The sequence below is a fragment of the Paenibacillus sp. TC-CSREp1 genome, assembly GCF_050171015.1.
Lineage (GTDB): Bacteria > Bacillota > Bacilli > Paenibacillales > Paenibacillaceae > Paenibacillus > Paenibacillus silvae.
In genome coordinates this window covers 1-50,152 of record NZ_JBNOKM010000031.1, presented here as the reverse complement: position 1 = coordinate 50,152, position 50,152 = coordinate 1, and the positions used below count along the sequence as shown (strand labels likewise).

Here is a 50,152-nt window from a genome sequence, read left to right as displayed (position 1 = left end):
GTTCGTCCTGAGCCAGGATCAAACTCTCCAATAAAGTATTGAAAAGAGCGATTAGCTCATTTTGAATCTGACGAGATCAAAAATCTCATTGTTGATCTTGCAAGCAAGATCAGTACTCACTCGTTGTTCAGTTTTCAAAGATCAAACTTCGTTTTTCGTCACCATTTTGTCTCAGCGGCGACTTTTATAATATATCATACTTCGTTTGTTTTGGTCAAGCTTTTTTTGAAATTATTTTTTGAAGTTCATTTTGAACTTCATTCATTTCAGTCATAGCATGAAGCCAAGCAAGCAAAGCAACGAGATATAATGTACCATATACTTTCCCTAATAGTCAACTATGCAAACAAAGAAATTTTTAATCCTAATAAAAGCCCTACACCTGGCAGACCCAAAACCGTAACGGTACCTATCGTAGCAGGGTTTAAAGGTATATACATCCCTGTTATCCATCCTGAATAATTCACAACATATATGCCCGCAGCAGCCATCACTAGATGAACTCCAATTGACGTAAAAACCGATAAGCCCAACCTCTTCCTGAACAAGATAACAACAAGCGCCAGCAGAGACGCAATTAGTACACTCCCCAGAATTACAGTCTTCATAAAGCCCACCTCCAGTTATAGTCGTCTGCCCCCAACTGCACAGTGTCACATGCTGACTTTCCGTTCGATGACCCCCTCTTGCACTCCGCTCAATCGTTTCGCCTGCTTCAAATGAATCTGGTACTTTCGTTCTGCCGCCTCAAGTACATAGATTGCATAATCAATCTCATCTTTCCCAAGAGCATATTCGAACTGCTTCATCGCCCGCTCCCACTCCTGTCTCGCTTTCTCCACATCCGCATATACTTGAGACTGCTCCTCCTCAAGCTGCCGGCTTTCCCCCTTCCCCTTTCCCCCTAGTCTCCGTACTTTTTGCCACATTAGCATCAGCGCTCCCTCCCCTATATCATCCACATAGCACACTTTCATACATATCAAGGAAGGGACAAACTTAGAACTTGGACATCCGAATTAATAACAAAAAAAAGAGAGAGCACTTGGCCCTCTCTTGAAGATGTTACAATACTTTCTTTGAAAAAATAATACGGAGTTCTCTCATCATGCTGAAATCACGCAATGAACATCAGCGCATTTCCCTGCGCCCTTCCAATGCCTTCGAGAGTGTAACCTCATCCGCATACTCCAGATCTCCGCCCACAGGCAGTCCATGGGCAATACGGGTTACACTGATTTCAAACGGACGCACCAGACGGGAAATGTACATCGCCGTTGCTTCACCCTCGATATTCGGATTGGTTGCCAAAATCAACTCTTTGACACGCTCATCACTCAATCGGGTTAACAGCTCTTTCAAACGTATATCATCCGGGCCAATCCCCTCCATCGGAGAGATTGCGCCCTGCAGCACGTGATAATACCCATCGAATTCCTTGGTGCGCTCCATAGCCACCAGATCCTTCGAGTCTTGAACCACACAGATTACCGATACATCTCTCGACTTATCCTGACAGATCCGGCAAGGGTCTGTATCCGTAATATTACAGCACACAGAGCAGTAATGAAGATTACGCTTCACACTGACGAGTGCCTTGGCAAAATCAATAACGTCATCTTCCTTCATGTTAAGCACATGAAAAGCTAAACGCGCTGCTGTCTTCGGCCCTACACCCGGCAGACGGGTAAAGGCATCAATCAGCTTGGCTATCGGTTCAGGATAGTGCAATCGGTTGTGTCTCCTTTGGACAGGATCAGTTCAAATTAAAACAGTCCCGGAATTTTCATGCCGCCTGTGAATTTACCCATATCCTGATTTGCAATTTCATCAGCCTTTGTCAAAGCATCATTCACCGCAGTCATGACAAGGTCTTGAAGCATTTCAACATCATCCGGATCAACAGCTTCCGGCTTGATTGTAATAGAAAGCAATTTTTTATGGCCATTCACTTCAGCTGTTACCACACCGCCGCCAGAAGTTCCTTGAACTGTTTTGTCGGCGAGTTCCTCTTGAGCCTTCAGCATTTGCTCCTGCATTTTCTTTACTTGCTTCATCATTTGGTTCATGTTATTCATATCCGTCATCTCCTTTAATATAGTTATCTCAAATTATACACACTGCATTCAGACGTACTACTCTTTAATAACTACAAGATCCTCACCAAACAGCTGGATCGCTTCATCAATCCAAGGCTGCTTATCGCCTGAACCCCCGTCTTCATGCTCAGGTTCAAGCTTAAAGTCCTCCTTTGGCGTATCAGTAGCTCCTTCCATCGCTCCCGTCCAATCCCTGAGCATCATCGTCACAAGTCGTGCCGGACGCCCAAGTTGCTCAGAAAGCACACGCTCAATAACATCACGATTGGCCTGCTTCTCCGTTGTTTCACGGTGGATGTTGTTTTTAAAAGCAACCAGCACATTGTCTTCAAGCAGTGATACCGGCTCTCCATCCATAAACCAGGCATGCACCGTGACCTTTTCCTCTTTGACACGTTGCAGAATTTGACTCCACTTTTTGCTGATCTCCACGAACTCGGGAGACCCCTTGCGCGCAACATATTGATCCAGATGTGCCGGCAACTTCGCCGGAGCATTAGATCTGGACATTGGCGCACGCGACGCCGGTCTGGCGGGAGCACTTGAAGCAGCCTCCCCACCAGACAGACCGCTTTTGAGTGCCCGATCCAGCTTTTTCTCAAGCTCGGCCAACTGCTGCTTGAGTCGGTTAATCTCTCCGCCATCCACCGATGTCGATGGAGAGGATGCTCCCGCCGCTGCAGCCGCCCCGCCCGAAGCCGGGATACTACACAGTTTAAGCAGCGCGACCTCAAATAATGTCTGCGGCTGAACTGCATATTTCATCTCGCTTTGATACCGATTCAACGTATCAATCATCTGGAACAGCTGTTCCTTGGTGAATGATTCCGCCATATCTCGAAATGATTCAGGATTCAGCACCCGATCCGTTAGCTTGTCCGCATCCGGCACCATCTTGATCATCAGCAAATCCCGGAAATAATACAGCAGGTTCTCCATACATTTGTCTGCACTCTTGCCTTCATGCATAAAGCCTTCGATCATCTGCAGGATATGGCCGACATCCCCTTTAAGCAAGGAAGCGGCCAGCTTGGCGAATTGCTCCGAAGCAATGCCACCGGTCATATCCATAACCTGCTGATATGTCACTCGTCCATCGGTGAATGAAGAGATTTGATCCAGCACGCTTAGCGCGTCCCTCATTCCCCCATCCGATAACCGAGCAATGTACTGCAGCGCATCATGATCCGCTTCCATGCCTTCCTGTTCACAGATCAAAGCCAATCTGGCTGTCTGCTCCTCCAGAGATACACGGCGAAAATCAAATCGCTGACACCGTGATATAATGGTCGCTGGCAGACGATGCGGTTCAGTGGTTGCCAAAATAAACATCACATGCGGCGGCGGCTCTTCCAATGTTTTGAGCAAAGCATTGAACGCCTCTGTCGTCAACATATGCACTTCGTCAATAATATAAACCTTCTGCCGGACTTCGGTCGGGGCATATTTCACCTTTTCCCGAAGATCACGGATTTCCTCAACACCCCGATTGGATGCGGCGTCAATCTCCTGCACATCCATTACAGCGCCGCTCGTAATTCGGCGGCAAGCCTCACATTCGTTACAAGGCTCCGTTGCAGGTCCACGCTCACAGTTTACAGCTTTGGCCAATATTTTGGCGGCACTTGTCTTGCCCGTTCCTCTGGGCCCGCTAAACAAATAGGCATGGGAAGTTCGCTGTTCACGAATCGCATTCTGCAAAGTCTGAATAATGTGCTGCTGTCCCACCATATCCTGGAACGACTGAGGACGCCACGCCCGGTATAACGCGATATGCTCCATGATGCGTTACCTTCCTTCCACTTCGCATTCGAGTCCGTTGTCGTCACCCCATTATACTATATTCCAGAGTGATTCCAAACTCTATCTGACTGATTTCATACGCATTTTAACATTAACATATCAAAAAAGACCCCTGCATTCATACGCTGCAAAGGTCTCTACATTTAAAAGATTAAGCCGTGCACCTGCTATCGATATTTGCGATCCAAGCGGCTCCCCTGAACAACAGCTCGGGCTAGGCAACCCTCCGGCACAAGAGTGGTCTCACTTATGGCTGCTTCCTTCCGGACCTGACCAGGTTCATGAGTACTCATTGCGGAGGACCCAACCGTCAACACCGCGTTCAGGGACCAAACCTCACATCGACAAAACCTCTAACAGGAATTCAACCTCGCTATAGCGGATTGCGAGTTACAGGGCACCGCTACCTCCCCATCTAGCACGGTAAGAAATAGTATAACGTAAGCTTGTCATAATTGCAACCGGCAGCAAATGGAACCTGTTTTACTCCAAAATATATGCAAAATAAAAACCCCCGCCATAGGCAGAGGTCGTTGGATGCAATAATTAGACAATCCGTTAGGATTGGTTCTATTAGATGCCGTATTTCTTTTTGAAACGATCCACACGGCCGCCAGCATCGATAAACTTCTGTTTACCTGTGAAGAACGGGTGGCACGCGGAGCAAATCTCTACACGAAGTCCGTCTTTAACGGAACCGGTCTCAAACGTATTACCGCATGCGCAGGATACTTGACCAATCGTGAATTTAGGATGAATTGCTTCTTTCATTACCTTTCACCTCTTTCCGCCCTGAGCCTCAAGCGGACCCAGAGTAAATGGCACAACACAGCAGATTATAACATGGCATAAAGCTGGTTGCAATCTAATTCATTCAAGAGGTGATCAGCTTCTTCGGACGAGCCATGCCTACTGGCGGAACATGGGTGTACGAGCCAATAACGACATCTGGCAGTTCTTCTGCAAAGATCTCCAGCATCTGCTTCATCCCCAGAATGTCACCCTGTGCCGGTGGGATCAGCTCCAGATAACTCTCCGGGTCAATATTCAGATTACGCATCTGAATCAGGCGCAGGTTGGTGCGGCGCGCAAATTCAATCATCGCTTCAATCTCTTCCTCACGGTCCGTTACACCCGGGAAGATCAAATAGTTGATGGATGTATACACGCCTTGCTCCGCTGCATATTTCATGGACTTCTCTACATTAGCCAGCGTGTAACCACGAGGTTTGTAGTACGCATTATAATGATCGTCCAGTGCACTGATTGTACTTACACGCATCAGATCAAGACCTGCATCTACAATGCCACGGATATGATCATTCAGTCCGGCATTGGTATTAATGTTGATATACCCCATATCGGTAATCGAGCGTACTTCCCGAATGGCCTCAATAATGAGCTTGGCCTGCGTGGAAGGTTCGCCTTCACATCCCTGTCCAAAGCTGATAATCGACTCAGGGGTTTTCAGATGCTCCAGCATAACCTCTACAATCTCATCTACACGCGGGCGGAAGTTCATACGTGTCTGCGGGGATACAAAGCCGCTGTCATCCGGCTGCTCTGAAATACAGCCGAAGCAGCCAGCGTTACAGGAGTAAGATACCGGTACGCCACCTTCCCAGCGATTCAAGAACGTATTGGAAGAAGTCAGACATTCATAACCTAGTGCACAGTTCGACAAGTGGGTATACAGACGATTCTCCGGGTATTGTTCGGTCAAACGCTTCACACCAGAACGAACATCATCACGATCACAGTTCATCGGATTCCATTTGTCCGGAGTATCGGACTGCGAAGCTGTAACGTAGAAGCCTCCATCTTTCCATACGACAGCCGAATATCCAAACAGCGGCAGCTTGTACTCTTTATCCGTCTTTACATAACCAGGCAGACATAAACGGGTAAAGCCTTGCGGAAGCAAAGCTCCAACCGCCTGTGTACCACTCGGCATCGGCATCATCTCACCCGTGTCGGGGTCCATACCAATGGGACGGGTACTCGGAAGACCAACCAACGTTGCACCATCCGGCAGAGGAATCAACTCATCCTCCATAATCTCGACGATCATATCTCCACTACGAGCAAGCCCGTACAGGGAAGGATGATCAAATACATTACCTTTTTCATCTGCGTATACTAAATACATGATGTTCTCCTCACATCTATTAGGTTAAACCTGACGACAAGTGTTCTATTTAATGTTAATTCGATGTTCCTGAAGTAGCAGTTTGTCTTGGAGAGCGGCGAGTTGTTGTTGTTCCCGAGTTGCTGGAAGGACTGTTGCCAGCCGCATCAAAAGCTGCAAGGAACTCGGCATTTGTTTTGCTGTTGCGCAGCTTTTTCAGGAATCCTTCAACGAAGTCGTGGGAATCATTCATATTTTTGCGAATCGCCCAGATGGTATCCAGCTCTTCCTTACTCAGCAGCACCTCTTCACGACGTGTACCGGAACGGCGAATATCTATCGCAGGGAAGATACGGCGTTCAGCCAGCTTACGATCCAGATGAAGCTCCATATTTCCCGTACCTTTAAATTCTTCATAGATAATGTCATCCATACGTGAGCCCGTATCAATCAGCGCTGTAGCCAAAATAGTCAAGCTGCCGCCTTCCTCCACATTACGGGCGGAGCCGAAGAAACGCTTCGGACGATGGAATGCCGCTGGATCAATACCACCACTCAGTGTACGACCCGATGGCGGAATAACCAGGTTATACGCACGGGCCAAACGCGTAATGCTATCAAGCAGAATAACAACATCCTTCTTTGCCTCAACCAAACGCAGCGCACGTTCCAATACCAGTTCCGCGACCTTGATATGATTCTCAGGCAGCTCATCGAATGTAGAAGCCACAACTTCCCCTTTTACCGAACGAGACATATCCGTTACTTCCTCGGGGCGTTCATCAATCAACAGGACAAATAGTTCAATTTCTGGATTGTTAGTTGAGATGCTATTGGCAATTTCTTTGAGGAGAAGCGTTTTACCCGCTTTGGGAGGTGCTACGATCAATCCACGCTGTCCCAGCCCTACCGGGGCAAGCACATCCATAATACGTGTGGACAAGTGGCTCGGGGATGTTTCAAGAACCAGTTTCTTCTGCGGATACAGTGGGGTTAATGCCGGGAAGTGAAGTCTCTCCGCAGCTGCTGATGGATTCTCACCATTCACAGCATTGACTTGCAATAAACCGAAATATCTTTCGTTTTCTTTAGGCGTTCTGCATTTGCCTGACACCAGGTCACCCGTTCTAAGATCGAACTTGCGAATCTGTGAAGCCGAGATATAGATGTCTTCTGTACTTGGCAGGTAATTGATTGGCCTTAGGAAACCATACCCTTCAGGTAAAATCTCAAGTACGCCTTGCATAAACATCAGACCGCTTTGTTCCGCTTGTGCACGGAGAATGGCAAAGATTAATTCTTTCTTTTTGAGGGTACCGTAATAAGGAATCTGGTATTTTTTCGCCAGCTTATAGAGGTCCGTTAGTTTCATTTCTTCCAAATCGGAAATTTGTAGATCCATATAATAACCACCTATTCAATTAATGAGTCCGTGAAATGGATAGTTTCGTCAGCTATTTCAGTTAGAGAGCGATTCTGACCCCAATCTCTTCTGTCCATTGTACGGAATGTAACCGTTATAATGCAAATACTTGTCTTTATGTGTAAGTTTCCGGGTGGAATGGCCATAACATGGCATGATCCTGTAATGAGTGAACTCCTAACATGGGGCGATCGATCCGGGAAGACCGGCTATGGAGCGCAGGTTCAAACAAATCCGGGGATTGGAGAAAGGGAATGATTTCAAAAACTATATTAAGGAAATGATGTTCATAAAGCCATATGATGTTTATTTCAAAAAAAGACCCTCGGAACAAGATATCCATCAAATTCTATCCTATCCGAAAGAGACTTTAAAATCTATTAGAATAGTTTACCCCATTCGATTACAGATTATGCAGCACCGCTGAAAATACGCTTCTGGCGTATGATAAACGATGCTGCCCCACTCAAAACGTTATTCGGTTTCCCGCCATACGTCCGCACCAAGCAGACGCAAATTGGTTACCAGATGATCGTAACCGCGATCAATAAATTCAACACCTGTAACCTCCGTAACACCTTCATTCACCGTAAGTCCCGCAATGACCAGTGCCGCGCCGGCACGAAGATCAGACGCTTTGACTTTGGCCGCATTCAGGGAACTGCCTTCAATAATTGCTGAACGGCCTTCCACACGAATTTTGGCACCCATCCGCACAAGCTCTGGCACATGTTTGAACCGATTGCTGTATACGAAATCACTCAGTACGCTTACACCCGTTGCCTGTGTCAGTACACTGGTCATCGGTGATTGCAGATCGGTTGGAAACCCCGGATATACAAGTGCCTTTACATCCACATGGTTATATTTAGGCTGTCCGATCACACGAATGCTTTCGTCCAGCTCCTCAATACCTACACCCATCTCCAGTAGCTTGGCTGTTAAAGCCTCCAGATGTTTGGGAATAACATTATCAATCAGGACATCTCCACGCGTTGCTGCAGCAGCAATCATATACGTGCCTGCCTGAATTCTGTCGGGGATAATGGAATGGCGGCATCCCTTGAGCTCCGACACCCCTTCAATGCGAATGGTTTCTGTTCCTGCACCCTTGATGCTCGCACCCATAGAGTTCAGGAGTGTTGCTACATCTATAATCTCAGGCTCTTTAGCCGCGTTTTCAATAATTGTAGAGCCTTTGGCACGTGTGGCCGCCAGCATAATATTAATCGTTGCACCGACACTGCTTACATCCAGATATATTTTAGCCCCCCGCAGCTCTTTGGCATGCAGGTGGATAGAGCCATGTTCATTGGTTACCGTTGCGCCAAGCGCTTCAAAGCCTTTGATATGCTGATCAATCGGACGAGGCTCAAAATTACAGCCCCCAGGCAAACCTATTGTTGCTTCCTTAAAACGCCCAAGCAGTGCGCCCATCATATAATACGAAGCACGCAGCTTCTTCACCGGGCCATTTGGCATCGGAATGGATTTGATATCGGAAGGATCAATTTTCATCTGACTGCCTTCCCAAGTTACACGTGCTCCGAGTTCCTCCAAAATTTCCGCATATACTGCCACGTCACTAAGTAACGGCAAGTTATCCAACACGACCTCAGACTCGGCAAGCAATGCTGCAGGAATAAGCGCAATGGCGCTGTTTTTGGCGCCGCTTATGGTTACAGTTCCCTGTAACGGACGTCCGCCGCTAATCATTAGTTTTTCCATAAAGCTTAATGTCCCCCTACGTGTTTTGCAGCCGATGAACGGCAATACGTGCTGATGGCTAACGATGTAGAAATAAGGTGTGAAAATGGAAAGACACCGGCTAGGCGGTGTTCTTCCATTTCACAGTATGGAACTGGTAAAGATAAATTACGCTTTGTTGTTGGAACCAAACTCACGGATTTTACCTTTAACGGTTTCTTTGATCGCTTCACGGCCTGGTACGATGAACGTACGTGGATCGTAAGCATCCGGTTTTGCTGCAAGCACTTCACGAACTGCTTTGGTGAACGAGATTTGGTTCTCTGTGTTCACGTTAATTTTGGAAGTACCCAGGGAGATTGCTTTATCGATATCGTGCTTAGGAATACCAGTACCACCGTGCAGTACGAGTGGAACTTGAACCGCGTCACGAACTTCTTCCATTTCTTTGAAGCCCAGGTTAGGCTCACCGTGGTAAGGACCATGAACGGAACCAAGAGCTGGTGCCAATGTGTCGATACCTGTTTCTTTAACGATACGGATACACTCGTTCAGGTCAGCATACATGATACCGCCGATAACGTCGTCTTCCTGTCCGCCTACAGTTCCTACTTCAGCTTCTACAGAAACACCTTTAGCGTGTGCGTACTCAACCACTTTTTTAGTCATTTCGATGTTCTCATCAATCGGGTGGTGGGAACCATCGATCATAACGGATGTAAAGCCAGCATCGATTGCTTCTTTACATTTATCGAAGCTTGAACCGTGGTCCAGGTGAATGGCAACTGGTACAGTAATTTTCATGTCATGCAAGAGTCCTTCTACCATTTTAACAACAGTAGTAAAGCCGCCCATGTGACGCGCTGCACCTTCGGATACGCCCAGGATTACCGGGGATTTCTCTTCTTCAGCGGCAGCAAGAATCGCTTGAGTCCACTCAAGGTTGTTAATGTTGTATTGACCAACTGCGTATTTTCCTTCAAGTGCTTTGTTCAACATGTCTGTCATAGATACTAATGGCATGGTTTCAATCCTCCTAGGGGTTTGGGTTGTGTCTATGGTTTTTAGCCGAAATCACATACGGGCTTATTATACCACATCCCATGTCAAATACTAAACAAGCATTTGCAAAAATGCTGTGCTTTGCAGCACAGTTTTCAGAGACACAGCAGGATTACGCTCCCATTTCCAATATTCCCCGTAAAAACAGGTGAAATACCCCAGTTTTCTATGATTCGACACAAGACGGAACACAGATTCATAAATGACGCAAAAAAATCCTGTATCTACAGGATTTAGCTGCACTTGTTGGCAGCACCATTGCGAAGCTGCATATTGACGGCTACACGCATCTCATCAATATCAAACGGTTTCGTAAAATGCATGAGCGCACCCAGATCGGTAGCTTCCTTGATCATATCCAGTTCTCCATACGCCGTCATCATAATGACTTTGATCTCCGGGTCAATCTCCTTGATATGTTTCAGAATTTCAAGCCCGTCCATCCCCGGAATTTTCATGTCCAGCAGAACCAGATCCGGCTTGTCCCTGTTAACGATCTCAAGTGCAATTTTGCCATTCGCCGCCTGAAACGTGTTGTATCCTTCGCTGCTGAACACTTCCATGAGTAGAATTCGAATACCATTTTGATCATCGACAATCAGAACTTTTTTATCTTCCACGCTGTAACCTCCTAGAATTAGGAAAGCATATACACATAACATCTGGATAACTATCCCATAGTCGTCATGATAAGTATTCTACCTCTTCCATTGAAATCCTTCTATTATCGCAAACCATTTCCATAAAAATCCTGCTGTTACATCAAACCTCTTCCTCTAAGATCCTCCCACTCAAACCCCTCTTCTAAAATCCTCCCATCATCTGAAAATAACAACTATGTAATGTACGCCACATTTATGCCATAAAACAAAAGGATGCTTCCGCCGCCGCTGCTGGCGGCTGGAAGCATCCTTCTTCGCTTGATTTTTCCAATAAAACAAAACAATTATTTCTCCGCATTCTCCAGAGAAGCTTTCACGAACTCACGGAACAACGGTTGCGGACGGTTCGGACGGGAAGTAAATTCCGGGTGGAATTGTACAGCCAGGAACCATGGGTGTCCTGGAAGCTCCACGATCTCAACCAGACGGCCATCCGGTGATGTACCGGAAATAACGAGACCTGCTTTTTCAATCGCTTCACGATATTCATTGTTGAACTCGTACCGGTGACGATGTCTCTCATACACCAGTTCATCATCATAACAAGCCATCGCGAGCGAACCTTCCTGAAGCTTGCAAGGGTAAAGACCCAGACGCATCGTTCCGCCCAGATTTTCGATATCTTTCTGCTCAGGCAGCAGATCGATTACCGGGAATTCTGTAGCCGGATTGATCTCGGAGCTGTTAGCACCGTTCAAGCCCACGATGGAGCGTGCATATTCAATAACGGAAACCTGCATCCCCAGACAGATACCGAAGAAAGGAATGTTTTTCTCACGAGCATAACGAATTGCCGATACTTTACCTTCAATACCACGGTCACCGAAGCCGCCTGGTACGAGAATACCGCCAACGCCATGCAGCATGTCGCCTACGTTCTCATCCGTAATATCCTCAGAAGGAACCCAGCGGATTTTCACATCTGCATTGGATGCAAACCCCGCATGTGAAAGCGACTCGACAACGCTCAGATACGCATCATGCAGCGCTACATATTTACCAACAATTGCAATCTCAACCGTACGCTCCAGCTTGCTGATCCGGTTCACCAGACCTTCCCACTCGCTCATATCCGGCGCAGGAGTGGTCAGCTTCAGGTGGTTAACCACGATCTCATCCAGACCTTCTTCACGAAGGTTAAGCGGCACTTCATACAGCGTGCTTGCATCACGGCATTCCACTACAGCATTCTCGTCGATGTCACAGAAGAGTGCAATTTTGGCTTTCATATCTTTGGACAATTCGTATTCCGTACGGCACACGATCACATTAGGCTGAATACCGATGCTGCGCAGTTCCTTAACGCTGTGCTGTGTCGGTTTTGTTTTTACTTCGCCAGCAGCCTTGATATATGGAATCAATGTAACGTGGATGTACATTACGTTGTCACGGCCTACATCGCTCTTGATCTGACGAATAGCTTCAAGGAATGGCAAGCTCTCGATATCGCCTACGGTACCGCCGATCTCTGTAATAACGACATCCGAACCCGCTTCACGTCCAGCGCGGAATACACGCTCTTTGATCTCGTTGGTGATGTGCGGAATAACTTGAACCGTACCGCCCAGGTACTCTCCACGGCGCTCTTTGCTGATTACGGAAGAGTACACTTTACCTGTCGTGACGTTGCTGTTCTTGGAGAGGTTGATGTCGATAAAACGCTCGTAGTGACCCAGATCCAGGTCCGTCTCTGCGCCATCATCCGTTACAAACACCTCACCATGCTGATAAGGACTCATCGTTCCCGGGTCAATGTTGATGTATGGATCGAATTTCTGAATGGTTACTTTGAGCCCTCTGTTCTTCAGCAATCTGCCCAGCGAGGCTGCTGTAATCCCTTTGCCCAGGGAGGACACAACTCCGCCCGTCACGAAAATATACTTTGTCACTGTTATTACCCTCCTAATATAAGTACAGAAATTCAGGCGATATATGGTGTTATCGTAACCCGTTTCTCAGGTAATCATCGTGAAAAAGAGCAATGGCAGAAATTAACTGCATCTGCGGACTACCCTTTCCAGCGAAGACGGTTTAACTACACACATTCCTTGGCATAAATAACGCAAACTTTCCGGGAGCCTTCATCCTTGCTTGTCCTCAAGCCGGGTCTCTTCGGCAGGTTCCATTTCCTTGTTTGAACATACAAAAAAAACAGGCCCAAAAGATTTGGCCGGGAGCAGTCGGAAAAGTAATCGTTTGGCATCATTCTGCCTCTAAAAATACAAAAAGAAAGTACTCCCGCAGGACGGGGCACTTTCTCTAAAAAACATAAATATATTCTCGCTCATTCATAAGCCCATGCAATAGTTTACCCGTTACCCCGTCCGCTGTCAAGGCTGACTGTTCGGGAAAAAACGGGTAACCATTGGTCATCAAAAAGGACTAGCGAATATCGGAATCGTCGTCAAATTCATCCTCGTCTTCAGACTCTTCATCGTCTTCGTCCAGGTCTTCATCTTCCAGATCATCATCTTCAACCAGTACTTCTTCTTCGCTGTCGTCTTCATCAAAGATGTCATCATCATCGTCATCGTCGTCATCTTCGTCCTGATCATCATCTGTGCTGTCGAAGTCTTCGTCACTGTTGTAGCTGTCGTCCTCTTCACCGAAGTCTTCGTCTTCCAGATCATCATCTTCATCGTTGATGATACGCGGACGCTTCGCACCCGTCATGGAATCTTCTGTTCCAGCAACCGGATACCAGCGTTTCAATCCCCAAAGACTTGTACCGACGCAAGCAAAACGGCCATCGATATTAATTTCGGTATACAGCTGGGCGATATACTCGTTGATCTCTTCATCCGTCATTCCGCGCTGCTTTGCTACCTCATTCATCAAATCCCGGTAGTAATACGGCGTATTAGCCGCTTTCAGCACCATAAAGGCCAGATCCACCAAAGGAATCTCTCTTACCTTTTCTTTATCAATTTTCAAATTGAGCGAGGTACTCACTGAAGACACTTCCTCTCACACATAATTCACTTTATATCCCCTGCAAACTGGAACGTTACGTATAACATATCCATTAACAAACCTAAGTAAAACCTATTTAGCGTTAAAAAGCAAGTTTTTCTGTAAGCCTGTCCCATATTTGCAGAGCTAAGCTTCCTCCCTCATTTGCACGCTGCTCATTTTAAAGGACGGAATGCATGGATTGCCCATATGTTTCTCAACCATGATTGGAGCATAGAACCGTTATTTCAACGTGATTCATATGTAAAAGACGGAGTCCCCTCCGCCTTCTGACTGTATACCCTCGTAGGATTGCTCCTCACCAGGTTCCCCGCAAGAGCCCTCTAGCTCTCCATCCATCATATGTCCCTGCGCCCGTTTTGACACGAAGAGAATGTCTTTTTGTAAAAAAAGGGCAAGTTCCCCATGCGGCGGGATGAACGCATTCATAGAATACCTCAGCATGTTCATCCCGAAGGGGGCCGCCCATAATGGACTATACCGGTTTATTACATCAATTGATTGACGGAATGAGATGCCCCGCGTCTGAACAAGGGGCACGTTATCTGATCCGGTTTGCCAAACCGCAGCAGTACGAGGCCTGTCTTGCTGAATTATCCCGAATGCGAAATGAATTCACCGATCTGGGAGGCGTTCAGGCCTCCAGACTTGCCAGAACCCTCATCGCCCCCGTACCGAACCCGGATATGTTATATCGCTACGGGGACGACATTACAATAGAGGAAGACACTCCAATCTCGCTTCATTCTTCGGCACTTCACAATAAACCGAGCACCGCTCAAGGTATACCTTGGGGAGTGAAGCACATCCGTGCTCCCAAAGTATGGTCTGTATCAACAGGACACCGGATCAAAATCGGCGTCATTGATACAGGGGCAGACTACCATCACCCCGATCTGCGATATTCCCTGGCTCGCGGAATTAATCTATTGAACCGAAGCATGCTTCCCCACGATGACAACGGACATGGCACACATATTGCGGGAACCATCGCTGCAGCGAACAGCACCGCAGGTATGATCGGCGTTGCTCCGCGCTCCGTGATCTATCCGGTTAAAGCATTTGACCATAACGGCTCGGCGTACGTCTCTGACATCGTGCTTGGCATTGACTGGTGTGTGCGCAATAAGGTCGATATCATTAATATGAGCTTTGGCATGAAAACACGCAGTAAATCCTTGCTGGATGTCGTTAACCGCGCATATCATGCCGGCATTGTCATCGTGGCCTCATCAGGAAACGACGGCAAGCGTCGCAGCATTGATTATCCTGCCCGTTATCCGCAAACGATCTCTGTCGGAGCCACTGACAAAAATCGGCGTATTGCGTCATTCAGCAATCGCGGGGCTTATGTGGATGTCTACGCACCAGGCGACAAAATTGTTTCCTGCTGGGTACAAGGCAAGCATCACGAGATGAGCGGAACATCTATGGCAACCTCCCACGTCAGCGGGGCCATTGCCCTGCTGTTAGCTAAACATCCCGGCCTGTCTCCGGCCGAGATCAAGGCTCTTGTGAAGCGCGCAACCGTTCCGCTGCGCGCCCGCAAAAGCAGCACCGCGAAAAGCAAAATTCGCGGTGGCGAGATTGACGCCCTCAAGCTGATGCAGGAGGGCGGGGGGTAACGCGGCGGCAGGGCCTGCTAAGCCGCCGGCAGCTGTGCTGCGCAGCAATGGATGCCGGCTGAAGCCGGGCATGCCTTGCGCAGCAAGCACAAGCAAGAGCAGGCGCGAGTGTGCCTGCTCTTGAAGCAATGCCCTGCGGCTATGCCAGCGCAGGGCACAAAAAAGTCTCCATTCCCGCGCAAGCAGCTCTGCTTGCGCGCGGGCATGGAGACTTTGTGCCTTCGGCCAGGCGGCTGCATGCTGCGCGCCGCTTGGCCGAAGGCATTACATTTTGTCTGGTGCGGATACGCCCACCAGACGCAGCGCTGTCGCGATGACGGTGCGAACCGCACCGATCAGCGCCAGACGCGCCTGGGTCTGCTGCGCGTCTTCGGTAATGACGCGCTCAGCCCGGTAGTAACTATGGAACAGGGATGCCAGTTCGTAGACATAACGAATGATGCGGTGCGGCGCATAACCGGTCGCCGCTGCTGCAATCTCTTCAGGCAGCTCACCCATTTTGCGAAGAAGATCATATTCGTGCTCGGTTGTCAGCTTGGACAGATCAATCTGAGCCAGCGGCAATAGCTCGATACCTTGCTCTTCGGCTTGACGATATACACTGCATACACGTGCATGCGCATATTGTACGTAGAACACCGGATTTTCATTGGACGTCGAAATCGCCAGATCCATGTCAAAGTCCAGGTGGGAATCCATGCTGCGCATCGTAAAGAAATAACGGATGGCATCAATGCCGACTTCATCCATCAGGTCTTCCATCGTTACCGCTTTGCCCGTACGCTTGGACATTTTCACTTTCTCGCCATTCTGGAAAAGGCTGACCATCTGAGCAATCAAGACAACCAGCTTATCCGGGTCATTGCCCAGTGCTTGCATCGCTGCTTTCATGCGTGGAATATATCCATGGTGGTCGGCACCCCAGATGTTGATCATCGTATCGTAACCACGGGAATATTTATCACGGTGATACGCAATATCCGGTGTCAGATAAGTATACGTACCGTCGTTTTTGATCAGTACCCGCTCCTTGTCGTCACCATACTGCATCGTTTTCAGCCAGGTTGCGCCATCTTTTTCATAAATTTCGTTGCGGTCACGCAGCTCGTCCAGCACGCGAAGCACTTCACCGTTATCATACAGCGACGTTTCACTGAACCAGATGTCAAACTTCACGCGGAAGCGATTGAGGTCACGTTTGATCTTGTCGAGTTCTTTCTCCAGACCATAATCACGGAAATAAGCCGCGCGATCCCCTGGGTGCATGGACAGCAGGCTGTCTCCCTTTTCAGCAACAAGCTCCTTTGCAAAACCTTTGATGTCCTCGCCATGGTAGCCATCTTCCGGCATCTCGGCATCCTGACCAAGCTCCTGCAAATAACGCGCTTCAATGGAACGTGCCAGATTGAACACCTGATTGCCCGCGTCATTGATATAGTATTCACGAGTTACTTCATATCCTGCATAATCGAGAATGTTGCACAGGGCATCTCCTACAGCTGCTCCCCGGGCATGACCCAGATGCAGACTGCCTGTTGGATTGGCACTGACAAATTCCATCTCAACCTTTTTCCCCGCTCCGACATCAATTCTTCCGTAATTCTCGCCTTGCTCATGCACCAGTTGAAGCACGGGATAGAGATAACTCTTGTCCAATTTGAAGTTGATGAATCCCGGTCCCGCAATCTCGGCCTTCTCTATGCCTGCATCAGCAAGATTCAGGTTGGCAATAATCTCTTCGGCGATCTGGCGCGGATTGCGCTTGGCGATTTTGGTCAATTGCATCGCCGCATTGGTGGCAAGGTCACCGTGTGATTTGTCGCGCGGCACCTCCAGCGTAATGGCAGGAAGCTGTTCCTGTGTTACGATGCCCGCCGCCACAATGGCGCTGCCAATCGCTGTACTTACCCGTTCGTTAATTGTATCTAGTGGATTACGTGTCATGAATTTGGTTCCTCCTGTATATGCAAACTAATCGCAAAATGTCCGGCTTCTTCATCAAAGCGGTAAAAGTCGTAGCTCCACGCGGCGCGTGCGCTCAATCCCTGAATGGAAAGTTCCAGCTTTTGTGTATAAGTGGACAGGGCAAACGACATATATGGTGAACGGTAGAAACCCGGCAGCTTTCGGTTTAATTCGAACGTCTGCTCCGACTCCACCTCACCATGACGTATAATCTTGATGGATTGTCCGCCCAGCTTCAATGTTGTACGGGTCATGCCTCCCTCGGGTCCGGCCTGCGGCTCTTTGTAACGGACATACAGATATGCCCCTTTGACCACAGCTTCTCCCTGCATTTCCTGCAGTACATCTTCCCCTTCATAACGGCTGTGCAGCCGGATCTGAACCGGTCGCATCTTCGACATGAATGTTAACCTCCATTATATTCGAGGCGACGCAAAACAGGACGGCCGGTGAGATCAGCCCTTCCTGTATCATTGTGCCGCTATACACGCTTATATTCCGAATAACTTGCTCTCCTACACTCTACTGTATAACTATATCCAGTTCACCCGTTCAATTCAAATCCAAATTCAGAGTTTTTTCTCTCAGCATCAAAAAGAAGAGCCGCACCCTTATCGGCGGCCCTCCTTTATTTCGCATTTATTTCATCGCCCGCATTAATCATCTTTCCTTCTTATTTCTATGATTTTCCTTCTTACTGTTATCATTCCTGCGCTTTTAATTCAATCATCCTGTCCTCTTGCTTCATTATAATGAAACAGATTCATCCTGCTTCAGGCCAAAAGATGGAGCTGATTATTATGCCCACTGCGATGCATATGGATAAGGACACGTAGACTCGGCCAGCTTGGCGCGCACCTGTACAAGACAGCCGCAATGACGGCATGTCGTTCCGTACTGCAGATCAGGGCAGGCGGAGCAGATTGCAAGCCGCCGTTCATACTCCTCATCCCCTACTATAGCGCGCGAGCGTGAAGCAATCTCCACCAGCCGGGCCATTTTGGCTTCACTGATATGAATATCATATTGACTGTCACACCCTTTACAAGGGGCATTTCTCCCCTCGCTTAACCGCTGTTGTTCATAGCTGAAGGACTTCATGCATTAACCCTTAACAGCAATTACACCAACGGAAGCCGGAGGCAGCAGGAAGCGTAATGTATTATTTTCCAGAACAAGCCCTTCCCAAGCTGCAGGTTTTACCTCTTCTGGCTGTTCAAACGTATTAAACGCCCCAAAATTAGCGTGATGAAGAACCTGCCCCGACACACTCGCCGCGTGACCTGCCTCAAGCTGGCATACCACTTCAAGCTCATCCGTATGACTCAGATTACATGCTGTTACATGAATAACTCCGTCTTTGTTGCGTGATGCAGACAAGCTAAGCTGAGGGATCGTTTCGTCTCCGAACGTATATCCCGGGCTCTCATAGCTGAGATCGAGACGCTGTGCATCCATATGAACCTGATACATGTCGAACACATGATACGTAGGCGTCAGGAGCATTTTATCTCCTTCGGTGAGTACCAGTGACTGCAGCACATTCACGATCTGAGCCAGATTTGCCATATGCACCCGTTTGTTATGCTGATTGAAAATATTCAGGTTCACCGCAGCCAGTACGGCATCCCGCATCGTATTTTGCTGGTAAAGGAAGCCCGGATTCGTGCCCGGCTCAACGTTGTACCACGTCCCCCACTCATCTACGATAATACCGACCCGGCCCTCAGGATCATATTTGTCCATGATCTCGGAGTGCTTCACAAGTAATTCATCCATAAACAAGGTCTTCTTCAGCGTGGTAAACCATTCTGCTTCTCCAAAACCGGTAGCGTTCCCCTTATCTTCCCATACGCCTGTCGGAATGGTGTAATAATGCAGACTGATGCCATCCATGAAACGTGCCGCCTCACGCATCAGCACTTCCATCCACTCATAGTTGCTGTCGTTCGGTCCACATGCGATTTTGTAGACCTGATTCCCTGAAAAATTACGTACATATGTAGCATAACGTCTGTATTCATCCGCATAATACTCTGGACGCATGTTGCCACCACAGCCCCAGTTCTCGTTGCCCACACCAAAATATTTCAGCTTCCACGGCTCTTCGCGGCCGTTCTGCTTCCGCCAGTTCGCCATAGGGGACTCGCCGTCAAACGTAATGTACTCTACCCATTCCTGCATCTCCTGGACGGTTCCACTGCCAAGGTTACCGCTGATGTACGGCTCTGCACCAAGCAGTTCACACAGTCTCATAAATTCATGTGTGCCAAAATGATTGTTCTCCTCTACGCCGCCCCAGTGCGTATTAATCATGCGCGCGCGCTGACTCTTTGGCCCTACCCCATCTTTCCAGTGATACTCATCGGCAAAGCATCCTCCCGGCCAGCGAAGTACAGGAATGTTCAGCTTCTGGAGCGCGCCAAGCACATCGTTACGAATACCTTCCGTGTTCGGAATAGGCGATTCCTCCCCTACCCACAGTCCTTCATAGATACAACGTCCAAGATGCTCGGAGAAATGCCCATAAATATTGCGATTTATTAATCCTTTGTCTGAATCAGCCTTTAAAATAACATTAACCATAATTTCAACCTCCCTGAATAATGTTGTTATCGCTTACAATAACCTGTTTTAAGGAAGGTTTCAACTCTTTTATTTCCGAAATAAAAGGCCCTTTTCCATATTAAAAATCAGGAAAAGAGCCTGTTTATCAACATAATGACGCCAATAGATGCCATAATGCATGTGAAACCATCTTTCTTTAAATTCATAATATTATTAATTCATAATTGATTCCATTAATTCTGTTCTCATTAAAATGAAATTTTTGGTGACCATGTACTGCCCCCGTCTGTCGTCTCATAAATAGCCGGTGTATTGTCACTCGTCACAACAAGCCAGCCCGTCTTGGCTGCTGGGAACGAGATGCGAGAGCTGTAACCCTCAGCTTTTACCTCGATATTTTTCCACGTGGAACCCGCATCATAGGAACGTCCAATGCCAATTTTGTCCGCTGCTGGTGAACCCGCAGATAGATATGCGGTCTGATTTCCAATCAAGGCCATGTTGCCGGGATGTCCCCCGGGATTAGCCGGTCCCGTTCCCTTGCTATCAGGAGTCGCTCCCGGTGCTGGCCCTGCCCCTGCTGTCGATTGGGCGAAAACCTGTTTCCAGATCTTCCCTTGGTCACCACTAGAGTAGAGGGAATAGGACTGCTGAGACATGCCCGCATCTCCATACAAGACAGCCCACACCTGTGTTCCATGAGCATACAAGTCAGCGCCATTCCATGTGTTCGACTTCACCCGAAGGGCTGTAGTCCAGGTCCTGCCTCCATCACTCGTTTTCTCAAGCTTGTATCCGGCTTCAGGTACAACGACAACAGCATACCCCATCTGATCTGTTACAAATGCAGCAGCTCGGGTGTTCGCAGGTGTGCCCCGTTTCGTCCACGTCACACCACCATCGGTTGTCCGATATGCACCGTTATAGGTGTATCCGTAGCCGTTATTTTTATCACTGAAATCAATGTGCCTGAATGCCGTAATGCCAGGTGTATCAAGTCTCTTCCAGTGTGAACCCCCATCGTCCGTGCGGATGAGATACGTTGCTGAAGAGCCCTTCACGCCTGCCAGCGCATACCCTGTAACGTTATTTGGAAAGCTCAGTTGTTCAAACTGCCACTGTCCCGTATATATGGATTGCCACGTACAGCCTGCATTTGAGGTTCCAATCAGAAACCCTTTACCTGCGGCCCGTCCTGTGGTTTGACTCAGAAAATCAATATCTGTGAATTGCAGCCTCTCCCCCTCGACACCACTGCCCTTTTTCAGCGCGGAGGATAACCCGTGGTCTGCTTTGCCACATGAAGAGAAGGAGGCAGCGCTCGCATCAGATAAATTATGCGCGGGCCCCAGTCCCCACATCAGGGTGAGAGATAGCGCCACTGCACCGATCCGTTTCCATGTTTTAAACATCTTGTTCGTCTTGATGTTTCTGGTGCTGTTCGTTGTTTGAATTGTCATTCGCTAACACCTCCTTATATCGTTTTACCCTATTTTGAGCATATATACGTAACAATCCGATAAAACCGGATGACAATTTCGCAAGAAAAAAACCACTTTTACCCATGATCTCGTTCATCAGGATAAAGGTGGTTTCACAATTAAATAACTGCCAGATTAACAAGATTCAACAAATCATAGAGTAAACATAGAGTGATGGGAACATATGTGCTATAATTAGAGGTATGGGCTTATGATTGAGTGTGGATGTTTTCTGACCACGGCGTTGCTGTCCGAGAGGGGGTGACGTCGATGGTCAAACTTGTGGCGTTGCTTGATGTAATCCGGTGGATTGCTGCGATCCTCAGCATTGTGCTGAGTGGACGAAGGCTTTACCGTTGGTTGCGCAAAAAGTTTCGGAACAAGCGAAAACCCACCTCATAAGGTTGAGCGCCTGACGGTGGGTTCGCTTGAATAGCATTATTTAATTCTTGCACGCCGTGGCAATCCACAGCCTTTCAGGTCCTAAGAGTCATTATCGTTGGCGCGATGATGACTCTTTATTTAGTATATGGTCGAACCTGCAAACCCTATACTTCACGGCTGTAATATATGAATTCATATATTACTAAACTCTTATGTTTCCAGTATAACATAGCCAGAATCGTAAGTTAAGTTAACTTGATTCAACTTTTTCAGCCACTATTGTCTATAAAAAAATTCGCCTGTACAGATCTTCACATCTGCACAGACGAGGATTTCATAATCGCTCTATACGTTTAGACTATCAGCATTGCACAACGTTTACTTCACGAACCCAAGCAGCATTTCACGAATCAACTTGGCAGCTACGATCTGTGTCTGTTGCGTCGGATCATAGATCGGTGCTACTTCAACCAGGTCACAGCCTACAACATTCACATCTGATCCCGCGATCATATGAACGGCTTCAAGCAGCTCTTTGGATGTGATTCCGCCTGCTTCCGCTGTTCCTGTACCCGGTGCAGCAGATGGATCAAGCACGTCAATATCAATGGTTACATAAACTGGACGGTTGCCCATTTTCGGCAGTGCTTCCTTCATTGGAGCCGCTACTTCAAACGGGTAGAAGTTAATATTTTCGCGTCCATACTGGAATTCCTCACGGGAGCCGGAACGGATACCGAATTGATAAATATTTTGACCGCCCATCAGTTCAGCCGCTTTGCGCACAGGTGTAGAGTGGGACAACGGCTCTCCTTCATAGCTTTCGCGAAGGTCAGCATGTGCATCAATATGGATCAAAATCAGATCGGGATACTTCTTGTACATCTGCTGAATAACAGGCCAAGTCACCAGATGCTCGCCGCCAAGACCGATCGGGAATTTGTCATCAGCCAGCAGACTTCCGATGTACTCATGGATGACTTCAAGGCTGCGTCCTGCGTTACCGAACGGCAGAAGCAGGTCTCCCGCATCAAAATACGTCATATCCACGATGCTTTTATCAAGGTATGGGCTGTACTCTTCAAGGCCAACCGATGCCTGACGGATATGAGCCGGACCGAAACGCGAACCCGGACGGAAGCTGACGGTGTAGTCCATTGGCATACCGTAGATAACGGCTTTTGAATTTTCATAATCTTCAGAGCTGCAAATAAATACGTTTCCTGAATAAGCTTGATCCAGTTTCATCATGATATCCCCTTTTATTTCGTTAAATCTTCCACGAATTTCGGAAGTACAAATGCCGCTTTGTGCAGACGCGGAGAATAATACTTGGTATCCATCTCCGGAATTTGAGTCTCATCCACCGCAAGTGGATCATACGTTTTGCTGCCCATGGTAAATGTCCACAGACCACTTGGGTAGGTTGGAATATTACAGCCGTACACATGTACGATCGGGAAGATTTCCTTGACGTCTTTGTTCACCTTCTGGATCAGATCCGCTTTGAACCAAGGGTTGTCCGTCTGGGCGACGAAGATTCCGTCTTCTTTGAGCGCTTCATAAATGCCCTGATAGAAACCGCGCTCGAAGAGCGGAGCAGCCGGGCCTACAGGTTCTGTAGAGTCTACGATAATGACGTCGTATTCATCTTTATGTTCAATAATATGCATATAGCCATCGTTAACGAGCACCTCAACGTTAGGCTCGTCCAGCTTGCCTGCAATTTCAGGCAAATATTGTTTGGAGTATTCAATCACTTTACCGTCGATTTCAACGAGAACTGCTTTTTCCACGGCATCATGTTTGATGACTTCACGGATTACTCCACCGTCGCCGCCGCCAACCACCAGCACTTTTTTCGGATCAGAGTGAGTGTTCAAGGCAGGATGTGCTGCCATTTCATGATATACAAACTCGTCCTTCACCGTTGTCATCACCATGCCGTCCAATACCAGCATGTTGCCAAACTCCTCGGTTTCAATCATTGCAAGGTCCTGAAAATCCGTTTGCTCCGTGACGTAAGTCTGCTTGATCTTTGCGGTAATTCCGAATACAGGGGTCTGTTTCTCCGTAAACCACAGTTCCATGATCGCTACCTTCTCTCCGTAAAAGTAATTAGTGATCACATGACAATGCATAATCACTGGTATGTTCGTCCATACACGCTTTAGTATGTTGTGCCGAACCCTACCTTTTCATTACCCTTTTGCATTATACGCGATAGACGAATCAACTGCAAAACGGTTTTCACGCTGAAATGAGCTACAATTTGTTTACTTCGCAGCCGGATTGAATATCCCTGTTAATCACGTCCCATACTGGAAAGAAAAGAGAGGAGCCCGTTCCATGAACAAGCTGAATGCCAAGACCCGCAAACGCGGGTTCCGTGTACGTACATTATTTAAAAATCTGTCCATCCTTACCGCTCTCGGTCTGATTGCCAGCGCTGCGATTTTGGTATATCTATACGCAACCAGCCTGCCTCTGGCCGACTCGGATCGCAACTCCAGATTGCTGGACAGCAAGGGCGAAGTCATTGCTACCTTCTCTGCCGGCGGCAAGGATTCCATCCCGGTCCAGCTTCAGAATATCGCGCCTGATCTGGTGAACGCCACACTCGCTGTAGAGGATCGCAAATTTCGGGATCATCTCGGCTTTGACATTCAGGGCATGGGAAGAGCGGTCCTTGTAAATATACAGCATATGCGCATGTCTCAGGGAGCAAGCACTTTGACGCAGCAGCTGGCGCGAAATCTCTATTTATCTCACGAAAAAACATGGACGCGCAAAGCCAAGGAAGCGATGTACACCGCACAACTGGAGATGAAGTACAGTAAGAATGAGATTTTACAGATGTACCTGAACGAAATTTACTATGGACATGGCGCTTATGGTATTGAAGCTGCAGCTCAGATGTATTTTGGCAAATCGGCCAAACAGCTTGATCTGGCGGAAAGCGCCATGCTGGCAGGTATCCCGAAGGGCCCAACTTATTATTCGCCATACAATCATATGAAAAATGCCAAGGACCGACAGCGCATTGTACTTAAAGCGATGATCGAAACCGGGAATATTACACAAAAGCAAGCCGATGCTGCCTATGAGGAATTGCTACATTTCAAACCGGAGAGCGAACGCAAAACGGTGGAAAGCGCGCCTTATTTTCGCGATTATATTCGAAACTTCGCCGTGAAGGAGCTGGGCATCAGTGAAGCGATGCTGGATCACGGCGGGCTGAACATTTATACCACACTGGATCTGCGTGTACAAAAGGCTGCGGAACAGGCTGTTGCGCAAGGCATGGACGCAAAAAGCGAGCTGGAAACGGCTCTCGTGTCCATCGACCCACGCACAGGCTATATTAAAGCGATGGTTGGCGGCAAAAATTATCGCACCAATCAGATTAACCACGTGCTGGCTACAACACGCCAGCCGGGATCGGCTTTTAAACCCATCATGTATCTGGCTGCGCTGGAGTCGAAGCAGCTTACCAGTGCATCCATTTTCAATAGCCAGCCTACGCTGTTCCATTATGACAATGACCGCAAAACCTACAAACCCGGCAATTTCGGGGATAAATATCTGGGTGAGATTGATCTGCGGCAAGCCATTGCGGCTTCTGATAATATCTACGCGGTAAACACCATAATGAAGGTAGGTCCTGAGAAAGTGGTCAGCATGGCCCAGAATCTTGGCATCACAAGCAAGCTGAGCCCGGTGCCTTCACTCGCACTCGGCACCTCACCTGTCAGTCCGCTGGAGATGGCTTCAGCCTTCTCGGTCATCGCAGCCGGGGGACAGCGGACACCACCGATTGCCATTTTGCAAATCACGGATGCGGCAGGGCGTGTAATATACGAATCCCCTCAGACCAAGGCCGAAACCGTCGTGGAGCCGGCAGCAGCTTATGTATTGACTCGTTTAATGGAAAGTGTGTTTGAGAACGGGGGCACCGGCAATCGGGTATCCGCCGCGATCAAACGTCCGGTAGCAGGCAAGACCGGGACCACAAACACCGATGCCTGGATGGTTGGCTTCACACCTGAGCTATCCACAGCTGTATGGGTTGGATATGATCAGGGAAAGGCGATATCTACATCGGACGGTCGCCGGGCGGCTCCGATATTTGCTCAATTCACGGAGCAGGCTCTGGCAAGTGTGCCGCCCAAAATCTTTTCCGTGCCCGATCAGGTCGTGAGTGTCTACATTAACCCGGAGACGGGCAAGCTGGCCGGCAATGGCTGTGAGGACAAACGGCTGGAAGTGTTTATTGAGGGCACTGAGCCTACGGAAGTCTGCTATGGGAATACAGAAGTACAAGATTCACCGCAGGATAAAAAAGCACGTGAGGTACAGAATCAAAAAGGGATACAGGAGCAGAAGCATTCCTGGTGGCGTGATTTCAAACGCTGGTGGGTAGAGTGACGCATCTTTAAAAAACCAAACGAATAAAGAAGCCCCGAGTCCAGATCATCCGGTTCGGGGCTTCTTTGCGCTGTTCTTTTTCCAGGCAGTCTAGGCAAGTGCCTCTTTCAACTCATCCGGGGATGCGTTCCACCACTCTTCATTGTGTGAGATGAGAAGTGTCTTCAACGCTGCTTTCTCTTCCGGGCCCAGCTCATCCAGCATAAAGCGGCGTTTCATGGCATAATCCATGCGATTGACGTGATCCGCGAGCAGCTTCCAGCCCCGCTTCGCTTCTGTATCGATCCACATCTCACAAGCCGTTGCTCCGCCATACAGCTGTCCTTGCTCGGTACGGTCTACCGCAACCCAAACCAGCCACACCTGACGCCCATTCGGAACATCTTCACGATTCGTTGAAAATTTGATGCCGCGCTCCACTTTACTCTTCGCATGCATTGCCCCGATGTCAATCTTCGCTTCCCCCTGATCAATGATGACCGGGGAAAGGTTGTTCAGATCAATGGAGCCTGCGCCAAAGCCTTTATGTTTGCTTTTTGCACTAACGATATTCAAGGCAATCTGTTTCTTGCCGTTTTGCTCATTTTGGTCCATGTTTCCAGCCTCCAAGAGTTGATACAAATATTTTAACTAATAATTGGCCCATTGCAAACATATACATGCTGTAGATGCTTGTCAACGGGAGGTATTTATCGATGATTCCACGACGCGCCAAGAGCTGGCTCACTGTATCCCTGGCCTTTTGTTTGCTTGCCGGAGGATTATGGATCACGTTCGGTTATGATCGCACCACTTCATCTGAATCGCCTGTGCTCGCTCCGGAATCGGGCAAGCCCCAGACCAAAGCCGCAGCGCCCGCTCCCCCGGAAAGCGTGCAGTCTCCTACGGCCGAGGTATACAGCAACCGTGTGGTGGAATACCACATGGATGTGAAGCTGACCGACGGAAACTTGCTGCAAGGCGCTCAGACGATCACCTGGACCCATCCAGGTAAAAAAACGGTGAACGAGCTTTATTTTCATATGTACCCTAACGCATTCTCCTCAGCAGATTCTACATTTATGAAGGAATCCGGCGGAAAGCTCCGCGGGGATGTGATGCCAGCGAACGGTTATGGCTCCATGAAAATAGTAGATATGCAAACGGAGGACGGGCTCTCCCTGCTGCACCGGATGCAGTATGTACAGCCTGACGACGGAAACATCAAAGATAAAACGCTGATCAAGGTTCGGCTGCCTAAACCGGTCAAAGGTGGAGAAAGCATCACGATCCGCACCAAATTCGAAGTTACTTTGCCGAAAATTTTTGCACGCATGGGCAAAACGGATGATTTTGTGATGGCAGGCCAGTGGTTCCCCAAGCTCAGTGCGTATGAACCGGCAGGCAGACGGGGTCGTACAACCGAAGGCTGGAACCTGCACCAGTACCATGGCAATTCCGAATTCTATGCCGACTTTGGCATCTACAGTGTGCGTATTCGGGTACCTGAGACATACAAGGTGGCCTCAACCGGTTTCCCAACCCAACAGGCAATCCTGAAAAACGGCGAGAAAATCTATCAATTCTATGCCGATGATGTACATGACTTCGCTTGGGCAGCCTCCCCCGATTTCGTCTACGCCGAGGAGCCCTTCTCTGCCCCCAACGTACCAGGTGTTCGCATTAAACTGTATCTCGACCCGGCACATCAGGATTTGAAGGAACGTTATCTCTTTGCCGCCAAGGCGGCATTGTCCAATTACAGCAAGTGGTTCGGTCCATATCCGTATGCCACCTTGTCCATCGTTGTCCCGCCCAAAGCGGCAAACGGCGCAGGCGGGATGGAGTATCCGACCTTGATTACAGCCTTTGGCGCGGATGATTCAACACCGGGTTATGATCTGGAGCGTACGGTTGTACATGAGATCGGACATCAATACTTCTATGGCATGGTTGCGAGCAATGAATTCGAAGAAGCCTGGCTGGATGAAGGGTTCACTTCGTACGCAGAAGACAAGTTGATGGAGCAAGAGTACGGGCTGATTCCGAACCTGCCTGTACAATCGGGGTTGATCACTTCTCCTGCTCCCTTAACGCAGCCTTCCTGGCAATTCGACTCCCAGAATCAATACGCATCCAACGTCTATACCCGAGGCAAGCTTGTGCTGCTTGGTATTGAACAGCAAGTCGGAGCCAAAAAAATGGAACGCATTCTCTCCACCTATGTCAAAAAATATCGTTTTAAACATCCTTCAACAGCTGATTTCCAAAAGGTAGTCGAGCAAGTCACTGCCACCTCCTGGGCAGATTACTTTGACCAATACATCTATAACAACGGCATGGCTGATTTCGCCGTGGAGAGAATTCAGGTCGCCCCTCTTCAGAAAGATGGCAAGACACTGTATGAGTCGGTAATCACTATCGCCAAAAAAGGCAGTGATTATCCAGACATCCCGATTCGGATCGCCTTTGAAGATGGTCATACTTTAGCCAAGCAATGGGATGGCAAGGAGGAACGTATCACGTATAAGCTTACGTATACCTCTCCTGTCAGTTGGGCAATGACGGACCCTTTGTACGACATCGTGCTGGAGAATCGACACATGAACAATTTTTTGAGAGCCGGACTGGACGAGCAAACCAAATCCCGCTGGAGCATGAGCGCTGCGAAATTCATTGAAGTTATATTCGGAGGTCTGTCATGGTGAGGTGGAGACATGAAAGCTAAAATTCGTGAGGGCTGGTTTCTCGTCCGTCAGCATATGTTTATTGCTGCACTTCTATTTATCTATCAGCTCATATGGGGGTACTTTATTTACCGGCTGATTCAATCAGCAGTAGTTCCTCTCCTGCTGCGTTATCCTACAGATGATGCGGGCGAACTGAGCACACTTTTGTTCAAAATGGAAAGTCAGCTAAGCCTGTCCGGCCCTGAGGTTCAGCGCTATCTGTGGATCCTGGGCGGTATGCTGCTGCTTCGCATGCTGATCAGCCCGCTCTTCCAGGCTGGCCTGCTCTATTCCCTGCAGCATTTTAATGCATCAGAAGAGCGAATTCCTTTTGTCCGTGGCATCAAACAGTTATGGAAACCGATGCTGCTCCTGCACGCTGTACGTACGTTGCTGTTATTTCTTCCGGCATACTGGCTCATACCGAAGCTGTATTCCATATTAATGGACAGCTTTCATTCTCTTCATTTACTTCTGCCAGCCCTTCCTTATGCAGTTGGGTGGATCATATATGGCTGCATTGTACATCATACGATGCTCTATATGCAGTTTGGCGCTTCGGCTCCGGAAGGGGAGGGTGGTATTCATGGAACGTTCAAGGGCTTATGGGTTGCTGTACGCCGCGCCTTAACGATTATCGGGATTGCACTGATGCTGGGACTCATTCATCTACTCATCTTTGGTGCATTCACATCGGCGTCATGGTTCCTGACTGGTCTTACCGGGCTGATCCTTCAGCAGTCTTATCCACTTGCCCGCAGCCTGCTCAGCTTATGGAAAGTATGTACCCACTTCCGCGTATGGCAGTCCACATTTTCCAAGGATGAACGATAAACCGTTTACAAAATGAAAAATTGTTACCATCTCATGTTAAACTACTCATGCTTTATTGCGTATAAATACGCAAACCTCGACCTTTCCCCGTCAAAGGTCGAGGTTTTTTTTGCTAATTTTACTGCTAAACGTTGCCAAAGCCCCACTCCTCTGGTACAATAAGCGCAGTGAGTTTTTAGTAACAACTTTGTAATCTTTAAATCCTTATTTGTAACAACTTAAAATTAAATCCTTAAAATTAAATTATCGTTCGTTTTTTCAGGTGCATAACTAGCATAGCCAAATTCCTGGCACCTGGGAAGCGGGGGAACCAGTTATGGGTGAATTGATCTTGATACAGAGGGATCATAGGGGACCTTCAACCGAATCCTTAAGCTAACCTCGCAGGCGTTGGAAGGGGTATATCACTTGTTTAAGAAGAAATTGACCGCAGCAGTACTTAGCCTCACATTTGCATTATCACTTGGTGCAGGCAGCGCATTTGCAGATTCTAAGATGGATAAAGTTATTGATTCAGCAATGGGAACTACATACAAAAGCGGAGGCACAACGCTTGACGGTTTTGACTGCTCCGGATTTACACGGTATGTATTCGACAAATTAGGTATTGATTTGGCTCGTCAATCCAGCTCTCAATATGACATGGGTGATTCCGTATCCCGCATGGAGATGAGACCTGGTGATCTGGTATTCTTCAACACAACAGGTAAAGGCGTATCTCACGTAGGAATTTTCGTCGGTAGTGGAAAATTTGCACATTCTTCTTCTTCTAAAGGTGTAACCATCAGCTCCTTAAGTGAAGATTACTGGGCTAACCGTTACATTGGCGCTAAACGGATTATGAGCACGGACGCATATGAGTCACTGGTCCTCGAATAGGGACAAGCTGTAATCTACATGATGCTGGAACCATGAACTATACTGGAACGAAATACGAAGCAACCAATCGAACCGCCCGGTACATTCTCCGCAGGAATGTATCCGGCGGTTTTTTTGTGCTTTCTGATCCTGTGTGATCGCTGATGCAGCAACTCATGCCTGAGCTCCTGAACCAACACATTCACTTTATTTCGTTTGTCCGTGCCCTTATGATGTTTTTACCCATCCCGTTATAATATAAACGGAATGAGTCCGACTTTTGTTTCACTTTTTTTGGTCTGAACAGAGAGTCTTGTCAAATGAATCGCTCTTTTGTAGAGTGAACAGAGAATGAGTAACAACGAAAGGAGTGTGCATTGTTATATGAATGGAACCCCTGTGGCGTACCATGTCGTGCCAATGGAGGAAACACACGCAGAACTTATATGTGGATGGCAGTATGATCCACCTTACAATATTTATAGCTGGCTTCCCTGGGAGCAGATGAAAGCATTGGAAGTCGAATTTGGAGATGCACAGCTTCGCCAAGAGCAGTATGCTATCGTCCTGGATCAACAGGAGCAGGTCTGTGGATTTGCCCAATTTTTCCCTCTCCAGGGCGTAACACGTATTGGCCTCGGCATGCATCCAGAGAAGTGCGGTCAAGGTCTAGGGACTGCGTTTGTTGCTGCAATCGTGCAGGAAGCTATACGCCGGAATCCGTCCAATGAGATCGATCTTGAAGTACTAACCTGGAACAATCGTGCCATCCGTGTTTATCAGAAGAGCGGCTTTGTCATCCATGATACATATGAACGTCAAACACCAAGCGGGCTAAAGCCCTTTCATTGCATGGTATATGAGGGTCCGAGAACGTAAATGAATAACTAAAATCGTTTCAATTTATCTCTCTTTTGTGATTCGTTCAAAAAATTACCACAAAATGCTATGATGTATCGACAGCTTCCGTTATAATGATAGGGATAGTTTGGGTTAGATGATCTTACATTCTGGAGGGGACATAAGGGATGCACAAATGGATCATGAGCGGGGTATTTTTTGCAGCATGTGCTTTAGCTATTGTTTTAATGTTTACGCTTCCAGGTAAAGAGGAAGTGGCTCAAGAAGCCAAGCCAACCATGCCTGAAGTCACTATGGACGCTGGACAGGCCGAGACACTGGTGAAAGCCAACTGTATTTCCTGTCATGGTGACCAGCTTCAAGGTGGCGTAGGCCCGGCTCTTGCAAACATTGGCAGTAAAGACGATGTAGAGAAAATCTATTCTACGATTGTCAAAGGTAAGGGCGGCATGCCTTCGTTTAAAGGAAAACTACAGGACGAGGAAATTGCCCACATCGCAATGTGGCTCGCAGAGAAAAAGTAAACCCGTCCTTCATACGGGTAACCCAAAGGCCCTCATTTCCCAACCGGGAGACAAGGGCCTTTGGGCTGTTTGCTCTGAACATCTTCCCGCAGACCGATGCTGCGGCAGCTTATTCTGTTCTCATTTTCTCAAAAGCTTCATTGTATTGCTCTGCTTCTTTAATATCGACCGATGTAATGCCGCCTTCATCCCATGAAGTCAGACGCAGCGTAACGGTTGTATAATCAATGGTGATAAAAGGATGATGATTGAATGCTTCCGAGATCGCTGCGACCTCGTCTACAAATGCAATCCCTTTCATATAGTTAGAGAACACAAATTTACGGACAATCCACCGTCCCTCTTCCAGTTCCCAGCCTTCCAGCCTTCCCAGATGAGCTTCGACTTCCTCTTGCGAAAAAACCATGCGTTATCTTCCTCCCCATATGATGAGACATCGCGGATTTGCATCCGCATGACCATCGACACCTTTTCTGCTGCTGATGCAGCCCTAAAGGCAGGCTCCGCCCTGCGAAAGCCTTTTTTCATGAGTATCATCTTATCACGTCAAAGCGTCAAAATCCATAGAACAGACGGCTCAGAGCCTTGAAGCACAAGGCATGTTGTAGATCCGTTACGATATTCAGATCAAAGGTACAAACGTCAGCTCTTCTTCTCCAATCAAAATATGAATCCGGTGCTGGTCCTTATCATAAATCACGACACCGCTCCCTACCGGAATAACTGACTCTTCACCGAGCGCATAGAATAGATCTTCGGCCAGTGCCTCATCCACCTCCAGCTGCTCTGGTTCCCCCAGCCTGCCCCACTCTTCTGCATCCATCTCGAAGAAAACATAGCGATCCGGTATACGTCCGATGGCCGATGTTAAATCTGTCAATATTCCTTCATAATCACGTCCATGCTTTACGCCCATTGACTTTTCACTCCTACTGGCTCCCGAAGGTGCGGATTTGATCTTATTATACCTGAAAATAACCCTTAAAAAAAAAGCCCATTTGGTCGATAAATACTATACATGACCGTTTCAATCGTTTTGGCTGCCCTGAGGGGCGTCAGACATGCAGCGGATTGCGGCGTTTGCGTTCGTCCGGAAGCCCGAATTCAGCCGCTTGAAAGGATTCAATTTTATCTCATGGATGAGGTGTATGATGGAAATTTCAACGATTATCGGACTAGTTTTGGGTTTGGTCTCCCTTGTACTTGGTATGTTCCTAAAAGGAGCACCCCTGATCAACCTGGTTAATAACCCTGCTGCTTACGTTATTATCTTCGTTGGTACAGCAGGAACCATCTTTATGGCGTTCCCTATGTCTGAGGTTAAGAAGATCCCGAAGCTTTTCGGTATCCTTTTCAAAAAGCAACAACTGATTGATCGCGTCTCTTTGATTGGCACATTTATGGATTGGGCTTCCACCACCCGTCGTGAAGGCTTGCTTGCACTGGAATCAAAAGTAGAAGAGATCGATGATCAGTTCCTTCGCAGCGGTATGCGTATGATCATTGATGGTAACGACCAGGAATTCGTCAGTGATGTACTGATGGAAGATATTCATGCAACGGAAGAAAGGCACCGCGGCGGTGCACTGATCTTCGCCCAGGCGGGGATGTATGCACCAACACTAGGGGTTCTCGGGGCCGTTGTTGGTCTTATTGCCGCACTGGCCGACCTGAGTGACATGGAGAAGCTCTCTCATGCAATCGCGGCTGCCTTTATCGCAACCCTTCTCGGTATCTTTAGTGGTTATGTATTGTGGCACCCGATGTCCAACAAGCTGAAGCGGATGTCCAAGAAAGAGATGGAGATCAAGCTAATGATGGTTGAGGGACTTTTGTCTATCCAATCCGGTGTGTCTACCATCGCCATTAATCAGAAGTTATCTGTATTCCTGACACCTTCCGAACGTAAACAACTGGAAGAGAAGGAGGGATCATCAGGTGAAAAAGGCTAAAAAGCATGAACCACATGAGGAGCATATTGACGAAAGCTGGCTGCTTCCCTACTCTGACTTGATGACTCTGCTGCTGGCTTTGTTTATTACCTTGTTCTCCATGAGTTCGCTAGATGCGGCCAAATTTGAGCAGATGGCATCAGCATTAAGCAGTGCGCTGAACGGAGGCTCTGGCGTTCTGGATCATACTTCAATGAATCCGACGGATTCCAGTACCGATCTAGGCAAGAACAAGGAAATCCCGAAGGAAATTACAAAGAAAACACCTGCTCAGATTACAGATGCCCAGATGGCTCAGAAGGAACAGGAAGATCTGGAGAAGCTGAAAAAGCAGCTCGACAAGTATATTGCTTCCAATGGACTTTCAGACCAGCTGAACACCAAGCTTAATCAGTCTGAGCTGAAAATCACCATCAGTGACAAGGCCCTGTTCTCCTCAGGTCGAGCAGATGTAAAGCCTGAATCACGTTCCCTTGCCAAGGCGATCTCCAGCATGTTGCAGGAGTTCCCGGAATACGAGGTTGTCGTATCGGGTCATACAGATAATGTACCCATTTCGAATAACCAATATAAAGATAACTGGGACCTGAGTGCAGATCGAGCGCTGAATTTCCTGAAAATTTTGCTGCTTAACCCTCAGTTAGACCCTTCCAAGTTCACACCTAGTGGATATGGAGAGTATCATCCAGTTGCAAGTAATGACACAGATGCCGGAAGGTCACAGAATCGCCGTGTAGAAGTGTCTATTATCCGGAAGTATCAAAGTAACAACACCAATGTAAAATCCGTTGGAGGCGGCAACTAGACGCTCTCAGCATATATGGCATGGCAAACCGTTCTCCTTGGGTACAAGGGAGAGCGGTTTTTTTGTTTTTACAGGATGAGATGACGCCCCTCCATTGTTGCCAAACCAAAAAGCACTGCCCCTTCTAGGGAACAGTGCTTCGATTTTGAATTCATTCCGAGCTCAACGAGCCCGAAATCATATTTCCATATGCTCTACAATTCTTTATTCCAGCGTATAGTTGAGCAAATCACCCAGCTCTGATTTTTCCGCAGCTGTAAGCTCTCTCCATGATCCTGTGGCCTGTTCTCCAAGATGAATATTCATAATACGCACCCGCTTCAGCTTGCGAACCTCATAGCCAAATGCACTGCACATGCGCCGGATCTGTCGATTCTTTCCTTCTGTTAAAATAATGCGAAATACACGGTCTGTCATTCGGGTCACCGTACAAGGAAGAGTCATCTCGCCTAAAATCTTGACTCCTGTACTCATACCTCGAAGGAAGCTCGGTGTAATGGTTCGATCCACCGTAACGATATATTCCTTCTCGTGTCGGCCCTCTGCTCTCAGAATCCGATTAACGATGTCCCCGTCATTGGTCATTAGAATTAAACCTTCTGAATCCTTGTCCAAACGGCCAATAGGAAAAATTCGTTCATCGTGACCTACAAAATCAACGATATTCCCTTGAATATGCTGCTCTGTTGTACTTGTGATGCCTACTGGTTTGTTCAGCGCAATATATACATGTTTTTTCTTCTCGCTGATCGGCTTGCCATTGATACGTACATCATCGCCTTCTTCTGCCTGACTGCCAAGCTCTGCCTGGATGCCGTTAATGGTCACCTGACCGCTTTCGATCAGCTTGTCGGCCGCTCTCCGGGAGCAGTAGCCTGTTTCACTAATAAATTTATTAATACGCAAAAGGTCATCTCACCTCATCTAGTTCTCTTCATCTGGTTGTTGTTCTTCCGCAGGCTGATCTGCCTCCGATAATGATGATGTTTGCTGTTCGGAAGCCGGCAGTTCAATAATAACAGTTGTGCCCCTGTTGAGGGCACTCTTAATATCCATCATGCCCTTATGGGATTGAATAATGCGCTGGCTCACCATAAGACCAAGCCCTGTACCTGACTCCTTGTTGGTGAAAAACGGCTCTCCCAGCTTTGGCATCATTTCTTCCGGGATACCTATCCCTTCATCCCTGATCTCGATTCGCACCCGTTTCGCCTGCTCATCGAGCTTCAGTTTGATATAGATGCTTCCTCCGTTAGGCATAGCCTCCATACCATTTTTCAGCACATTGATAAATACTTGCTTGAGCTGATTCTCTTCACAGTGTACCATAGCTGAATCCGATGAAGCACGCAGTACAAACTCCACCCCATGCAGATGGGCCTGACTGTCCAGCAGTGAGATAACATCTCCTAGAATAAAGCGAACATCCCTGTCCTGAAAATGAACCGCCTGTGGCTTCGCCAGAATCAGAAACTCGCCCACAATCAGATTGATCCGGTCAAGCTCGGATAACATCAGATCCAGATGACGGTGATTCAGCTTGTTGCTTTGCTGTTGAAGCTGCAAGAAACCACGCAGCGTTGTAAGCGGGTTGCGGATTTCATGGGCTACTCCAGCAGCAAGCTGACCCACAGTGGTCAGCTTCTCTGACCGTCTCAGCAGCTCCTCCATGCGATTGCGGTTGGTAATATCCCTTGAGACACTGATGAGCGCTGTAATCTCCCCTGCCTCATCACGCACAGGAGCTGTACTTACACTAACCTCTACTCGTGTCCCGTCTTTTTTCATCCAGACGGTTTCATTCGACGTAATCGAAAGACCCTCAATCAGTTGAGCATGCTGACGTGCCATCTCTTCCGCAGCCTCTGGTGGAATGATCTTTAGCAGACGTCCTTCCACTTCACGGCTCCGAAAGCCGTATAGTTGTTCAAATGCCCGATTGACCCTGAGCACTTTCCCTTCAAGATCCGTAATATGAATTGCATCTGCCGTTTGATTAATGATGGACTCCAGATGTTCCTTGACCGCCCGATTCTCTTCATACATCTGTTTCAGACGGCTTGTATAGTGGCCCAGGTTTCGGATCATCGCGTTAATCCGATTGGCGAGCTGACCTAGCTCGTCCTTGCGCTTTATTTTCAGACGAAAATCAAAATGTCCATCCGCCACATCATTAACTTTGCCCAGAATAGACTGGATCGGACGTGTAATGTACCCTGCGAGCAAGTAGCTACCAAAGATCACAATTTCCAACAAAACAAGTGATATCGATGCATGGCTGACCAATTGCTCCGACACCATGGAGGATATTTGTTTGTAGTCCATGACAATACTGATGACATAAGAGGGCTTATTCGGTGTGAAAATCGGGATGAAATTCTTCAGCACCTTCTGGTCATGAGTTTCACTTACAAATGATACATTCTGCCCGGTGCGAACAGCACGTACCACAGCCCGATGGTCTTCGTCTACCGAGCCATACTGATACGTACCAAAACGAATCGGTCTGTTATTCAGCTTGCTAAAGTTTGTATCTCTCCCGTCTTCACTCATATCCGGGCTGGCAAAAGTGAGCGGATTAATGCCTGTAATCTCCAGTATGGAAGGATTGACTTCACGAATTTTGTTCAATATCTCATCCGGACTCGAGATTTTCACATAGTCATCAACTTCAGCATTATTATAGAAGGGATTGATTATGTAGTTTCTCTTTCCATCATGGTAATATCCCCAGATGTCAATATCCGTCGGACTAGATGTCGAATACTCGAAACCGTCTGACCAGAAATGATCCAGCTTCTGCCCTTCAGGAATCGTTACCTGCTGCTTGTCAAATAACTGCTTAAAAGCCTGATACCAGTATGACATCGATTTTGTAGACAACCCAATCTCTCTTGGGTCAGAAGAACGGCTAACAACGATGTCATCAGCTGTCTGTTCCAGAAGTGATATATGGGAGACTCCTACCTTTTGACTCAAACGCACCAAATCTTCATTCGTAATATTTTGGATGTCGGGATCCAGTTCATTAGCTGCCATCATTGAAGCAAGCCACAGATTGTTGCCAATCTGGCGTTTGACATAATCCGAGCTGTATTGATTCTGTTCTACAGAAATAGCGATCTGCTTCGCGGTAAGCACCATCTTGTTCTCGCTATCCTGCCTCAGATTCTCTTCTGTAGTATAATAACTCAGTGCAATATTTAATATCAAAATAACAAGCACCGAGCACGACATAATCATGGATAATTTCGTTTTAATAGACAAATTCGCTGTTCACCTCTTGGCTTATGCCCTCTGGCGATATATGGCAAAACCTATATCCATCATAACGCTTGTGTGACTATTTGAAAAGGAGAATCGCCCTTTGCCCAGAAGTTACCGCCCAAGCGGCAAAATCGAATTTCGTAGTATTTTGCGATTGCTATGATCTACTATGATCTACAATGAAATAAATCACTATATTTGTACACAAATCCACAGGCTTGTGGATAGTATGTTTATAACTATGTGTGCAACTGCTTAGTTATCCACAATTCTATACACAGTATGTTAACAACCCGAATATTTGTTCGTTGTATAAACGTTATTAGAAGGAGTTTTTTATCCATGAATGACCCATTTTTCCAGTCGGAGCCTACAGAACTAGAACAGCACGAGCATTGGATGAGGCAGGCTATTGCAGAAGCGCAGAAAGCAGAAGCGCTCGGTGAGGTGCCTATCGGTGCTGTCATCGTGCGCAACAATGAAATTATAGGCCGCGGCTACAATCTGCGGGAAACAACACTCGATTCAACCGCCCATGCCGAGATGGTTGCCATCCGTCAAGCCAGCGAAGCGATAGGTGCCTGGCGGTTATTAGACTGTTCTCTCTATGTTACTCTTGAACCTTGCCCAATGTGTGCCGGAGCGATTGTTCAGTCCAGAGTCCCCCGTGTTATCTTCGGTACAGCTGATCCCAAGGCGGGTTGTGCGGGAACGTTAATGAATCTGCTTCAGGAACCAAGGTTTAACCACCGTACCGAAGTCATCGCGGACGTGCTTCAGCCGGAATGCTCAACGATGCTCACCCAGTTTTTTAGAAAGTTGCGAAAAAAGAGATAACCTTGTAACATAAGAAAACATTATGCAAAAGAAAGGATGTTTACTGCAATGGCCATCACACTGTATGATACCGCCCACGGCATAAGCCTTCGGCTGCTTGATGTTCAGGATGCACAAGCCTATCTCAATTTGGTTCAGCATACACGTATCCCTTATCAGCCGGTTGAACCGGTTCGGGATGATGAGTTTTATACGCTGGATGCACAGATGCAGCGGATTAAGGATCGGATGAAAGCTGCTGATGAGGGTACAGGTTATCAGTTTGGCATTTTCACAATTAAGGATGATCTGCTTATTGGGCAAGTCAGTCTAAACAATGTCGTACTCGGTGTTGCTAACTACGCAGACATGGGATATTTCATCCATCCGGATTATCAGGGCGGTGGCCGCATGACAGCTGCGGTTAAGCTGGCGGTAGCGTACGGCTTTCGTGCCTTGAAGCTGAATCGGATTCAGGCAGCAGTATTGCCTGCCAATAAAGGCTCTCAGCGTGTTCTGGAGAAGAACGGATTCCAGCCTGAGGGAATCGCTCGTAAATATTTGAAAATTAATGGCATGTATCAGGATCACCAAGTCTATGCTGTGCTCGCTGAGGATTTGGAAGACGTGCAGTAGCCGTAATGGCTGAAGCAGTTGTTCAAGTTAGGGTTCTACATATTAAAACCGCACCATTCCTCGGTAGAGGGAGCGTGCGGTTTTTAAATACGAAAAAACCGCCTGGATACCAGGCGGGAGAAATGGATTTCTCCGCATGAATATCCGAGCAGTTTCGCCAAGAGTTCAGATATTAATATCCGTAGGAGGAATTCAGCAGCTCCTCGAACTCTTCCATTGTAATTACATCGTCACCCGTTGGGATGTTGATTTTAAATTCCGGCTTTTGGTTGATCTTCGTGTATGTGTTGGAGCCTGTAAAAGCCAGCTTCATTTCGTCTTTGGTATCTTCCGGTTTAATCAGCATGTCAGCGACCATTTTTTGATATACCGGGAAATCATTTTTATCCAAAGCAAAATCAATGTTAAACGTGTTGATCGTCAGAACGTTGTTCAGCTTATCCAGATCTTTGGTCATTTCAGCTTGATCCGCTGCATTCATCTTCAAATCTTCTTTCGCTTTGTCGATGTCCTCTTGGCTCAGCTGCAGCATATCCCGATATTCTTCTTTGGATACAATGTCCATTACCTTAGGCATCGCTTTAGTTACCAGTACAGTAATAGCTTCCTTCACATTGTCATTGTTCACCGAGAATTGTACAACCTGTTTGGCATCTACACCCTCAGGCAATTTTGCATCTTTGGTATCCAGGTTTTTGAAAAATTTAGCTTGATCATACTCACCCAATACCGCATCCATTAGCTCATTGCTCAGCTTCTGAGTTTTGGCTGCATCCAGTGCATCCGGGTTCCATTCTGTACCCTCTTGCTCAGCAAGTTTTTTCAGATCAAATTCAATGAATTTGTTAACGACATTTTCCGGAATCGGGAAAAACGGAATGTTCGGTACTTTGACGTACAATTTCTCTTTGGTCAGAACCATAGGAATGTTAAACGTCATACCCATATCGCCTTTAAGCTCGATGCCAACGGTCATCTCTGTCTGCATTGGCTCGCTTTGATATACACCCGTTACGTTCAGCTGTGCATCCTTCAACATGCTCATAAATTGAGTCATGCTTGGATCTGTCTGAGATGCATCACCAGGTTTATAGCTCAATTCATTAATTGTAAAGTTGGAACTCATCTCGTACGACGTTAATTTGGAAGCATTCGCCGCTGCTGTCTTCAATGCTTCCTTTGGTTCCTGCTTGCTACTACATGCTGTTAAAGCCAAAGATACAGTTAACAACAATGTGAGAAGAAGCGCCCCCATGCGTTTAGTCATTTGTTTCTCTCCTCTCGTGATAACCCCAAAAAAATAATTCAATATCAATGATATACCATCCCGGCAGATACTGAAACCTAATTTGGGAAAATTGTGATTTTTCCTCTTGAAAATGGCTACAAAGACCTATGTCAGGTACGGGATGATCTGACTGCTAGTCTTTCCATTATGTATGAATACGCAAAAGCCCCCTGTTTGGTAACAAGGGACTTTCAGATTTGTTCAATTCTGTTATGTGACGCCAGCGTATTCAGCAGCAATAAATGGAATTACCCTTGTGGATTCAGGTGATCCACATGGTTCTGATTTTTGACCTTTTTGGAGCCGGACAAGGGTTCCTGCATCGAGGAGCGTTTGGATGAATGACGATGCTGCTGGTTATCCTGAGCTTCCGGTACAGGAACTGCTTTCGGTTTACTCATTTAGAAGCCTCCTCATCATAGTATTTAGGAATGGGACGGGTCCCGGTCTTCCGTCTTATCGTGATTTAACGCATCCTGATGGCGACGATCATTGGTATCTTGCTGTATTTGCTGGGCATGATGGCTGTTCACACCAGTCTGTTCAAGATCTTCAACGACATTTTGCAAATTTTTATCTACGCCTGCCTTCGCTTTGGTCAATGTACTTCCAACTCCTTCAGGTTCCATTAGGAATTTGTTATGGATTGCAGGGACTGAGCACATTCATGAATATGTCTGGTGTAATCATGGGCGAGCTCTTGTATAGGCTCTGTGCGTTCATCTGTTGTCCGCCCATCCCGTTCCACATCAATCAGCTCAACGCTAACCTCACGAGAATCAACATATTGACATTTAAAATCAAAAGAGTACATCTCGTGCCCCGCTGTTGCAATGTGTATCCGAATCGCTTGTTCATCGGCCTCATCGGCCATCACCTGCGCCTGATCTCCTGCATTCAGGACTTGTGGCAAACGATCCTGCCATGCACCTACAAGTTCGTTCTGATCTATGTTTAGCTCGCGGTTCATCTTAACCACCTCCACTTCTATAACGTGCGGCAATAATGCGGTTTTTATGCATGCTGCGAATTACTAATCGTTGCTCTGCTTCATCAATAAATTTCATATTTTTAATGGGTAATCAATCGCGCCATATTAGTTAACTCATTGCGAGAACGATTGCTTCTTGTAGAGATCATCTAACTGCACCTGTAGATCTTTATCAATCCTTATTGTGATAGGTTACGGATTTATCTCCTTTAGGCGTTAAAATAAAATCATTACTCATGAAATACATTACCTCTAATCTAATATAGAGATGAAAAATGATTGCATATTCACTTGTGCATGATACAATTATTTCATATTGCAGAGGGGGAAATCATCCATTGAGAGTTGCCACAGGTATAATCTTCGCATTTTGGCTTGTATTCATGCTGTATAAGTTTATGACAACCCAACCCGTAGATTATGATGGGGAGACCACACGCATTTTAAGCGGAGGGCTAATCTTCGTTCAGTTCATTGCATGGGCTTTTATTTTTACGAAGCCATTTACAACCTTTTCAATTCTAGTCATGGTAGAAGTGTTGAGTTTGTTATTAGCAATAACGTATCAACCAGGCTATTCGGTCTTTGCGATCGTTAACCTAATCTTCCTTATTATGAGCTTTGCTGGACATAAAGAGTTGCAGAAGAAAATTATAGCGTCTAAAAAGCAAGCCAAAACTACATAAGTTTCATTTAAAGGTATACCGCTTTCTAGGTATGCCTTTTATTTTCTGCACAAAATGCCGCTACCCTATCGGCGGGACAAAATCGGAGATCGTGAACAAAGAGATTCTTCAAGTTTGCTATCGCACGTTGCAGTAGGCTAGACTGAAGAGGAAGTGATGTGGCAGGTGAAGCATTTCTAAGACCGAAGGAGTAAAGCACTCTAATATCCGCTGAGGAATGTCTAAATTATTCTTCCTTTGCCCACGCTTATGCGGTATTTTTCCATTGCTTGAACTCGGAGTACCTCCCGTTAGATTTTTCTCTAATGATCACGAATAAAAAAACGCACTAGACCGTTGTTCAACAGTCTAGTGCGTTTCAATCATAATCACCGCAAAACCATATGCAGTGTGCAATTTAAAAGTTATGGCGGAGAGGGTGGGATTCGAACCCACGTGGGCTTGCACCCTAACGGTTTTCAAGACCGCCCCGTTATGACCGCTTCGGTACCTCTCCATATATTCATTTTATAAACTTGCCACGAAAAGTATCATACCATAGATTAATGGTGAAGTGCAAGTTTTTTATTTAAATTTTATGTTAGTACCTGATTTTAACAACCATCAGCACTGTAACACATCATCCGTTCCACCCGCCACCCTCAAATGGCGAATGGAGTTAAGATGACTTGTTGATTATGCTATTTCAAGCTTGGACTATTTACGGCGAGTGATGACTTCAAGCCCACCCATATATGGACGCAATGCTTCTGGAATAATCACCGTACCGTCTTCTTGCTGATAGTTCTCCAGAATGGCTGCTACCGTACGCCCTACCGCCAATCCTGATCCGTTCAGTGTATGCACAAATTCAGGCTTCGCCTTAGGCTCTCTGCGGAAACGAATATTGGCACGACGTGCCTGAAAGTCTTCACAGTTGGAGCAGGAAGAAATTTCACGATACGTGTTGCTCTCTGGCAACCATACCTCGATATCATACGTTTTAGCCGAAGTGAAGCCCATATCTGCTGTACAGAGCGTCAACACACGGTATGGCAATCCCAGCAGCTGCAATACACGCTCCGCATTCTGTGTCATTTTCTCGAGCTCATCATACGATGTCTCCGGTGTAGACAGTTTAAGCAGCTCTACCTTGTTGAACTGATGCTGTCGAATTAAACCGCGGGTATCGCGTCCTGCCGAACCGGCCTCCGAGCGGAAGCATGAGCTGTACGCCACAAAATGCTTCGGCAGATCATCCGCATTCAAAATCTCTTCGCGATGGTAGTTCGTTACCGGCACTTCTGCTGTAGGAATCAGATAATACTCCGTATCTCTCAGCTTGAACAGATCCTCTTCAAACTTCGGCAGCTGTCCTGTGCCAAACAGGCTGTCCCGATTGACGATATATGGAGGCAGAATCTCTTCATACCCATGCTGGTCACTGTGCAAATCCATCATAAAGTTAATCAATGCACGCTCCAGACGCGCCCCAAGTCCTTTGTAAAAGGTAAAGCGAGAACCCGTGACTTTAGCGGCTGCTTCAAAATCAAGGATATCCAGCTCCTGTGCAATCTCCCAGTGCGCCTTAGGAGTGAAAGCAAACGACTTTGGCTCTTCCCAGCGACGAATTTCGACGTTGTCTTCTTCAGATGCTCCCACAGGTACACTCTCATTAGGAATGTTGGGGATCGCCATTGTCAGATCGTTGATCTTCACTTCAAGCTCACGGACTTCTTCGTCCATCGCTTTGATGCGATCGGAAACTTCGCGCATTTCAACAATTAGGTCATCCGCATTCTCACGGTTTTTTTTCAATCTGGCTACTTCTGCTGACACTGTATTACGACGGCTCTTCAGGTTCTCACTCTCCTGCAGCAATTCCCGGCGCTTAGCGTCCAATTCGGTAAATCCTGCAATCAGATCAACTGATTTACCGCGGTTATTCAATGCTTCTTCAACTCGTGCATATTCATTCCGCAATATTTTTACATCAAGCACTACGTACCCCTCCTAGATAAGCCCTCATATCAGGCCTCATGTCAAACCTATAAGTAGAACTCTTATTAAATATACAATATATCTATTATAACCTAATCCGTGCCAATAACCGAAAAAACAACCTATGTCCCCGGTGTCGCCTTCCGCTGCGATTCCCGCTATGCAGCAGTTACAAGCAACATGAGGCATCCGTCCAGATGCAGCTGCCGCAGCGGCCTTGAGCAGACGGCTGGGGAGTGATCCGAGGACCGGGAGATCATAGGTTGTACATCATACTTTATTTTGCTTCTACAGATTGTTTGTAAGCTCTAGCCATGTCTACAAAATAAGCATGCAAACGATAGTCGTCTGTTAACTCGGGATGATATGAGCATGCAAGCAAGTGACCCTGGCGCGCTGTCACAATCTCATCGTTATAGGTTGAAAGCACCTCTACTCCATCGCCAACACTCTCAATCAACGGTGCGCGTATAAATACAGCACGTACCGTCTCATCAATGCCTTTGACTGGCAGATCGGTCTCAAAGCTCTCTCTCTGTCTTCCAAACGCATTGCGGGACACGGTCATATCCATGAGCTCCAGATGAGCCTCATCCTGCCCCTGAATATGCTTAGCCATAACGATCAAACCCGCACAGGTTCCGAATACCGGCTTGCCTTCTGCGGCAAAAGCACGAATCGCTTCCATAAATCCGTACTTGCGCATCAGCTTGCCGATTGTTGTGCTCTCGCCACCTGGCAGAATCAAGCCATCCAATTCTTCTAACTGCTGAACCTGCTTGATAGCTATACCTTCTGCCCCAGCACGTTCAATGCTGCGTATATGCTCCGTAACAGCACCCTGAAGTGCCAAAACACCGATCTTCATCTTATAATTCCCCTTCTCTTACCAGCCGCGATCCTGCATACGCTCGGAAGGTGCAAGTTTGGAAATTTCGATGCCTTTCATTGGCGCTCCCAGATTTTTGGAAACTTCTGCAATCAATTTATAGTCTGTGTAATGAGTCGTTGCTTCTACAATCGCACGTGCGAACTTCTCAGGACTGTCGGATTTAAAAATACCGGAGCCTACGAACACCCCATCCGCTCCAAGGTGCATCATAAGCGCTGCATCTGCCGGGGTTGCTACGCCACCCGCTGCGAAGTTAACCACTGGCAATTTTCCGTTCTCATGCACATCCAGCAACAGTTCGTAAGCTACGCCCAGGTTTTTCGCTTCGGCATACAGCTCGTCCTTAGACATATTCGTCACTTTACGAATCTGGCTGTTAATGAAACGCATGTGGCGTACCGCTTCAACAATGTTACCTGTTCCCGGCTCACCTTTGGTACGAATCATGGACGCACCTTCACCAATACGACGAAGGGCTTCACCCAAGTCTTTTGCGCCACATACAAACGGTACAGTGAACTCATGTTTATCAATATGGAATACTTCATCCGCAGGAGTCAGTACTTCACTCTCATCGAGGTAATCCACACCCAGTGACTCAAGCACTTTAGCTTCTACATAGTGACCGATACGAGCTTTAGCCATAACAGGGATCGTTACAACCTTCATTACTTCTTCCACAATTGTTGGATCGGCCATACGAGCCACTCCACCTGCTGCACGAATATCGGAAGGAACACGCTCAAGTGCCATTACTGCTGTTGCCCCTGCTGCTTCCGCAATTTTAGCTTGCTCAGCGTTCATGACGTCCATGATAACGCCGCCTTTTTGCATTTCAGCCATACCTCTTTTAACGCGTGATGTTCCCGTTTCCATATTCCAAGCCCCCCGTAGTGTATGTGTTGTCTCCCATTTTCAATAAGCATTGAACTGCTTGTTTCCTTATGAAAGAACCTTAGACTTTTTTACTTTAATACGTCGAATTCTAACTTGATATTTTACCGTAAAAAACGTAAATATACAATCCACTCATTCGGTATTAGTTTGTATTTTTCGGTTAGAACAGGTTTTTGATTCCGTCAAACAGATCAACGAAGAAATCTTTAATGGCACGGAAGAACAGACGGAACCAACCTCCCTTTTCCGCCTCTTCAGCAGTAATCAGGTTTACCGTTTTCTCCTGCGGTTCCATTCCCTCTGCTTTGTAAGTGTACGTTACCGTACCAACCTTGGTGCCCGCTTTGATCGGTGCAACCAGTTTGTCAGCTTCGGTAACACTTGCTTTGAATGTAACCTCCAGGTTCTGAGTTCCTTTAGGCACGACAAAACTTACCGCATTATCTGTAACGACCGGAACGGACGTCTCTTTCCCTTTTTTCAAAGGTACCGATTCCCAGCCTGTTACTTTTGTTTTACCTGCAACGGCTTGTTTAACCTCGAAATTGTCGAATCCATAGTCCAGAACCTTTTTAGTCTCTCTAAAACGAGCGGATTCCGAATCGGTGCCCATAACTACGCTGATCAGACGCATGCCGTTACGTTCAGCCGTACCTGTAAAGTTATTACCTGCGTTGCTTGTGTGGCCTGTTTTCATGCCATCCAGACCTTCGTAGGCGTAGCTTTTGAAGTTGGTTATATTTTTATTCGCTTCCAGCATCCAGTTATAGTTGATAATCGGTGCTTTATCGTTAGGACGGAATTTGTAGGATTGAATTGTTGTGAAATCCTTGTAGTCCGGGTGATCTCTAACAATATATCTGCACAGAATTGCAGCATCCATTGCAGACATCACTGTTTCCTTGTCTTCTGCTGGGCGGAATTCAGCTGGCATATCTTTTCGGTCCAGACCGGTGGAATTAATGAAGTGAGTATCCTTCATCCCCATACGCTGGGCTTCTTCATTCATCATTTTCACAAACTCTTGCTCCGAACCTGCAACAAACTCAGCGAGCGCAACGGTAGCATCATTCGCTGAACCAACCGCCATCGCGATATACAGATCCTTCACTGTGTGCTTGTCACCTTCAGCCAGGAAAATACGTGACCCGATACTTTTCGCAGCGTTCTTACCCACTTCAACGACAGTATCCCAGCCAAATTTGCCTTGCTTGACCTGCTCAGCAACGATATATTCTGTCATCATTTTGGTCATACTCGCTGGCGGCATTGCTTTATCGGCATTAACCGACAAAAGGATCTCGCCTGTGGAAGCTTCCATCAGAACTGCTGACCTCACATCAAGTCCAAGCGAATCGACTGACGGAATGCTCACAGCCTTTGCTGATGTTTTTGTAGTCGTTGCCGCTGCCGTCAAAACCTGACCAGAGTTGTTTGCTGCCGCCATCACAGGCATTACCGCAGACATACACAGCATGTTAAGCAGCATAACGGAGGCTACGCTCTTTTTGAGGATTTGACGTTTCTTCTTATTCATGTGTTTGGCTTTCAATTGATGAATACTCCCTTCGATCCGAAGCTTCTGAATGAGATGCCTCAGTGCAGCTGAAGCTGCCCATTTTCTTAATCCCTGTCCATGTGTAATTGGATGTGTATCTTTGTTATATGCGCTGTATCGAAATGAGCAGTTTTGCTCTAACGTCCAGATCTATTGTCACTTCGTTCGCATCTTGCCGATGGTTTATGTATCTTCATCAGACATCGGCTCTTCTTGTCGTGGATATGTTAAAACGGACTCCACTTAGATCTAAGTAGTGCAGCAATGAGTCACATCAAAAAATCGCCGCAACGCCCATATCCATCCTTGGACGGTCACCGCTTTTTCTATTCTATCACAGGGGTATCCGCAAAAAAAGACAAGCCCGGCGAAAATCGCCGGGCTTGTCTTGGAAATGATTAACTCTCTTCGCATTACAACGAGTAGTTAGGTGCTTCTTTGGTAATCTGTACATCATGCGGATGGCTCTCACGAAGGCCAGCGCCTGTAATACGGATAAAGCTTGTATCGTTACGCAATTGATCCAGGTTGCTTGTTCCGCAATATCCCATACCCGAACGCAAACCGCCGATCAATTGATGAATCGTGTCGGACAAAGGTCCTTTGTAAGCTACACGACCTTCAATACCTTCAGGAACCAGTTTTTTGTCGTCGTCCTGGAAGTAACGGTCTTTACTTCCTTGTTTCATTGCAGCCATCGAACCCATACCACGATATACTTTGTAACTGCGTCCCTGGAAGATTTCCGTTTCTCCCGGACTTTCTGCTGTTCCTGCGAACAGGCTTCCCAACATGACTGCATGAGCGCCTGCTGCAAGAGCCTTGGTGATCTCACCAGAGTATTTAATACCGCCGTCAGCGATAATAGGTACACCGTACTCACGTGCTACGGTAGCACAGTCATATACTGCTGTAACTTGTGGAACCCCGATACCTGCAATAACACGAGTTGTACAGATGGAGCCTGGTCCGATACCGACTTTCACGACAGATGCACCCGCTTCAATCAGATCACGTGTTGCTTCTCCTGTAGCAACGTTACCTGCAATGATGGTCAGATCAGGGAAACGTTCACGCAACTGACGAACTGCGTCGATGATGTTAACATGATGTCCGTGTGCCGAGTCAACTGTAATCAGATCTACACCCGCATTAACAAGAGCCTCTGCACGTTCAAAGGTGTCTTTGGAAATACCAATTGCAGCACCGACCAGAAGACGACCTTGCGCATCCTTCGCAGCTTGCGGGAACTGAATTGCTTTTTCAATATCTTTAATGGTGATAAGACCTTTCAATGTGTTGGACTCATCCACCAATGGAAGTTTCTCGATTTTATGCTTCTGCAAAATAACTTCAGCCTCTTGCAAAGTCGTACCAACTGGCGCTGTTACCAGATTTTCATGCGTCATAACTTCACTGATCTTGATATTAAAATCATGAATAAAACGCAAGTCACGGTTCGTCAGGATACCTACAAGCTTCTGGTCGCCTTCAACAATAGGCACACCAGAAATCCGGTATTTTGCCATAACTGCTTCAGCATCAGATACCAGATGGTCCGCAGTCAATGAAAATGGATTAGTAATAACTCCGCTTTCTGAGCGTTTAACCCGATCTACCTCTTCCGCTTGCTGTTCAACAGACATATTTTTATGAATAATACCAATACCGCCCTCGCGTGCAATTGCAATTGCCAATGTCGCTTCTGTAACAGTATCCATCCCTGCGCTAATCAATGGAATGTTCAATTTGACGTTATCGCTCAAACGAACGGATACGTCTACTTCTTTTGGCAGTGTCTCGGATTTCCGCGGCACTAGCAATACATCATCAAAGGTGAAGCCTTCCTTACCAAATTTATCTTCCCACACGCAAGTGTTCCTCCTTATGTTTGCTCAGCTTTACGGACCAAAACCCGAAGATTCCAGGCTGTATTTTATGCCGAAAATACGTTTTCTGAAAATATATTATTGTCCATCTTAGCAAAGCGATATTTAGAATGTCAAGGGAAACTGCTTGGATATATCAGGTGTAGTATCCCATGTACACAACTGTGTTCCTTGTGTGGACACGCTTTGATAATATAACAAAAAAAGCGCCCATTCATTCAGACTGGCACGCCTACTTCGATTGTTATTTAAGTTAGGATTTCCTGAAATGTACAGTTTTATGTTGCATTTAATTAGGATACTAATGCATCACTATGGCATAAATAAATAAAAACCACCACCGAACATCATCGGCAGTGGTTCTTTGCTTGGCGGCTTCCTACTCTCCCAGGACCCTGCGGT

Annotated in this window: 46 protein-coding genes, 1 tRNA gene, 1 other RNA gene and 1 riboswitch; of the genes, 12 read left to right on the top strand and 36 right to left on the bottom strand. The window is 47.1% G+C overall.

The window, feature by feature from the left end:
- Positions 1–338 precede the first annotated feature (338 nt).
- The 14 genes from ACQSGY_RS28950 to rpoE form a co-directional block, all read right to left on the bottom strand.
- On the bottom strand, positions 339–608 hold the full coding sequence (locus ACQSGY_RS28950; protein WP_427182005.1) for a pro-sigmaK processing inhibitor BofA family protein: 270 nt from the start codon (positions 606–608) through the stop codon (positions 339–341).
- A 45-nt stretch (positions 609–653) separates the two neighbouring features.
- Positions 654–935, bottom strand: a complete 282-nt coding sequence (locus tag ACQSGY_RS28945; protein ID WP_427182003.1) for a DUF2508 family protein — start codon at positions 933–935, stop codon at positions 654–656.
- Between the two features lie 196 nt (positions 936–1,131).
- Positions 1,132–1,731, bottom strand: coding sequence for a recombination mediator RecR (gene recR / locus ACQSGY_RS28940; RefSeq protein WP_111273524.1), 600 nt, complete (start codon positions 1,729–1,731; stop codon positions 1,132–1,134).
- Between the two features lie 35 nt (positions 1,732–1,766).
- Positions 1,767–2,078 (bottom strand): YbaB/EbfC family nucleoid-associated protein, encoded by a 312-nt coding sequence (locus tag ACQSGY_RS28935; protein ID WP_111273525.1) that lies wholly within the window; start codon positions 2,076–2,078, stop codon positions 1,767–1,769.
- 57 nt (positions 2,079–2,135) lie between these two features.
- The gene (gene dnaX, locus ACQSGY_RS28930) at positions 2,136–3,881 is read right to left on the bottom strand and encodes a DNA polymerase III subunit gamma/tau (protein WP_427182002.1); all 1,746 of its coding nucleotides are present in this window, start codon (positions 3,879–3,881) and stop codon (positions 2,136–2,138) included.
- 177 nt (positions 3,882–4,058) lie between these two features.
- Positions 4,059–4,326: signal recognition particle sRNA large type (gene ffs, locus ACQSGY_RS28925), an RNA gene on the bottom strand.
- A 149-nt stretch (positions 4,327–4,475) separates the two neighbouring features.
- Positions 4,476–4,673: a 50S ribosomal protein L31 gene (gene rpmE, locus ACQSGY_RS28920; protein ID WP_145406672.1), complete on the bottom strand. Its 198-nt coding sequence runs from the start codon at positions 4,671–4,673 to the stop codon at positions 4,476–4,478.
- 103 nt (positions 4,674–4,776) lie between these two features.
- On the bottom strand, positions 4,777–6,051 hold the full coding sequence (locus tag ACQSGY_RS28915; RefSeq protein WP_188594890.1) for a radical SAM protein: 1,275 nt from the start codon (positions 6,049–6,051) through the stop codon (positions 4,777–4,779).
- 55 nt (positions 6,052–6,106) lie between these two features.
- Positions 6,107–7,432: a transcription termination factor Rho gene (rho, locus tag ACQSGY_RS28910; protein WP_111273529.1), complete on the bottom strand. Its 1,326-nt coding sequence runs from the start codon at positions 7,430–7,432 to the stop codon at positions 6,107–6,109.
- A 495-nt stretch (positions 7,433–7,927) separates the two neighbouring features.
- Positions 7,928–9,181 (bottom strand): UDP-N-acetylglucosamine 1-carboxyvinyltransferase, encoded by a 1,254-nt coding sequence (locus ACQSGY_RS28905; protein ID WP_110899530.1) that lies wholly within the window; start codon positions 9,179–9,181, stop codon positions 7,928–7,930.
- A gap of 147 nt (positions 9,182–9,328) precedes the next feature.
- A complete protein-coding gene (gene fba, locus ACQSGY_RS28900) occupies positions 9,329–10,183 on the bottom strand; it encodes a class II fructose-1,6-bisphosphate aldolase (protein WP_111273530.1) in 855 nt (284 codons plus the stop codon).
- A gap of 272 nt (positions 10,184–10,455) precedes the next feature.
- Complete coding sequence (locus ACQSGY_RS28895) at positions 10,456–10,842, bottom strand: response regulator (RefSeq protein ID WP_111273531.1); 387 nt, start codon at positions 10,840–10,842, stop codon at positions 10,456–10,458.
- Positions 10,843–11,168: 326 nt separating this feature from the next.
- Positions 11,169–12,773, bottom strand: coding sequence for a CTP synthase (locus ACQSGY_RS28890; RefSeq protein ID WP_110899527.1), 1,605 nt, complete (start codon positions 12,771–12,773; stop codon positions 11,169–11,171).
- Positions 12,774–13,266: 493 nt separating this feature from the next.
- On the bottom strand, positions 13,267–13,836 hold the full coding sequence (rpoE, locus tag ACQSGY_RS28885; RefSeq protein ID WP_216520707.1) for a DNA-directed RNA polymerase subunit delta: 570 nt from the start codon (positions 13,834–13,836) through the stop codon (positions 13,267–13,269).
- Between the two features lie 491 nt (positions 13,837–14,327).
- Here rpoE and ACQSGY_RS28880 point away from each other — a divergent pair, with 491 nt between their 5' ends.
- A complete protein-coding gene (locus ACQSGY_RS28880) occupies positions 14,328–15,482 on the top strand; it encodes a S8 family peptidase (protein WP_427181998.1) in 1,155 nt (384 codons plus the stop codon).
- A 264-nt stretch (positions 15,483–15,746) separates the two neighbouring features.
- Here the strand turns inward: ACQSGY_RS28880 and argS are convergent, their stop codons facing one another.
- The 7 genes from argS to speE form a co-directional block, all read right to left on the bottom strand.
- Positions 15,747–17,426, bottom strand: a complete 1,680-nt coding sequence (gene argS / locus ACQSGY_RS28875; RefSeq protein ID WP_145406668.1) for an arginine--tRNA ligase — start codon at positions 17,424–17,426, stop codon at positions 15,747–15,749.
- The gene (locus ACQSGY_RS28870; RefSeq protein WP_427181996.1) at positions 17,423–17,848 is read right to left on the bottom strand and encodes a DUF1934 domain-containing protein; all 426 of its coding nucleotides are present in this window, start codon (positions 17,846–17,848) and stop codon (positions 17,423–17,425) included. Before ACQSGY_RS28870 ends, argS begins: the two co-directional genes overlap by 4 nt.
- A 397-nt stretch (positions 17,849–18,245) precedes the next feature.
- Positions 18,246–18,548 carry a DUF6171 family protein gene (locus ACQSGY_RS28865; RefSeq protein WP_248065024.1) on the bottom strand — a complete coding sequence of 101 codons (303 nt, stop codon included), beginning with the start codon at positions 18,546–18,548 and terminating at the stop codon, positions 18,246–18,248.
- Between the two features lie 3 nt (positions 18,549–18,551).
- Positions 18,552–20,033: an alpha-N-arabinofuranosidase gene (locus ACQSGY_RS28860; protein WP_427181994.1), complete on the bottom strand. Its 1,482-nt coding sequence runs from the start codon at positions 20,031–20,033 to the stop codon at positions 18,552–18,554.
- Positions 20,034–20,263: 230 nt separating this feature from the next.
- The gene (locus tag ACQSGY_RS28855; RefSeq protein WP_427181992.1) at positions 20,264–21,475 is read right to left on the bottom strand and encodes a WD40/YVTN/BNR-like repeat-containing protein; all 1,212 of its coding nucleotides are present in this window, start codon (positions 21,473–21,475) and stop codon (positions 20,264–20,266) included.
- A 783-nt stretch (positions 21,476–22,258) separates the two neighbouring features.
- Positions 22,259–23,128 (bottom strand): agmatinase, encoded by an 870-nt coding sequence (speB, locus tag ACQSGY_RS28850; RefSeq protein ID WP_145406675.1) that lies wholly within the window; start codon positions 23,126–23,128, stop codon positions 22,259–22,261.
- 14 nt (positions 23,129–23,142) lie between these two features.
- Positions 23,143–23,970: a polyamine aminopropyltransferase gene (speE, locus tag ACQSGY_RS28845; protein ID WP_427181991.1), complete on the bottom strand. Its 828-nt coding sequence runs from the start codon at positions 23,968–23,970 to the stop codon at positions 23,143–23,145.
- A 259-nt stretch (positions 23,971–24,229) separates the two neighbouring features.
- Between speE and ACQSGY_RS28840 the strand changes: the two genes are divergently transcribed.
- Positions 24,230–26,308: a transglycosylase domain-containing protein gene (locus tag ACQSGY_RS28840; protein ID WP_427181989.1), complete on the top strand. Its 2,079-nt coding sequence runs from the start codon at positions 24,230–24,232 to the stop codon at positions 26,306–26,308.
- Positions 26,309–26,398: 90 nt separating this feature from the next.
- Here ACQSGY_RS28840 and ACQSGY_RS28835 read toward each other — a convergent pair whose 3' ends face one another.
- The gene (locus ACQSGY_RS28835) at positions 26,399–26,902 is read right to left on the bottom strand and encodes a YwhD family protein (protein ID WP_145406661.1); all 504 of its coding nucleotides are present in this window, start codon (positions 26,900–26,902) and stop codon (positions 26,399–26,401) included.
- Positions 26,903–27,003: 101 nt separating this feature from the next.
- Between ACQSGY_RS28835 and ACQSGY_RS28830 the strand changes: the two genes are divergently transcribed.
- From ACQSGY_RS28830 to ACQSGY_RS28810, 5 genes are all read left to right on the top strand, one after another.
- Positions 27,004–28,995 (top strand): M1 family metallopeptidase, encoded by a 1,992-nt coding sequence (locus tag ACQSGY_RS28830; protein WP_427181987.1) that lies wholly within the window; start codon positions 27,004–27,006, stop codon positions 28,993–28,995.
- Positions 28,996–29,004: 9 nt separating this feature from the next.
- Positions 29,005–29,850: a hypothetical protein gene (locus tag ACQSGY_RS28825; RefSeq protein WP_427181985.1), complete on the top strand. Its 846-nt coding sequence runs from the start codon at positions 29,005–29,007 to the stop codon at positions 29,848–29,850.
- 267 nt (positions 29,851–30,117) lie between these two features.
- Positions 30,118–30,255, top strand: a riboswitch (cyclic di-AMP (ydaO/yuaA leader).
- Between the two features lie 3 nt (positions 30,256–30,258).
- Positions 30,259–30,729, top strand: coding sequence for a C40 family peptidase (locus tag ACQSGY_RS28820; protein WP_427181984.1), 471 nt, complete (start codon positions 30,259–30,261; stop codon positions 30,727–30,729).
- 363 nt (positions 30,730–31,092) lie between these two features.
- Positions 31,093–31,587, top strand: coding sequence for a GNAT family N-acetyltransferase (locus tag ACQSGY_RS28815; protein ID WP_427181983.1), 495 nt, complete (start codon positions 31,093–31,095; stop codon positions 31,585–31,587).
- Positions 31,588–31,736: 149 nt separating this feature from the next.
- Positions 31,737–32,093, top strand: coding sequence for a c-type cytochrome (locus tag ACQSGY_RS28810; protein WP_427181982.1), 357 nt, complete (start codon positions 31,737–31,739; stop codon positions 32,091–32,093).
- Positions 32,094–32,202: 109 nt separating this feature from the next.
- Here ACQSGY_RS28810 and ACQSGY_RS28805 read toward each other — a convergent pair whose 3' ends face one another.
- Entirely contained in the window at positions 32,203–32,499 is a 297-nt protein-coding gene (locus ACQSGY_RS28805; protein WP_111272736.1) for a 4a-hydroxytetrahydrobiopterin dehydratase, read from the bottom strand.
- A gap of 216 nt (positions 32,500–32,715) precedes the next feature.
- Complete coding sequence (locus tag ACQSGY_RS28800; protein ID WP_427181981.1) at positions 32,716–33,009, bottom strand: hypothetical protein; 294 nt, start codon at positions 33,007–33,009, stop codon at positions 32,716–32,718.
- 235 nt (positions 33,010–33,244) lie between these two features.
- On the opposite strand from ACQSGY_RS28800, the gene motA reads away from it, so the two are divergent.
- Both motA and motB read left to right on the top strand, forming a co-directional pair.
- Positions 33,245–34,045, top strand: coding sequence for a flagellar motor stator protein MotA (gene motA, locus ACQSGY_RS28795; RefSeq protein WP_110899509.1), 801 nt, complete (start codon positions 33,245–33,247; stop codon positions 34,043–34,045).
- Complete coding sequence (motB, locus tag ACQSGY_RS28790; RefSeq protein ID WP_427181979.1) at positions 34,032–34,850, top strand: flagellar motor protein MotB; 819 nt, start codon at positions 34,032–34,034, stop codon at positions 34,848–34,850. Before motA ends, motB begins: the two co-directional genes overlap by 14 nt.
- A gap of 204 nt (positions 34,851–35,054) precedes the next feature.
- On the opposite strand, the gene rluF is transcribed toward motB, so the two are convergent.
- Positions 35,055–35,756: a 23S rRNA pseudouridine(2604) synthase RluF gene (rluF, locus tag ACQSGY_RS28785; protein ID WP_427181978.1), complete on the bottom strand. Its 702-nt coding sequence runs from the start codon at positions 35,754–35,756 to the stop codon at positions 35,055–35,057.
- Positions 35,757–35,774: 18 nt separating this feature from the next.
- Positions 35,775–38,117 (bottom strand): ATP-binding protein, encoded by a 2,343-nt coding sequence (locus ACQSGY_RS28780; RefSeq protein ID WP_427181976.1) that lies wholly within the window; start codon positions 38,115–38,117, stop codon positions 35,775–35,777.
- A 342-nt stretch (positions 38,118–38,459) separates the two neighbouring features.
- On the opposite strand from ACQSGY_RS28780, the gene tadA reads away from it, so the two are divergent.
- Complete coding sequence (gene tadA, locus ACQSGY_RS28775) at positions 38,460–38,954, top strand: tRNA adenosine(34) deaminase TadA (RefSeq protein ID WP_427181975.1); 495 nt, start codon at positions 38,460–38,462, stop codon at positions 38,952–38,954.
- Positions 38,955–39,002: 48 nt separating this feature from the next.
- On the top strand, positions 39,003–39,569 hold the full coding sequence (locus tag ACQSGY_RS28770; protein ID WP_427181974.1) for a GNAT family N-acetyltransferase: 567 nt from the start codon (positions 39,003–39,005) through the stop codon (positions 39,567–39,569).
- Positions 39,570–39,741: 172 nt separating this feature from the next.
- On the opposite strand, the gene ACQSGY_RS28765 is transcribed toward ACQSGY_RS28770, so the two are convergent.
- The 4 genes from ACQSGY_RS28765 to ACQSGY_RS28750 form a co-directional block, all read right to left on the bottom strand.
- Positions 39,742–40,836 (bottom strand): hypothetical protein, encoded by a 1,095-nt coding sequence (locus ACQSGY_RS28765; protein ID WP_111272728.1) that lies wholly within the window; start codon positions 40,834–40,836, stop codon positions 39,742–39,744.
- Positions 40,837–41,105: 269 nt separating this feature from the next.
- Complete coding sequence (locus tag ACQSGY_RS28760) at positions 41,106–41,258, bottom strand: small acid-soluble spore protein P (protein WP_111272727.1); 153 nt, start codon at positions 41,256–41,258, stop codon at positions 41,106–41,108.
- Between the two features lie 24 nt (positions 41,259–41,282).
- Positions 41,283–41,486 carry a hypothetical protein gene (locus ACQSGY_RS28755; RefSeq protein WP_427182007.1) on the bottom strand — a complete coding sequence of 68 codons (204 nt, stop codon included), beginning with the start codon at positions 41,484–41,486 and terminating at the stop codon, positions 41,283–41,285.
- A complete protein-coding gene (locus tag ACQSGY_RS28750; RefSeq protein WP_427181973.1) occupies positions 41,486–41,827 on the bottom strand; it encodes a hypothetical protein in 342 nt (113 codons plus the stop codon). The genes ACQSGY_RS28755 and ACQSGY_RS28750 overlap by 1 nt, the downstream gene beginning before the upstream one ends.
- Positions 41,828–42,186: 359 nt before the next feature.
- Between ACQSGY_RS28750 and ACQSGY_RS28745 the strand changes: the two genes are divergently transcribed.
- Positions 42,187–42,534, top strand: a complete 348-nt coding sequence (locus ACQSGY_RS28745; RefSeq protein WP_427181972.1) for a hypothetical protein — start codon at positions 42,187–42,189, stop codon at positions 42,532–42,534.
- Positions 42,535–42,941: 407 nt separating this feature from the next.
- Here the strand turns inward: ACQSGY_RS28745 and ACQSGY_RS28740 are convergent.
- The 6 genes from ACQSGY_RS28740 to guaB all read right to left on the bottom strand — a co-directional run bounded on the left by ACQSGY_RS28740 (position 42,942) and on the right by guaB (position 49,732).
- A tRNA-Ser gene (locus tag ACQSGY_RS28740) sits at positions 42,942–43,030 on the bottom strand.
- A gap of 200 nt (positions 43,031–43,230) precedes the next feature.
- Positions 43,231–44,514, bottom strand: coding sequence for a serine--tRNA ligase (gene serS / locus ACQSGY_RS28735; RefSeq protein ID WP_427181971.1), 1,284 nt, complete (start codon positions 44,512–44,514; stop codon positions 43,231–43,233).
- A 277-nt stretch (positions 44,515–44,791) separates the two neighbouring features.
- Complete coding sequence (gene pdxT, locus ACQSGY_RS28730) at positions 44,792–45,382, bottom strand: pyridoxal 5'-phosphate synthase glutaminase subunit PdxT (RefSeq protein ID WP_111272724.1); 591 nt, start codon at positions 45,380–45,382, stop codon at positions 44,792–44,794.
- An 18-nt stretch (positions 45,383–45,400) separates the two neighbouring features.
- A complete protein-coding gene (gene pdxS, locus ACQSGY_RS28725) occupies positions 45,401–46,282 on the bottom strand; it encodes a pyridoxal 5'-phosphate synthase lyase subunit PdxS (RefSeq protein ID WP_062329598.1) in 882 nt (293 codons plus the stop codon).
- 181 nt (positions 46,283–46,463) lie between these two features.
- Positions 46,464–47,855 carry a D-alanyl-D-alanine carboxypeptidase family protein gene (locus ACQSGY_RS28720; RefSeq protein WP_427181969.1) on the bottom strand — a complete coding sequence of 464 codons (1,392 nt, stop codon included), beginning with the start codon at positions 47,853–47,855 and terminating at the stop codon, positions 46,464–46,466.
- A gap of 419 nt (positions 47,856–48,274) precedes the next feature.
- Positions 48,275–49,732 (bottom strand): IMP dehydrogenase, encoded by a 1,458-nt coding sequence (gene guaB, locus ACQSGY_RS28715; RefSeq protein WP_145406648.1) that lies wholly within the window; start codon positions 49,730–49,732, stop codon positions 48,275–48,277.
- Between the last annotated feature and the right edge of the window lie 420 nt (positions 49,733–50,152).

What these genes read in the sequence shown, in the direction of transcription:
- tadA (WP_427181975.1), top strand. Translation starts at nt 38,460, where the DNA reads ATGAATGACCCATTTTTCCAGTCGGAGCCTACAGAACTAGAACAGCAC.
- speB (WP_145406675.1), bottom strand. Translation starts at nt 23,128, where the DNA reads ATGAAACTGGATCAAGCTTATTCAGGAAACGTATTTATTTGCAGCTCT.
- ACQSGY_RS28855 (WP_427181992.1), bottom strand. Translation starts at nt 21,475, where the DNA reads ATGACAATTCAAACAACGAACAGCACCAGAAACATCAAGACGAACAAG.
- ACQSGY_RS28800 (WP_427181981.1), bottom strand. Translation starts at nt 33,009, where the DNA reads ATGGGCGTAAAGCATGGACGTGATTATGAAGGAATATTGACAGATTTA.
- ACQSGY_RS28825 (WP_427181985.1), top strand. Translation starts at nt 29,005, where the DNA reads ATGAAAGCTAAAATTCGTGAGGGCTGGTTTCTCGTCCGTCAGCATATG.
- ACQSGY_RS28945 (WP_427182003.1), bottom strand. Translation starts at nt 935, where the DNA reads ATGCTAATGTGGCAAAAAGTACGGAGACTAGGGGGAAAGGGGAAGGGG.
- ACQSGY_RS28815 (WP_427181983.1), top strand. Translation starts at nt 31,093, where the DNA reads ATGAATGGAACCCCTGTGGCGTACCATGTCGTGCCAATGGAGGAAACA.
- ACQSGY_RS28870 (WP_427181996.1), bottom strand. Translation starts at nt 17,848, where the DNA reads ATGTCGAAGATGCGACCGGTTCAGATCCGGCTGCACAGCCGTTATGAA.
- ACQSGY_RS28915 (WP_188594890.1), bottom strand. Translation starts at nt 6,051, where the DNA reads ATGTATTTAGTATACGCAGATGAAAAAGGTAATGTATTTGATCATCCT.
- ACQSGY_RS28760 (WP_111272727.1), bottom strand. Translation starts at nt 41,258, where the DNA reads ATGAGTAAACCGAAAGCAGTTCCTGTACCGGAAGCTCAGGATAACCAG.
- argS (WP_145406668.1), bottom strand. Translation starts at nt 17,426, where the DNA reads ATGACACGTAATCCACTAGATACAATTAACGAACGGGTAAGTACAGCG.
- ACQSGY_RS28880 (WP_427181998.1), top strand. Translation starts at nt 14,328, where the DNA reads ATGGACTATACCGGTTTATTACATCAATTGATTGACGGAATGAGATGC.
- ACQSGY_RS28750 (WP_427181973.1), bottom strand. Translation starts at nt 41,827, where the DNA reads ATGAACCGCGAGCTAAACATAGATCAGAACGAACTTGTAGGTGCATGG.
- ACQSGY_RS28950 (WP_427182005.1), bottom strand. Translation starts at nt 608, where the DNA reads ATGAAGACTGTAATTCTGGGGAGTGTACTAATTGCGTCTCTGCTGGCG.
- ACQSGY_RS28865 (WP_248065024.1), bottom strand. Translation starts at nt 18,548, where the DNA reads ATGAAGTCCTTCAGCTATGAACAACAGCGGTTAAGCGAGGGGAGAAAT.
- ACQSGY_RS28810 (WP_427181982.1), top strand. Translation starts at nt 31,737, where the DNA reads ATGCACAAATGGATCATGAGCGGGGTATTTTTTGCAGCATGTGCTTTA.
- dnaX (WP_427182002.1), bottom strand. Translation starts at nt 3,881, where the DNA reads ATGGAGCATATCGCGTTATACCGGGCGTGGCGTCCTCAGTCGTTCCAG.
- ACQSGY_RS28830 (WP_427181987.1), top strand. Translation starts at nt 27,004, where the DNA reads ATGATTCCACGACGCGCCAAGAGCTGGCTCACTGTATCCCTGGCCTTT.
- motA (WP_110899509.1), top strand. Translation starts at nt 33,245, where the DNA reads ATGGAAATTTCAACGATTATCGGACTAGTTTTGGGTTTGGTCTCCCTT.
- ACQSGY_RS28905 (WP_110899530.1), bottom strand. Translation starts at nt 9,181, where the DNA reads ATGGAAAAACTAATGATTAGCGGCGGACGTCCGTTACAGGGAACTGTA.
- ACQSGY_RS28840 (WP_427181989.1), top strand. Translation starts at nt 24,230, where the DNA reads ATGAACAAGCTGAATGCCAAGACCCGCAAACGCGGGTTCCGTGTACGT.
- ACQSGY_RS28835 (WP_145406661.1), bottom strand. Translation starts at nt 26,902, where the DNA reads ATGGACCAAAATGAGCAAAACGGCAAGAAACAGATTGCCTTGAATATC.
- rho (WP_111273529.1), bottom strand. Translation starts at nt 7,432, where the DNA reads ATGGATCTACAAATTTCCGATTTGGAAGAAATGAAACTAACGGACCTC.
- rpmE (WP_145406672.1), bottom strand. Translation starts at nt 4,673, where the DNA reads ATGAAAGAAGCAATTCATCCTAAATTCACGATTGGTCAAGTATCCTGC.
- ACQSGY_RS28770 (WP_427181974.1), top strand. Translation starts at nt 39,003, where the DNA reads ATGGCCATCACACTGTATGATACCGCCCACGGCATAAGCCTTCGGCTG.
- ACQSGY_RS28935 (WP_111273525.1), bottom strand. Translation starts at nt 2,078, where the DNA reads ATGAATAACATGAACCAAATGATGAAGCAAGTAAAGAAAATGCAGGAG.
- ACQSGY_RS28765 (WP_111272728.1), bottom strand. Translation starts at nt 40,836, where the DNA reads ATGACTAAACGCATGGGGGCGCTTCTTCTCACATTGTTGTTAACTGTA.
- speE (WP_427181991.1), bottom strand. Translation starts at nt 23,970, where the DNA reads ATGGAACTGTGGTTTACGGAGAAACAGACCCCTGTATTCGGAATTACC.
- pdxS (WP_062329598.1), bottom strand. Translation starts at nt 46,282, where the DNA reads ATGGAAACGGGAACATCACGCGTTAAAAGAGGTATGGCTGAAATGCAA.
- ACQSGY_RS28805 (WP_111272736.1), bottom strand. Translation starts at nt 32,499, where the DNA reads ATGGTTTTTTCGCAAGAGGAAGTCGAAGCTCATCTGGGAAGGCTGGAA.
- fba (WP_111273530.1), bottom strand. Translation starts at nt 10,183, where the DNA reads ATGCCATTAGTATCTATGACAGACATGTTGAACAAAGCACTTGAAGGA.
- pdxT (WP_111272724.1), bottom strand. Translation starts at nt 45,382, where the DNA reads ATGAAGATCGGTGTTTTGGCACTTCAGGGTGCTGTTACGGAGCATATA.
- ACQSGY_RS28755 (WP_427182007.1), bottom strand. Translation starts at nt 41,486, where the DNA reads ATGGAACCTGAAGGAGTTGGAAGTACATTGACCAAAGCGAAGGCAGGC.
- ACQSGY_RS28860 (WP_427181994.1), bottom strand. Translation starts at nt 20,033, where the DNA reads ATGGTTAATGTTATTTTAAAGGCTGATTCAGACAAAGGATTAATAAAT.